The 57,671-nt window shown below is 30.3% G+C and carries 40 protein-coding genes and 7 pseudogenes (1 of these 47 only partly in view); 3 read left to right on the plus strand and 44 right to left on the minus strand.

What is annotated here, in order from left to right; translation table 11 throughout:
- From K8P03_RS09920 to K8P03_RS09990, 15 genes and pseudogenes are all read right to left on the minus strand, one after another.
- Nucleotides 1-608 (minus strand): annotated as a pseudogene (locus K8P03_RS09920) (IS3 family transposase); its annotated part reaches 341 nt to the left of the window's first position; the annotation flags it as partial.
- A 357-nt stretch (nt 609-965) separates the two neighbouring features.
- Nucleotides 966-1,256 (minus strand): hypothetical protein, encoded by a 291-nt coding sequence (locus K8P03_RS09925; RefSeq protein WP_002846220.1) that lies wholly within the window; start codon nt 1,254-1,256, stop codon nt 966-968.
- Nucleotides 1,204-3,002, minus strand: a pseudogene (locus tag K8P03_RS09930) (recombinase family protein). The gene K8P03_RS09925 and the pseudogene K8P03_RS09930 overlap by 53 nt, the downstream one beginning before the upstream one ends.
- A 76-nt stretch (nt 3,003-3,078) precedes the next feature.
- The gene (locus K8P03_RS09935; protein WP_223420523.1) at nt 3,079-3,216 is read right to left on the minus strand and encodes a hypothetical protein; all 138 of its coding nucleotides are present in this window, start codon (nt 3,214-3,216) and stop codon (nt 3,079-3,081) included.
- A 385-nt stretch (nt 3,217-3,601) separates the two neighbouring features.
- Nucleotides 3,602-4,993, minus strand: coding sequence for an ABC transporter ATP-binding protein (locus K8P03_RS09940; RefSeq protein ID WP_223420524.1), 1,392 nt, complete (start codon nt 4,991-4,993; stop codon nt 3,602-3,604).
- On the minus strand, nt 4,990-5,718 hold the full coding sequence (locus tag K8P03_RS09945; protein ID WP_223420525.1) for an energy-coupling factor transporter transmembrane component T: 729 nt from the start codon (nt 5,716-5,718) through the stop codon (nt 4,990-4,992). Before K8P03_RS09945 ends, K8P03_RS09940 begins: the two co-directional genes overlap by 4 nt.
- Entirely contained in the window at nt 5,718-6,308 is a 591-nt protein-coding gene (locus K8P03_RS09950; protein ID WP_223420526.1) for an MptD family putative ECF transporter S component, read from the minus strand. The genes K8P03_RS09945 and K8P03_RS09950 overlap by 1 nt, the downstream gene beginning before the upstream one ends.
- Nucleotides 6,309-6,333: 25 nt before the next feature.
- Entirely contained in the window at nt 6,334-8,058 is a 1,725-nt protein-coding gene (locus K8P03_RS09955; RefSeq protein ID WP_223420527.1) for an ABC transporter ATP-binding protein, read from the minus strand.
- On the minus strand, nt 8,055-9,824 hold the full coding sequence (locus K8P03_RS09960; RefSeq protein ID WP_223420528.1) for an ABC transporter ATP-binding protein: 1,770 nt from the start codon (nt 9,822-9,824) through the stop codon (nt 8,055-8,057). The genes K8P03_RS09955 and K8P03_RS09960 overlap by 4 nt, the downstream gene beginning before the upstream one ends.
- Before the next feature lie 107 nt (nt 9,825-9,931).
- Nucleotides 9,932-10,546, minus strand: a complete 615-nt coding sequence (locus K8P03_RS09965) for a TetR/AcrR family transcriptional regulator (protein ID WP_223420529.1) — start codon at nt 10,544-10,546, stop codon at nt 9,932-9,934.
- Between the two features lie 229 nt (nt 10,547-10,775).
- Nucleotides 10,776-10,940 (minus strand): annotated as a pseudogene (locus tag K8P03_RS09970) (sigma-70 family RNA polymerase sigma factor); the annotation flags it as partial.
- Nucleotides 10,941-10,949: 9 nt separating this feature from the next.
- The gene (locus tag K8P03_RS09975; RefSeq protein ID WP_223420530.1) at nt 10,950-12,686 is read right to left on the minus strand and encodes an ABC transporter ATP-binding protein; all 1,737 of its coding nucleotides are present in this window, start codon (nt 12,684-12,686) and stop codon (nt 10,950-10,952) included.
- Entirely contained in the window at nt 12,679-14,397 is a 1,719-nt protein-coding gene (locus K8P03_RS09980; RefSeq protein ID WP_223420531.1) for an ABC transporter ATP-binding protein, read from the minus strand. Before K8P03_RS09980 ends, K8P03_RS09975 begins: the two co-directional genes overlap by 8 nt.
- 4 nt (nt 14,398-14,401) lie before the next feature.
- Nucleotides 14,402-14,998 (minus strand): TetR/AcrR family transcriptional regulator, encoded by a 597-nt coding sequence (locus K8P03_RS09985; RefSeq protein ID WP_005399330.1) that lies wholly within the window; start codon nt 14,996-14,998, stop codon nt 14,402-14,404.
- Nucleotides 14,999-15,283: 285 nt separating this feature from the next.
- Entirely contained in the window at nt 15,284-16,561 is a 1,278-nt protein-coding gene (locus K8P03_RS09990) for an IS110 family RNA-guided transposase (protein WP_223417969.1), read from the minus strand.
- Nucleotides 16,562-16,973: 412 nt separating this feature from the next.
- On the opposite strand from K8P03_RS09990, the gene K8P03_RS09995 reads away from it, so the two are divergent.
- Nucleotides 16,974-17,315: a plasmid mobilization protein gene (locus K8P03_RS09995; protein WP_223420532.1), complete on the plus strand. Its 342-nt coding sequence runs from the start codon at nt 16,974-16,976 to the stop codon at nt 17,313-17,315.
- Between the two features lie 336 nt (nt 17,316-17,651).
- On the opposite strand, the pseudogene K8P03_RS10000 reads toward K8P03_RS09995, so the two are convergent.
- The 17 genes and pseudogenes from K8P03_RS10000 to K8P03_RS10080 all read right to left on the minus strand — a co-directional run.
- Nucleotides 17,652-17,951, minus strand: a pseudogene (locus K8P03_RS10000) (transposase); the annotation flags it as partial.
- Nucleotides 17,952-18,116: 165 nt separating this feature from the next.
- Nucleotides 18,117-18,803, minus strand: coding sequence for a hypothetical protein (locus tag K8P03_RS10005; protein ID WP_060802419.1), 687 nt, complete (start codon nt 18,801-18,803; stop codon nt 18,117-18,119).
- Entirely contained in the window at nt 18,803-20,662 is a 1,860-nt protein-coding gene (locus tag K8P03_RS10010; protein ID WP_396020900.1) for an Eco57I restriction-modification methylase domain-containing protein, read from the minus strand. Before K8P03_RS10010 ends, K8P03_RS10005 begins: the two co-directional genes overlap by 1 nt.
- Before the next feature lie 166 nt (nt 20,663-20,828).
- Complete coding sequence (locus K8P03_RS10015; protein WP_223420533.1) at nt 20,829-22,337, minus strand: serine/threonine-protein kinase; 1,509 nt, start codon at nt 22,335-22,337, stop codon at nt 20,829-20,831.
- A gap of 100 nt (nt 22,338-22,437) precedes the next feature.
- Nucleotides 22,438-23,931: a recombinase family protein gene (locus K8P03_RS10020; RefSeq protein WP_223420534.1), complete on the minus strand. Its 1,494-nt coding sequence runs from the start codon at nt 23,929-23,931 to the stop codon at nt 22,438-22,440.
- Nucleotides 23,924-25,594 carry a recombinase family protein gene (locus K8P03_RS10025; RefSeq protein WP_223420535.1) on the minus strand — a complete coding sequence of 557 codons (1,671 nt, stop codon included), beginning with the start codon at nt 25,592-25,594 and terminating at the stop codon, nt 23,924-23,926. The genes K8P03_RS10020 and K8P03_RS10025 overlap by 8 nt, the downstream gene beginning before the upstream one ends.
- Nucleotides 25,594-27,264 carry a recombinase family protein gene (locus K8P03_RS10030; protein WP_223420711.1) on the minus strand — a complete coding sequence of 557 codons (1,671 nt, stop codon included), beginning with the start codon at nt 27,262-27,264 and terminating at the stop codon, nt 25,594-25,596. Before K8P03_RS10030 ends, K8P03_RS10025 begins: the two co-directional genes overlap by 1 nt.
- 100 nt (nt 27,265-27,364) lie before the next feature.
- Nucleotides 27,365-27,586 carry a hypothetical protein gene (locus K8P03_RS10035; RefSeq protein WP_449657922.1) on the minus strand — a complete coding sequence of 74 codons (222 nt, stop codon included), beginning with the start codon at nt 27,584-27,586 and terminating at the stop codon, nt 27,365-27,367.
- Nucleotides 27,587-27,935: 349 nt separating this feature from the next.
- Complete coding sequence (locus K8P03_RS10040) at nt 27,936-28,346, minus strand: sigma factor-like helix-turn-helix DNA-binding protein (protein ID WP_010815648.1); 411 nt, start codon at nt 28,344-28,346, stop codon at nt 27,936-27,938.
- 237 nt (nt 28,347-28,583) lie between these two features.
- Entirely contained in the window at nt 28,584-29,948 is a 1,365-nt protein-coding gene (locus K8P03_RS10045; RefSeq protein ID WP_223420537.1) for an MATE family efflux transporter, read from the minus strand.
- 42 nt (nt 29,949-29,990) lie between these two features.
- Nucleotides 29,991-31,454: an ABC transporter ATP-binding protein gene (locus K8P03_RS10050; protein ID WP_223420538.1), complete on the minus strand. Its 1,464-nt coding sequence runs from the start codon at nt 31,452-31,454 to the stop codon at nt 29,991-29,993.
- A 2-nt stretch (nt 31,455-31,456) separates the two neighbouring features.
- Nucleotides 31,457-32,191, minus strand: a complete 735-nt coding sequence (locus K8P03_RS10055; protein ID WP_223420539.1) for an energy-coupling factor transporter transmembrane component T — start codon at nt 32,189-32,191, stop codon at nt 31,457-31,459.
- Nucleotides 32,191-32,772, minus strand: a complete 582-nt coding sequence (locus K8P03_RS10060; RefSeq protein WP_223420540.1) for an MptD family putative ECF transporter S component — start codon at nt 32,770-32,772, stop codon at nt 32,191-32,193. Before K8P03_RS10060 ends, K8P03_RS10055 begins: the two co-directional genes overlap by 1 nt.
- An 80-nt stretch (nt 32,773-32,852) precedes the next feature.
- Entirely contained in the window at nt 32,853-34,586 is a 1,734-nt protein-coding gene (locus K8P03_RS10065) for an ABC transporter ATP-binding protein (protein WP_223420541.1), read from the minus strand.
- A complete protein-coding gene (locus tag K8P03_RS10070; RefSeq protein ID WP_223420542.1) occupies nt 34,583-36,325 on the minus strand; it encodes an ABC transporter ATP-binding protein in 1,743 nt (580 codons plus the stop codon). Before K8P03_RS10070 ends, K8P03_RS10065 begins: the two co-directional genes overlap by 4 nt.
- Before the next feature lie 93 nt (nt 36,326-36,418).
- Nucleotides 36,419-37,042 (minus strand): TetR/AcrR family transcriptional regulator, encoded by a 624-nt coding sequence (locus tag K8P03_RS10075; protein ID WP_010815642.1) that lies wholly within the window; start codon nt 37,040-37,042, stop codon nt 36,419-36,421.
- A 301-nt stretch (nt 37,043-37,343) separates the two neighbouring features.
- Nucleotides 37,344-38,621 carry an IS110 family RNA-guided transposase gene (locus K8P03_RS10080; protein WP_223417969.1) on the minus strand — a complete coding sequence of 426 codons (1,278 nt, stop codon included), beginning with the start codon at nt 38,619-38,621 and terminating at the stop codon, nt 37,344-37,346.
- Nucleotides 38,622-39,033: 412 nt separating this feature from the next.
- On the opposite strand from K8P03_RS10080, the gene K8P03_RS10085 reads away from it, so the two are divergent.
- Both K8P03_RS10085 and K8P03_RS10090 read left to right on the plus strand, forming a co-directional pair.
- Complete coding sequence (locus K8P03_RS10085; protein ID WP_223420543.1) at nt 39,034-39,390, plus strand: plasmid mobilization protein; 357 nt, start codon at nt 39,034-39,036, stop codon at nt 39,388-39,390.
- A 1-nt stretch (nt 39,391) separates the two neighbouring features.
- The gene (locus K8P03_RS10090; protein ID WP_223420544.1) at nt 39,392-40,723 is read left to right on the plus strand and encodes a relaxase/mobilization nuclease domain-containing protein; all 1,332 of its coding nucleotides are present in this window, start codon (nt 39,392-39,394) and stop codon (nt 40,721-40,723) included.
- A 38-nt stretch (nt 40,724-40,761) separates the two neighbouring features.
- Here K8P03_RS10090 and K8P03_RS10095 read toward each other — a convergent pair whose 3' ends face one another.
- The 12 genes and pseudogenes from K8P03_RS10095 to K8P03_RS11310 form a co-directional block, all read right to left on the minus strand.
- On the minus strand, nt 40,762-43,278 hold the full coding sequence (locus K8P03_RS10095; protein WP_223420545.1) for a Spaf_1101 family AAA-like ATPase: 2,517 nt from the start codon (nt 43,276-43,278) through the stop codon (nt 40,762-40,764).
- A gap of 156 nt (nt 43,279-43,434) precedes the next feature.
- Nucleotides 43,435-43,635 carry a helix-turn-helix domain-containing protein gene (locus tag K8P03_RS10100; RefSeq protein ID WP_035112633.1) on the minus strand — a complete coding sequence of 67 codons (201 nt, stop codon included), beginning with the start codon at nt 43,633-43,635 and terminating at the stop codon, nt 43,435-43,437.
- 150 nt (nt 43,636-43,785) lie between these two features.
- Nucleotides 43,786-46,281 (minus strand): ABC transporter permease, encoded by a 2,496-nt coding sequence (locus K8P03_RS10105; protein ID WP_223420546.1) that lies wholly within the window; start codon nt 46,279-46,281, stop codon nt 43,786-43,788.
- A complete protein-coding gene (locus K8P03_RS10110; RefSeq protein ID WP_223420547.1) occupies nt 46,268-46,957 on the minus strand; it encodes an ABC transporter ATP-binding protein in 690 nt (229 codons plus the stop codon). The genes K8P03_RS10105 and K8P03_RS10110 overlap by 14 nt, the downstream gene beginning before the upstream one ends.
- A gap of 99 nt (nt 46,958-47,056) precedes the next feature.
- Nucleotides 47,057-48,034: a sensor histidine kinase gene (locus K8P03_RS10115; protein WP_223420548.1), complete on the minus strand. Its 978-nt coding sequence runs from the start codon at nt 48,032-48,034 to the stop codon at nt 47,057-47,059.
- Nucleotides 48,021-48,686 carry a response regulator transcription factor gene (locus K8P03_RS10120; RefSeq protein WP_223420549.1) on the minus strand — a complete coding sequence of 222 codons (666 nt, stop codon included), beginning with the start codon at nt 48,684-48,686 and terminating at the stop codon, nt 48,021-48,023. Before K8P03_RS10120 ends, K8P03_RS10115 begins: the two co-directional genes overlap by 14 nt.
- Nucleotides 48,667-48,881 (minus strand): annotated as a pseudogene (locus tag K8P03_RS10125) (helix-turn-helix domain-containing protein). The gene K8P03_RS10120 and the pseudogene K8P03_RS10125 overlap by 20 nt, the downstream one beginning before the upstream one ends.
- Before the next feature lie 145 nt (nt 48,882-49,026).
- Nucleotides 49,027-49,683, minus strand: coding sequence for a DNA-binding protein (locus K8P03_RS10130; RefSeq protein WP_223420550.1), 657 nt, complete (start codon nt 49,681-49,683; stop codon nt 49,027-49,029).
- Nucleotides 49,684-49,726: 43 nt separating this feature from the next.
- A pseudogene (locus K8P03_RS10135) lies at nt 49,727-51,100 on the minus strand (DNA helicase); the annotation flags it as partial.
- 88 nt (nt 51,101-51,188) lie between these two features.
- Nucleotides 51,189-52,859 carry a group II intron reverse transcriptase/maturase gene (ltrA, locus tag K8P03_RS10140; RefSeq protein ID WP_223420552.1) on the minus strand — a complete coding sequence of 557 codons (1,671 nt, stop codon included), beginning with the start codon at nt 52,857-52,859 and terminating at the stop codon, nt 51,189-51,191.
- A 132-nt stretch (nt 52,860-52,991) separates the two neighbouring features.
- Nucleotides 52,992-53,120, minus strand: a complete 129-nt coding sequence (locus K8P03_RS11235) for a hypothetical protein (protein WP_263285033.1) — start codon at nt 53,118-53,120, stop codon at nt 52,992-52,994.
- A gap of 315 nt (nt 53,121-53,435) precedes the next feature.
- Nucleotides 53,436-57,440, minus strand: a pseudogene (locus K8P03_RS11310) (helicase-related protein); the annotation flags it as partial.
- Between the last annotated feature and the right edge of the window lie 231 nt (nt 57,441-57,671).

Raw genomic sequence — 57,671 nt, forward strand, 5'->3', positions numbered from 1 at the left:
TTGCATCTTTGTTTTTACCTGATGAGTATCCTATTATTTCACGGCTGTTTAAGTCTATTATTAAACATATATAATTCCATGTTTTTCCTACTCTTACATATGTTAGGTCGCTTACTATTGCTTCTAATAGTCTCTATTGTCAAATTATCTATTTAAAAGGTTAGGGATGTCTTCTTCGTTGCATTTGGATCTTATTACTTTATATTGTGCTACTGTATAGTTTGAGACTAGGCCATTTTTCTTCATTATTCGGCCTATTTTTCTTCTCGATATTTTATATCCAATTTTCCCTAGTTCTTTTTTTATTTTGCGTGTTCCATAGTTGTTTCTACTTCTTCTGAATATTTCTTTTATTTCTTCTATTTGTTTTTCATCTTCATATAATTTCACATCTTTTTCTTTGTTCAAATGATAATAGACTAAACTTCTTGTGACCCCAAGTAGTCTACACATTGCACTAATGCTATATTTATCTCGGTTCGAGATAATGAGGTCTATTTTTTGCCTAACAGTAGTGCAGCTTGCTTTAAAATATCATTCTCCATTTCAACCTGTTTCAATTTTTTACGAAGTCTGATTATCTCTTTTTGTTTCGCATCCACATTATCAAAATGGTTACTCTAAGCAGCACACCAACTATTTATTTTTTGAGTTTTAAACTTTGGTAGAAGTCTTGAACTCTTTATATTTACATAACTATTTGCCTGTATCACTATTATAACACGAAACCCTGCACAATGATCTAAAATTTTCAATTCTAACAAGTCTTTTTCAGTATTTTTAACTTCATAAAAACCTCTTTGGCAATAATGCCTAATTCTTCTTTAGTTGTTAAAATTTTTTATTTTACCATCATCGTTCCCCTGATTTTCAATTAATCTTCTTAGGTTATATAAGAAGTACATATCTTTTTAATCTTAAAGTTTTTAAGTCTTAATTTTAAAATTTTCAATCTTAGATATTATTTAAATCATTCCAAAATGCTCTAAAGCATCTTCGATTGCTTTTTCTTTTTCTTCTGGGCAATTTGGCACTCTTTGATTTTCTTTCTTACTAAAATTATAATTTTCTCTCTCTATTAGACCATGTTTCCTTTTTATTTGTGCAATATATAGGCTTGAAACTTTTAGTCCGTATTTATCTAACACATACTTTTTAATTTCTCCATAAGTTGCGTCTTTTGAAAAGTCAATTTCAGATAATTCATCTTCCCCTATTTCTATATCTAAATGATGTTCTGTATTTAGTTTGGACAACAGAGCTACAGTCTCGACATGCGTTGTCTTTTGCTTGGGAACATAATTTTTTATCCTCGTCATTCTTGTAGGAGCACAATTTATTAATGTCATTGTCTTTGGCATTTTTTCTTTTATCTTTAAAGTTATTAGAATCTTGACTATCTTTAACTCCTGTTTTGAAATAGAATGTTAAGTCATATGGATGAACTGTTCCGTCTTTGTCAATTCTACCCACCACGACTTTATCAACTATGCTTTCAAATACTGTTCTATTAAATCCCTCTATAATTTCTTTGTTTTCTAAGACCTTTTTAAATTGCTTTAGTCTTTCTTTAATAGAATTTTCATCTTTTATTGTTAGCTCTAGGGTTTTCTTTTCATCAAGTAATTCTTCTTTTTGTTTTGTAAGTTTTTTATACTTTTTAGTATAAACTTCTTCATCTATACTGTCTTCCAGATGAAGGTCAAATAACTTTCTTTCTTGACTAATGATTCTGTTTAATTGGTTTTCTATCTTCTTCAAATCTTTGACTAAAGTATTATCATTTATTTCTTCTTCTACAATTTTTAAAAAATCATCTATTACTGTTGAATCTGCATGGCATAATTGCCTATAGCTTTCAACAAATGCTTTTTCTATTGCTGCTTCTTGTATTCCTTTTGAATGAGGGCAATATTTTTTACCTTTTTTTGTTGACTTTACACATTGCCAGTTAATTTTTTTATAAATTGAACTAGTGTGCCATGTTCTTCTTGAAAGTATTTCACCACAAAATCCACATTCCAGCATACTTGAAAAAGCGTATTGTCTTGATAGTTTTTCTCTCTTCCTATCCTTGTTAGCAATGGTGTTTCTATTCTGTGCTCTCCTGAGTCTAATCTCCTGTGCCTTTTCAAAGTCTTCTCTTGATATAATTGGCTCGTGATGATTTTCAATATGATATTTATCAGATTCACCAAAGTTTGCTAGTCTTCTTTTTGTTATGGGATCAACTGTGAAGGTCTTTCCCATTAGTATATCTCCAATATACTTTTCATTTTTAATTATTCCTAACACTGTAGTATCAGACCATTTTGTTTTACCTCTCGGGGTGAGATATCCTTGCTCTTCTAGTTCCCTGCCAATGACCGAGCCACCATTGCCCTCTAAATATCTTTTAAAGATGTATCTGACAATTTTGGCTTCTTCTTCATTTATAGAGATACTTTTTGTTGTAGGGTCATAGTCGTATCCAAGACAACCTTGAAAACCAATAAGTTCCCCTTTTTCCATTTTCATTTTCAGTCCTTTTTTCACATGGGCTGAGGTATTTTCTACTTCTTGTTGAGCTACTGAACTTAATATTGTTAATAATAGCTCTCCATCCATTGTCAAAGTATCTATATTTTCTTCTTCAAATACTACACCAACATTGTTTTCCTTTAGCAGTCTTACATATTTCGAAGTATCTAATGTATTTCTTGCAAATCTTGATATAGATTTAGTAATTATCATGTCTATATCTCCATTTTGGCAATCACTTATTAGCCTCATGAAATCTGCTCTTTTAGTAGCAGTTGTTCCTGTGGTTGCTTCATCTGCATATATACCAGCCAGAGTCCAGTTCTTATTATTTTTTATTAGATTTGTATAATAATCAACTTGCGATTTATATGATTCAAGTTGGTCTTTACTATCAGTGCTAACTCGACAATATGCTGCAACTCGTTTTAAATCTAAATGTAGTGCATTTCTATTCTTGCTCCTGTATTTGAAGCTTTTATTACTTATACTTTAGTATTCATCTTACATCCTTCCCATTTTGTGTCTTTCTACAGTATTATTTTATCACAAGCTTAATTACTTTCTATTCATCTTTTTATAATCATTTTCTAACCTGTTCTTAATTTTTGTATATTCCTTATCATTAATTAATTTAAGATCATAAAGTCTACATAACATAGCAACTCTCATACTATAAATCTTTATTGCTTGCATTTTAACCTCCTATGTAAGTTTTTTTTTACCTTGATAAGTGGATTAAATTTAAAATATACTAATCTCACATAAGCAATTTCAAGAATCTTCACACTTCAAAGTATTTTGATTTTTATAAAAAGATGACAAAATACCCCTCACCTTATATAGTGAAATTTGCCCTCTTTGGTAACCAGAATTTTTATTTTTTTATAGTATTTTTGAGTTTTAATGATTAATTGAATATAAAAAATGAGGACCTATGCTATTAGGCATAAATCCTCAAAAATAAAAAATATTATAAAGTTTATATTATGAAGTATTCTAAAAAATACTATTCATAACTTCTCGTTTTTCTTGCGTTTTTATCATATATCCCTCTTGCAATTTACTAATGTATGCATTTTCACAAATACGTGAAATCAATCACTTTATCACAAACTGACTCTAAAAACTCAACATCATGGGATATTATTAAAATCAACTTATCTTCTTCTTTTACTTTCTTTATGTTTTTAGCTACTATTTTCATATTTCTATAGTCCAATCCACTAGTTGGTTCATCAAAAAATAGAATTTTCTTGTCTGATAGTAAAGCTGATAAGATAATTACTCTCTGTTTTTGTCCTCCTGACAAGGTGTGAGGATTCCTATCACTGATATTTTTCAACTCCATATCTTTTAACCAAGTATCTAAAGCATTATCATCTTTAATATTTGATGTTAATACTATTTCATCTTTAACGCTGTCCGTGAATAACTGACAGTTCACTTCCTGCATAATAAGCAGGCTCTCATTTAGCCTACTTTTTATATTTAAATTCTCATCATCTTTTAAAATTTTACCTTTATTTTCTTTGTATAAGCCACATATAATTTTTGCTAATGTAGACTTCCCAATTCCATTTTCTCCAACAATTCCAATAATATTCCCATAAAAAAATTTAAGATCCTCAATGGACAAAATTATTTTGGTATTTCTTTTGAATATTAGATTTTTTAACTCTAATAAAGTCCCTTTATTTGAAGTTTCAAAATCATCAAATCTTTCAATAGCTTTATAATCAGAATGCCTAAGTCCTGTTCTCATTCGTTCATCTTCACTTAGATTTTCAATTTCGTCCATACTATATTCTCTGATGATTTTTCCATCCTCTAAGTATATTGCTCTATCAACAATGTCTTTTAAATACCACAACCTGTGTTCTGCAATAATAATAGTTTTTCCTAAAGATTTAAGCTTTTTTATTGTAAGCGATAGTTCTTTCATTGACTTTTTGTCTAAGCTTGAAGATGGTTCATCAAGAATAAATATCTCAGGGTTTAATGCGTAAATGCTTGCTATAGCAATCTTCTGCTTTTCTCCTCCAGAAAGATTGAATATATTTTTATTCATCAAGTTTTCAAGATGAAGCTCTTTTTCAACTTCTTCAATCCTTTTGTTAATTACTCCTTTTTCTATTCCATAATTTTCTAAACCAAAAGCGATTTCATCGGTTGTATTGGTTGTATAAAATTGTGTTTTAGGATTTTGAAAAACCGAGCCTACATTATTAGATAATTTATAAATTGGTGTGGTAAATGTATTCATACCATTGACCATAACACTGCCAGAAATTTCCCCATCATAAAACTCAGGTATTATACCGTTCATAAGCTTTAATAGAGTCGACTTTCCGCAACCGCTCCTACCACATAGAAGAATGCATTCCCCTTTTTTGATTTTCAAATTTATATCTTTTAATGAGTAATCAGATCCTCCCTTATACTTAAAACTTAATTCTCTAATTTCAATCATAAGTCCCACCCTGATACTTTCATAAATATTACTATTGATAAAATTAAAATCATAAGAATTAGAACACCAATATCATTTTTTCTAAACTTAATTAGGTGTCTACTTGTTTTGTTAACAGGAGCATCGAGTCCCCTTATAATGGCTGATTGAGAGAGCTCATCCCCAATTTCTATCACACTTACGAACAATGGCACAAAAAAATATTCCATAATTAATGTTGGTCTTCTTGTTAAATTGATTAAGTTAAAATTAATTCCTCGAGTTTTCATCGCCATATTTATATGACTCCATTCGTCTTTAATAGTAGGCAAACATCTAAATATTACAGAAATCATTATGAGCGTGTCTTTTGAAAGTTTTAATTTTTGTAAAGTTGCCACTGCACTGGAAACAGATGTGGAATTTAAAATCCATTTACCCACGATAATACATGGCAGAAATTTTCTTCCAATTGCTAAGATAAATAAAATTAAATTCAAAAGAAAATTCATACTAAAATAGGCTAAAGATTTTTCCAATACTACACTTATTACAAAAAATAAAATATACCTTATAGCGGATTTTTTATAACCATCGCTAATAATGATGACAAGGAAAAATAATGTAATAAGGCTTTGATAGATCCAATCAACCCCTAAAAAAATTAAAATATTTGCACCTATAAGCAAAATAAGTTTTGTTCTGAGGTCATATTTTGACCCCAGAACAAACTTTGAATTTTCCATTATAAAACTCCTGCGGATTCCAACTTTTTATTTAGTATTTTCTTTGTAAAATAAGAACCAATCAAAGAGAATATAAATGTTCCAATAATCATTACTGGTAACATCCATATTGGTGTCCATGCTCTTACTGTGTTACAAAAGCTTTGATCTAATTTACCTTTTATTAAACTTTCAAAAAATGCTTCTCTCATAACCCAAATTGGTAAGAATCCTCCAAATAAGTTTAGAGAAAAAAACATATGACTAATTGTATTTTTCTTAAAGTCTGTATAATTTCCACCTTTTGCTATCAACATAGCAATTATTCCGGCAGGCACTGCCACTAATGGTGCAATTGGAATATGTCCAGTTGCAACTAATAAAATACTTGGTAAAGTAGCTGCGATTACAATAGCAGTAGCTGACTTTGTCTTTGCAAGAAGCATATGATAGGTTGGTGCAGCAAATAGTGCTACAAGCATAGGCATTAGTAAAAATAAAACAGGGACTGGCATAGATATTGCCCCAATGACTGCATATGTTACAAAGTAAAGTGCAATCAAAACACCGGCTGTAACTGCATTTTTTGATGATTTCTTTTGTGTTTTCATAAATTTCCTCCTTTAAAATTGATTGTTACTGTACAATCTTCCATTCTTTAGACTTTTCTTGATAATTCCATAAGTCTTTATATAGTCCTTCATTTTTAATAAGTTCTTCATGCTTCCCAACTTCCTCTACCTTTCCTTTGTTTAAAACAACAATTTTATCAGCTCCCATTACGCTCCTTAATTTATGAGCTACAACCACAACTGTTTTATTTTTAATTAAATTTGATATTGCTTCTTGTATAATAAGTTCATTTTCAGGATCAAGCGAAGATGTTGCTTCATCAAGTAGTATTATTGGGGCGTTTTTTAATATTGCTCTCGCTATTGATATTCTTTGTTTCTCACCTCCAGACAGAGTCGCACCTCCTTGTCCAATCATAGTGTCAAATCCATCATCTTTATTGACTATAAAGTCATAAGCTCCTGCCATTTTTGCAGCATTCATAATTTCATCTTTACTTGCATCTTCATTTCCAAATTTTATATTGTTATAAATTGTGTCTTTAAAAAGATACACATCTTGAAAAACAACAGAAAATTTATCCATTAATTTATCAGGGTCGGCTGTTAGCAAATCTACTCCACCAATTTTAATTGTCCCTTCATTAGGATCATAAAATCTGGAAATTAATTTAATTAGTGTAGATTTTCCAGAGCCAGAGTAACCAACAAAAGCAGTTAATTCGTTTTCATTAATATCTAATGAAACATTATCGATAACCTTAGATTCCTTGTAAGAAAATGAAACATCACAGATTTCAATTTTGTTACTATCGTTTAAATCGCAATTTCCTGACATAGGTTTAGCCTTAAGTAAGTTAATGATTCTCTCTCCTGAAACTGATGCCATTTGTAGACCTGTATAATTTACAAGTGCAAGCTCCAAGGGATCAAAAATCCTTGTGCCTACAAATAAGAACATTAAAAATGTATCAATTTCCAAAGATCCATTTATAAATAAATAGGAACCAACTAAACTCATCAAAGGAAGTCCTATTCTTAAAATCATACTTGCTATAGTAGTTAATGAACCAACCCCTTTCTCACTCTTAATATTTGCATTTCTTGAGTTATCTATATCTTCTTCAAGCTTTGTTAATGTATCATCTAAGCTGTTATAAGCTTTTAGAGTCTTAATAGCATCCAAATATTCATTTATATCTTCTTCCTCTTTTATCCTAATTTTCTTTGTTTTCAAATAAATTTTTTTCTGAAAGTTTTGCATGAGTGTAAGAAGTAGAACAGAAATAGGTAGTCCTATAAGTGTTGCTATTCCCATTTTTACATTAATTATCAAAAATAATATTGAGCAAAGAACCGCTACACATATGCCACTGAAAAATTGAGGTAATTGATGCGTTACTGCCGTTTCAACTTTGAAAAAATCATTCATTAATGTATCTAAGATCTCCGCTGAACTTTTCCCTGAAATATAACCTATTGGCAATTTTCTTATGTGGTCTGCAAGCTCTATTCTTCCATCTGCACTTGTCTTGTATCCAAGTTCATAGGTATATTTTGTGGCTAAATTTTCCAATAAGAATGTTATTAGGAAAAATACTGCCATTATCCCAAAATACTTCCATAAAAGTCTCGTATCTATACTATCTGAACCTCTATTTAAAAATAGTGTTTCTACAATTTTCGCCAAAGCAATAAATGGTATAAGGTTGGAAATAGATGCCAAAACATTTAAAATAATTGATTTTCTTATATTATTCATCTTTCCTAATGTAATATTTCTTATCATTCATTCTCACTCCCTTCTATATCCATTTGCCAAATATTTGTCTTCTTATAAATATCAAAGAGTCGCTTATATATTCCATCTGCAAGGATTAAATCTTCATGCTTACCTCTTTCTGCAATTTTTCCATCAGATATTACTAATATTTGATTTGCATGTTCTATGGTATTTAACCTATGAGCAATCATGATAACCGTCTTATCCTTAACCAATTCAGATAAAGCTTCCTGCATAAGATATTCATTTTCAGAGTCTGCAAAACTTGTTGCCTCGTCTAATACTAATATTGTTGCATCCTTTAAAATCGCTCTTGCTACTGCAATACGTTGTTTCTCTCCGCCGGATAAATAAGTTCCTTTATCCAAAACAGTATTGTATCCATTAGGAAGTTTTTTAATAAAATCATAACATCTTGCTTTTTTACAAGCTTTTATGACATCTTCTTTTGTAGAACCTGTCTTTGCCATAGCAATATTATTGAAGACTGTATCTGTAATAAGATCACTGTCTTGAAAAACAAATGCTATCTTGTCCATTAAGGCGTTTATCGGAATATTTTTTATATTAACTCCACCAATTTTAATAGAGCCTTCTGAAGGATCATAAAATCTGGGTATTAAAGTTCCAACGGTAGATTTGCCTGCTCCCGAATAGCCAACTAATGCTGTAACTTCTCCTTGTTTGGCGCAGAAGCTTATATTCTTTAAAACCTCTTCATCTCCATAAGAAAAGCTTACATTCTCGAATTCAAGATCATGACCTTTTATCTCTTCCTCGCTATTTTCAATTGCCAATTCTTTTTGATCTATAATTTCGTAGATTCTCAAAACAACTTCATTTAGTAAATTCATTCCTTCTGCAAAATCTCTAAGTTTTAATGCAGGTACGCTAATGGCAGGTGCAAGAATCAAATAGAAAATAAAAACTGTAGCAAAATCCAAGTTATTATTTCGTGACATTAAAAGTATTCCTACTGGAACTATGAATGTAGCAACAGATAAAATAAACATTCTAAATGAAACAAATCCCGGTCTTATCATTGATGTCATCGAACTTGTAAAGTCTCTATATTCTCCTACTGACTTTGAAAAAGTTTTAAATGATTTTGCTCCTGTTCCAAATATTTTCACTTCCGGCATACCTTTAACGTATTCAGTAGTTGCTGAATTAATTTGATCCAAAATCGCAAAGTTCTTCTCAAGTCCACCCGACTTTATAATCTTTGCCATGATTGCAATCTGAATTCCTAAACCAACAAATATAATTAACAAAGTCGTAAGACCTAATATTAAATTTATCTTTAACATAACAATTATCATTGCTAAAATTAGTGCTAAAGTTGAAATTAGATTTGGTAATTGATGAGAAAAATAACCCTCAATTTGATTCATGTCCGATCCTAATACTTGCCTTATTTTTGACTTGTTGTCTCCGGTAAAAAATCCTAAAGGAAGATTCCCAATATGAAATAATATCTTCTTTTTTAAGTTAGCTATTAAAACATAAGAAAACTTATGGCATAAAATACTGCCAATGTAAGTTAAGCAATATGACAATACCACTGCTGCAAGTCCATAGATACAGAACTGTATTGTACTTTGTTCTAATTTTCCATATAAAAATAGAGATTTTATGACTTTGTATATCACCAAAATTGGACAAATACTTAATAGCATCCCAAGACTAACAAATAATATTCCTCCTACAAGTTGTCCTTTTTTTATTTCACTGTAGGAAATAATATCTTTGATAGATTTCTTCTTTTTCATCTAAAACATACCTCCTTACCGAACGAGTTCGTTCATTTGCCTTAAAACTAATACAAGGAAAACACCATTGATGTTTCCCTTGTAAAATACTTATATTTTATTTTTCTCTAATGAGGTCTTTGAAATAGTTCGCTTATTATTCCAAAGGCTTCACTTGAATTTGTTTTGTTTTCTCCCTTAATAATATAGTCATTATATATTGTTCCAACAGCTCCGTATAAAATAAAGGCAGCGAAACTTCTCACATTTTCTCTATTTATTCCCATATTATTTTCTATTTTTTTATTTTCAATTCCTTCAATTATAAACTCTGAATAGACATCTATAAATTTTCCAATGTAATGAATTAATTCCCATAGCCTGTAAGAGTTATCTGTAATTGAATTCTCTTTCGAAAAATTATATCTTGTTGTAAATTGACCGATATCTTTTACTATGAGTTCTCTTACAATTTTTATTCTTTCTTCGTAATCCATTTCCTTATTTTGAAGTATATCCAACTTATTTTTTAGTTTTTCTTCAAAATATGTTTCCATACACGCCAAGAAAATATCTTCTTTTGATTTGAAATAATAATAAAACATTCCCGGCGCTCCGTTAACTTCCGCGAGAATATCTCGCACAGAAACTTTCTCATATCCATCCTTTTCAAAAAGTCTTGATGCTATATTTATAAGCTCCTGTTTTCTTTCTTCTGGATCCTTTACATTTCTCTTTGCCAAAACCTCACCACCTATTGACCGACACTCGTTCTATTAATATAGATTATCATTTTCTTATACTTTTGTCAATAGTGCCCTGAAATTATATTCTGAGTATGGTATAATTTTATTTACTATAAATAAGCACGCTTAACGCTTATAGTCTTAATTACACAATAACAGGGTCTGTAAATAATTTTGTGTATCAACCTAAATCCTGTTTAAAGGGTAATGGTTGATACATTTTTTATGCTTCAATCATCATTGGTGTAGCTACAACTTTTTGTACATCAACATTTTTATCTTCTAGATTATCTTCAAAATTCCCATATTGATTTAGGAACGAAAAAAAGAGCAAGTGGTTTTTCTTGTCCACCTGCTCTAAATATTTTTCATGTTCAGGGACTTTAAATATTTCTTCCTATCAATTATTTAATTTCCATGATTCCGCCTTAGCTTTTGCATTTATAAGGTCAGAATAAAGTCTATTATTTTTAATCAGTTCTTCATGATTACCACGTTCTACTATTTCTCCAACTTTTAAGACTAAAATCTGGTCAGCATTTCTAATTGTCTTTAGTCTATGAGCAATCATTATTACTGTCTTATTTTTTGTTAATGATTCTATTGCTTCTTTAAGCTTATCTTCATTTTCCGGGTCTATATTTGCTGTTGCTTCATCAAAGATTATGATATCCGCATCTTTTAGCATGGCTCTGGCTATGGAGATTCTTTGTTTTTCTCCACCAGATAGGCTTGCTCCACCTTCCCCAATAATAGTGTCATATCCATCTGGTAAAGCTTCTATAAATTCATGACATCTTGCTTTTTTAGCAGCTTGAACTACTTCTTCATGGCTTGAGTTTTGTTTTCCAAATTTTATATTATTTTCAATTGTATCTTCAAATAGATATACATCTTGAAATACCATGGAAATTGAATTCATAAGGTTTTCTATCTTATAGTCCTTAATATTCTTTCCACCTATTAAAATTTCTCCAGAATTTACATCCCAAAATCTTGCTATTAGATTACAAAATGTTGTTTTACCAGATCCAGATGGGCCGACAATGGCAGTCATAGTATTTTCTTTTATCTCTGCTGATACATTTTTTAAAATTGGTCTATCATCATAAGAAAAGCTGACATTTTTAAATACAATATCATGATTTTTTATTGGCTCTGTAATACTTCCTTCTTTCATATCTTCCATATCATTTACATAAGAATAATAATCTATTGCATTCTCAACCATTCTTAGCATAGCCATAGCAGAGCCAGATGTTATAAGCCCATCAAATATTACAAAACTTGCTATAAGTATCATAATAGTATTGACTATTTGACTGTTTTCAACAAAATATAAGTTTATTGATATAAATAACATCAAACAAATTGTTATAGCTATTATTATTTTAGCTAATAAACTATATGGCATTATAGTTTTTTCTAAATCAAAAGAATATTTACTTGCACCATCAAAGCTTTTATCAAGTTTTTTATTATTACTTCCTCGTAGATTATATGATTTTATAATTTGCATTCCTTGCAATGTTGATAAGACTTCTTTGGTAAGTGATACCTGAATCTCATGAATCTTATCTGCATTTTTACTTGACCTTTTTTGCATACGAGCAATAATCATTAAAAATACAATAGAACCAACTATTGCTACAATACCTACCTTATAAGAGAACAAAAATAAGGATAAGATAAAAACAATAGCATTAAGCATGCCACCGAAAACCATAATACACAAAGTTGGAACCCAAGTCTCTACATTATCTAAGTTAGTAGTCGCAATAGTTGTTAAATTTCCTAAACTTAAACTTGAGAAGAATCCCATGGGAACTTTTTTTATTTTTTCACCTAATTCAATTCTCTTGTGTCCAGCCATAAAATATCCGGCATGTGTTTGTTTGAGCATAGAGGAATTTTTTGAAATAATTACTCCGGCTATACTAATTAATAAAAATAAACTTGATATTCCTATTGTTTTAAAGCTTATATCCTTGTTTACTATCCCAAAAATCGCATAATAAATGGCTGCAAATTGTAGAGCATTAAAAATAGAACCGAAAAAATTAGCAAAGATTGATTTTTTTAGATACACTTGTTCTTCAATAGAAAAATTCCATATTTTTTTAAAAACACTAAGCATTTTCTTCTCCTTTCAAGGCAGTTTCCCAAAGATTGTGATAATCTTTTGATTCCTTCAAAAGCTCTTCATGACTTCCTTTACATGCAAGTTCTCCATTTTTAATTACAAATATATTATCTACATCTGTTATTGTCTTTAAACGATGGGCAATTATAATTAGAGTTTTCCCTTTGACAAGCTCTGATATTGCATCTTGAATCAAGGCTTCATTTTCAGGATCTATATAGGAAGATGCTTCATCTAAAATAACTATTGGAGCATTCTTTATCATAGCTCTTGCAATTGATATTCTTTGCCTTTCTCCTCCAGACAAATGTTTACCAGCTTCTCCTACTCTTGTATCATATCCATCTGACAACTTCATTATAAAATCATGGCAGGCTGCTTTCTTACATACTTCAATTATTTCCTCATCACTAGCATTTTTATTTCCTATTCTGATGTTATCTTTAATTGACATATCAAAAAGAAAATTATCTTGTGCTACATAGGAAATAATAGTAGATAGCTTTTCAAGGGACATATCTTTAATATTTACATTTCCTATACTTATAGAACCACTATCTACGTCCCAAAATCCTGAAATTAGTTTTGCAATAGTCGACTTTCCCGAACCCGATTCGCCTACTAAAGCATTCACACTTCCTTCTTCTATATTTATATTTATATTATTTAGTACTTGCTTATCTTTTTCATAAGAAAAATCTACGTTTTTAATCTCTATATTATAATTTTTTATATCCAGATTTGCATTTTTATGAGATAATTCTCTCGCAGAAAGTATATTTTTAATCTCTTCGAAAATAGTTGACATTCTTCCAATATCATCTTCAAAAGTCATTACTCTCATAATATTTTGGATAGTCCCAAAAGAAAGGATTATCAATGTTAAAAATACACCACCATCTAGTGAACCATTCATACAGAAATATAAACCAAATGGTATAATTGTCAAAATACCAACTGGAGCAATAGACATACTTATCGCATAGTCTCTTGTATTTTCTCCCATCCAATCATAATAGTAATTTGCCTTTTTATACACATTGTCCCTGTATTTTCTATAAGATTTTTCGCCTTGATTAAATGTTTTAATAACCTCTATTCCATTTATATATTCAACCACGGAATTATTCATATCTTGGCCAATTTTAACTGCTTGTGGAAACTTTACCTTCATTCTTTTCATCGGCCCTGTCATAAAAAATCCACCAATAACTAATGGAATTAAAGATATTAAACTTAGTCTATAATCTAAAATTAACATGTAAACAAATAATATTATAGGTCCTACTAAATTAGCTGTCATCTCAGGTATCATATGAGCCAATGTTGTTTCAGTATTATCAACTTGATTTACAATTATGTCTTTCAACTTACCAGTGGACTCATTCAATATATCTCCTAATGGCATATTAAATAATTTTTCCATAAGGCTTTTTCTTATATCTCGTATTATTTGATAGGCTGTTTTATGAGAAATCATTGTTGACAAAAACATAAACACTTCTTTGATTATAAGACATGAAAGTATCAAGAAAATTTTATTTATATAGTAATAAAAATCTTGGCTACCATCAATTAATGATATAATCATCTTACTTAGAATAATATATACAAAAAGATTTGAAATTACTCCAAGTATTGCAAACAAGACAGAAATAAAATATGGTGCTTTATTTCTCTTAATGTATTTTTTTAATAGATCCATAAATTTAACTCCTTTCGTCATCTTTTTTCATAACATTTGTAAAATAAGTCTCTATCATTTCAGTTAGATATTTCTTATTTTTTACAAAATTCTCACGTGCATTCAAAATTTCGCAAGCCATCAATCCAGAATTCATAATATTAATCATAAATTCAAATGTTTCATCAGAAGGTAACTCATTAAACAAAGTAGAAAACAATTCTTTAAATACTTGTATGGACTCTTTTTTTATTTTCACATATAGTTTTTTCAAATCATCATTTTCTTTTAACTCACATAAAAACATAACATAAAGCTTTACATAATCATTATCTGCAAGTATCTTGTCTATAATCATTCTTGAAAACAACTGTGGACTTAATATTAATCCTTCATCATAACTTGATTTTTGAACAATATCTTTTCTATTTAAATTACCTTCCATCATAATGTCGTATAAGATTTCATGCGTAGAACCATAATGATGATACAAGCCACCTCTAGAAAGCCCAGTAGCTTCCATAATGTCATTCATAACTGTATTTCTAAATCCCTTATCCAAAAAGACTTTAATAGCTGCTTGTCTAATCTGCTTTTTTCTTTCATCAGCTTCCATTTTCATTTCATAAATAACCTCCAAACCGACACTCTTGTCGGTATTATTGTATCAGAACTGATAATCATTGTCAATAGCTTCGCTTATACTTCTTTATTAATTTTTTTAAATGCGGTATAATTAATAAAACCTAATAAACGCTTAACGCTTATAACTTTAATAGACCAACTAAGGAAGTCAATAGTTATTTTAAAAATTTTTTTGAAAAATTTTTAAGTCACAAAACTTAAAAATGTGCATAGCAAATAAGCCTCATACACTTTCATTTTTTGAGGCAACACTTTTAAAAGTTTATGCGACTAACTTACTCTTTTCTCGAATTAGTTTTTGATGTTCTTCGGGTGTTCTTAATTCAAATGATTTTTGGTTTCTGAGAACAGCAAAAATAATTTGAACCATCTTTCGCATAATTGCACACATTACAACTTTGTATGGTTTTTCAGCTATCTTCTTTTCAAAATAAGCACGCATAACAGGATTTAAATACTCTCGGTTGCGATTTGGATACACATTAGATTTAGCCAGCATATGGAGAATTGAGCGAACATGAGGTGATCCTCTTTTAGAGATTTTATTGTTTTTCCTATTGTATGTTCCACTTTGAGTTACTCCTGGATCCAATCCAAAGAAGGCAACTAATTCTTTCGGTTTCGAGAAATTGGATATATCTCCAAGCTCTGATAAAACAACATATGCTGTATACTCTCCAACTCCTGGAATACTTTGTAAAAGCACTATTTCTTTATGAAACTTTTCATCTAAAAGAGATAGTCTTTTGATTTCATCATCGATTGCTTTCAAAGCTTCCTGTAAACTGAAAATAACCCTTACAGTTGTTTGAATAAGTACTGCTGAACTAAGGCTTACTATACAAACTTCAATAGATTTTTCAGCAGCTTTCAATAGTTTTTCATATTTTACTTCGGCATAGGAGCTGCTTTTATGTGAATTTTCTTTTATCAGTTGAATAATATCTTGCTTATTTTCAGGAGATAATACTTCCTGTATAGTAGGATATTTTTCAAGCAAAGACAAAGGTGTTTTCCCTTGCAAATCCGTAAATACTTTCTTGAAATCTGGAAAGGAAATATCTAAAAAAGCGATTAATCGGTTGATGTGTTCCACAATTTCATCCGTCAATCCTTTATGCTGTCTGCAAAGCTTTTTGATACTGTTAACGGTATCTGAGTGTGTAATTGTTTCGTTGTAATTCTTAATACGATATAGCAACGCTATATTATATGCATCTGTTTTATCTGATTTAATTTTTCGGATATTGATATTTTTCAATGCTCCACTTTGAATCGGATTAATTACAATGACTTCGTAATTATGCTTACGGAAAAAATTAGCTAAAATTTGATGATAGTGTGCAGTAGCTTCCATGATAATTACTGCTGTGTCTTTGTACTCATCTTCTACCTTTTCAAGTACATAGATGAGCGACTTCATACCAGTAATATCATTAGAAATTTTAAGTCTTTTGATGATGTCATTATTAGGTGATAGAATACAGATATCACTGAAAGCTTTACTCACATCAATTCCTACAACAATTTTTTCTGACATAATATACCTCCTATAATTTGGGATGCCCTGTTAATCCAAAACCACAACAGGCTCACGAGTTATACAGGTAATCAATAAATGAACCTAACCAACCGAAAAGATGAAAGGCAATGGAATGAGGGTGGAGTCTACCAAATGAGTAATTCCTAAATTGGAAACCCAGCAAGCACATAAAACAATCCCATTTCATCCCTAATATCTATAATTTTATCATAGATGATTAGGTTCATTTTTAAGAACTATGCTTAAAGCTGTTCTTATACTATTAGTATATGAGCAAGCACAGTAAGTGAATACTCACTTACGAAAAATTGATGAAGCAGAACCTTTATGGACTGCTTCTTTTTTTATCAATTTTACCTTGTTAGGGAGAACCCTAAGACCCCAATAATTTATGATAAGGAGATATACTATGGATAATAGAAAAAGAAATAATCAACTAAAAATATATTTAACAGATGAAGAAAAAGAAGTTTTTGAAAAGAAAATGAAACTTGCGAATTGTAAAACTATGTCTCACTTTCTTAGAAAGTGCGTATTAGAAAAAGATATTTATGTAGTAGATTTAGAACCATTTAGAAACCTACAATGGCTGCTTTCAAATACAACAAATAATATAAACCAGATTGCAAAAGCTACTAATACAACTGGTGTTATTTACAAGAATGAAATTGAATCAATGAATAATCAGATAGAAAAATTATCAAGAGAAATATGGCAAATCCATTCTCTACTTCTTAATAAAGCAAAATAAATCTTGCGATATAAAATCAAGATTTAAGTGTTATGGATCTTCAAATCATACAAAATCTAATTCCTATACAAGTCTTTAAATATAAGATAAGTAACACTACATTTTTAATAAAATCTAGGTGCATCAAATAGGGTAGTGTGAAAAATTTTGTGTATCAGCCCTCCTGATAGTATGTGATTGATATTTTTTATTGAAAAATATCTTAAAATCTACCTTTTCAGCCTAATTGCTTTTTTAAAATTTGAGGATTTTTGTCAAGGGTTGGTCGTAAGACCAAGGCCTAGCATTTACCCTTGACGGGAATTCTCAAATTTTTTATTATTTTGTGGCAGAAGTTTAGATTCTGCCTTCAAAGTATATAGTTAGATGAGATAATATTTGATCCCATCCACGGATTCTTGATGTCCACTTGCTTGAGGCATCTACCATTGCTAAACACAAGCTTTTTTGTAGTGCATAGTCATTTGGGAATATGGTTTTGTTTTTAGTTAATTTTCTTAGTTGCCTATTGAAGTTTTCTATGGCATTGTTTGTATATATTAGCTTTCATATTCCTTCTGGATATTTAAAATATTTAGATAGTTCTTCTCAGTTGTTTTTCCAAGAGCTTATGCACATAGGATATTTTTTATCCCATCCTTGTGTCCAAGTATTGTATAAATTTTTTTGACCCTACCATAACAAAGAGCAGACAAACCGATCCACTCTTACCATATTGTATATATTTATATAAAACATAAAACATATTCACTCAATTTATTTATTTATTATTTTAATTCACAAATTAATCTTTAATCAAGACTACTTCACTATAGATGAAAAATCAAAAAAGATATGAAGCAATTGTAATGACTTATTTGATAAAGTATAATTGCTTATATATTCATGCAAACCTTCATCTATATCTTTTTTTACTAAACACAAATTTCCTTTACTGATTGCTCCAAACTTATCTTTATTTATTTTAGAAAGTTTTATCGAATTATTAGGAATATCAATATTTTTCACAACAAATCCGAACATAATATTTTTATTGTGATGAGATGGATATTTAGGAGGTTCATCTACAAAACGACTAACTCCTTCATCAATATATTTCTTATTTAGACTCGAACTTCCATCAATTCGTTTACACTCAATTATATAGTAATCTTTTTTGTTTTTATTTATCCAAAAATTATTCGATATCACTTTGATATCACACCTTCCTATAAAGGAATCTGTATTTTCATCATATGTTTCTGGCGTTTCTATTTGGAATGATATAGGAAACATTTCACATCCTAATTTAGTTAACATAGAATTATCGTCTAAATAATAATGAAATAGATGGTTCTGTATGTTTACCTCATGATTCTTAACTTTACGTCCTACAGAAATACAATTTTGCTTCATTAGGCTACAGCATTTTTCAATGGTCTCAATAATATAATAATAAAAACCATTTTGAAAATCTTCATTTATTGATTTTTGCTTAAAACCTCCCACTATTCATCTCCTCCCGATTCAATTATTTGCTCCATAACATCGGATAGATCAAGTTCTGCAATTGCAGGATGCCAGTACTTATAAAAATTAGGCTTTATGATAAAAAATGAGTTATCAGAAAATTGGATGGCATCTCTAATTTGATGAAACTTATCATTGTGAGAAAACACACAAAATCTTGATAAAAGTACTTTATCATCATCAATATTGTCGACCAAATCAATAGTTGTATCAGATTTTCCGTCTAAAACGGCCAGCTCAAATATAGAAAATCTGTTTAATACATTATGATACAATTTAATTTCAATATGTTTTTCTACACGTTTATAGATAGCAGTAAATTGTTTTTTGAAACATTCACTATAATCAACTAATTCCTCGGCAGATACCTTTCTGTAAATATTCTCAATGTCTTTATTCGTAAGTTCCGGTATCTGGATTTTTATTGCATAGTCAATAAATTTATTATCTTTCAATCCAAACTCCTGTAATACTAAATTATCCAGGTTTTCGATTTCAGAATCTAAATCTGATAAGCACAGAAATTCATCTTTCTTTTTTTCACTCTGAATGCGCTCTGTTTTATGTGCAATATCTTCAGAAAAAATATAAGGAAATTCTAATATTTCTCCCATAAATCGCTGCTCTCGTTCTATTCCTATTGAAGTTCCAAGCATTAGATTCAGATAAGAATAAAATGAGGAGTTTAACAAACCTACCAAATTCATAAAGAATGGTCTTTGCTCCTCGCTTCCTTTAATAATATACATGGTCTTTTTACAAACAAATGTTTCATCACTAAAAGCTGCTCGTAATTTATAATTATTGCAGTTCACTCCAGTTGGAGTTAATACATAAGGAGGAGAAAACAACGCTTTTTCTCTAGGACGATGTACTTTATCTTTCGAAAACAATGTAGTTTTATTTGAATACACAAAAAAGTGATCTACTCCTTTTTTCGAATCAAGAAGCCTTTTGTTTAGTAAATGAGAAGCATCTTTCTTATCACCATCTTGATATTCTACTCCTGACCCCATAATAATAGGAGGTTCTTGTTTTTCGATTGCATTTGAAATTGTACAAAAACGATTCTTAAGTTTCATAATCAGAGTCAAATCAGTTGAAAACCCATATACAATAGTTTTCCAAGCCCAATCAAACCTCATAAGCATATTCTGTGTTACATACTTTATATCATATCTTTCAATAACAATAACATTAAATAGCCTAAAGAAAATATTTGGCTTTATAGATGTATAATTTATAATATTGTCTAAGTTGTTTTCTTCTGAGTAACTAAAAGAAATTATTGCTGCGGGCGCATCGGCATTTTCAAAAACTAATTTTCTTACCGAAGACATTTCAATTATGCTATGAATTTTAGTTTTATTTAACAAAAATTTCCTGAATCTTTTTGAAGGTTTCTTTTGGTTATACAATAATTTAGAATGTAAAATAAAACAACAAACAGTATGCTCTTTACAAAAGTCTTTAGCTCTGAAAACAAAGCTTCTACAAATCTCATTATTTTGTTGTTTGTCAAAGTATCCATTTTTTTTACAATATTCTAAATGAAGACCTGTTTTTACATTACCCCAAGGTGGATTACCAATAACAAAATCAAAGTTAATGTGGCTTAACCATCTAAGTTCCTCTTCATCAAAAAAATCACTGACAAATAAATTTTTCCCTTTTAAATTCGGTAAAGTAAAAGTTGATAATGATTTTGGATCTTTGTAGTCTAAAACAGTTAAATAAAGAGAGAATATTGTAACATCAATTGCTTCCTCATTAATATCTATACCATAAATATTGTCAGTTAAAAGAGATTTAAGTAAATTATCATCATCACAATACATTTTTCCATTTAAGTTTTCTTCTACTATACGTCGGTAACTGTCAACTAAAAATACCCCTGAACCCTCTCATGTCAAGCTTATGACAAAATTCTGATGCTATGTAAATAAAAAAGAGTAGTCTTGACTACTCTCATAATGTTTTTAGATTTAGATAATCTTATTTGTTTTAATGTTCTATTAAAATTTCTTCTAACATAGGCTCTATGCCTCTTTTTATTAAAGATTCTACTAACCTCTGTGCATAAAATCTATTAATATTAAATGCAATATGATTCAATAACTCAGCTGCTTTTTCTCTTACTTCAAATGTAGATAAATTGTTTTCAAGAATGTAATTAGCAATATCTGCAAAATTATCTGCATCTTCAAATTTATTGCATTGAGAATCCATATCTAATTCAATAAACTTAATTACCTCTAAAATAGACTCTGGATACTCATTAAAATAATAATATAATGAATATTTAAAGTTACATGTGTTAATTATATTGTTGCACAAATCCTTTGATGATAGAGAAGATATATACATTAATATTCTGTCATCATATTTCTTAGATTCTATTAAACTTAGAATTTCTTCTTTGTTCTTATTATCATCTATGAATTTTTTTATTTTGATAAAATTTTCATACATATTAATTGCATCTTTATAGCGAGAATTAATATCTAGACTTGTAGCTTTTTCAACTAATAATTTATACTTATGATTTTTATCATTAGGGCTTTTTGTTAGAATAAAATTAATTAATCTTCCCAAGGAATATACATCACTATATTTTCCTGTGCTTCCAAGCATCATTAATTGCTCTGGTGGGCAGTATTGTACCTGTCCCAATTGTGCTGTGCTTTTTGTTTGATGTGAAAAAACTAAATCAAAATTTTTTCCTAAACCAAAATCTGCTATTTTAATATCATTTCCTTTCAAAAATATATTATTAGAAGATATATCTCTATGGATAATATTTTTGTTATGCACTTTTGCCATTATATAAAGAATTTTTATTATAATAGATTCTTTAACTTCAACAGATAAAGGATTAGAAATCAAAAAATCATATAAAGTTGAATCACACTTTTCCATAACATAAAAATATTCAGATTCATTAAAATCATATACTTTAATAATCCCTTCTATGTCAGATAAACTCTTAGTAATCTCAAATTCTCTTTTGAATCTATGCTTGCTATTTTCTTCAAGAAGATTTTCTCTTTTTAATTTTTTTATAACTAGACCAGTAGATTTTTGAAGGTATACATTAGCAAATCCACCTTCACCAATTAATTCAAGATCTTCGTCAAGTTTTGTTAACTCAAATGAATCTCCTATTTGTATTAATTGATATTTAAAAGGTCTTAATCGCCTATTCCAATTTTCCTTTAATTTTTCGATAAATGGGACTATTTCAACAGGCGTTTTTTGTTTTTCCTGAATATTAAACTCTATAGACATAATATAAGAAAAGAATTTGTTTATTTTCCCATTATTGTATAAATCTTTTATTCTTTCACTAGCGTAAATCCATCTAGTTGGAAATCCACTATAGTATTGATCATTGTATCCAAAATTAGAATTAAAAAACCTTACCAATGTAGAACCAGTTTTATATTCATATAGACTGTCTTCAAAATCTCCACAAAACTCTTTTGAAATTATCTCAAAAAATGAACCATTCATTACAGCACCTCTGCTGTAATTATACATCATCTCTTAGTTATAATAAAATTGCTATAATAATTATATTAATTTAAAAGAGAGTGATTGCTCACTCCCTTTTCTACTTCCATATTATGTTCAACACTTCATTTCCTTCGCAGATTACTGAGTCTATATATTTTTCTATCAATTCTCTGGTAAGTTTAGTGTTGTCTATTACTTCTTTTTCTTCTTTTGCTTTTTGTATTTTTTCATTTATTGCTTGTATTTCTTCATCTATCGAATTTTTAGAGTCAATGAATTTTTGTCTATTCATCTTGCCTAATTTATACTTTTCAAAATTTTGCATTTTTTTAACTTCTAGATCTTCGATGGATTTTTCCATAGGTTTAACTTTTACTTTTTCATCCTTGATTGGATCTTCTAGACCATATTTTTCTTTTATTGCTTCAAATACTTGCTCTTCAAGGCTTCCTGCTCTTGAGTTCTTATGTTTTACATTATTACACTTACATATCCTACAAGTAAAATATGTGTGGACTCTAAGACTTCCATCAGATCTTTTGTGTTTAGATTGAATACAGCCTAGAATGTGATTACAAGTTGGACATTTTGCAAAACCTTGTAGTGGAGATTTTTTCCTCCATTCATAATCGGTATTTTTACCTTTCATAAATAGGTTCTTCTCTTTAATCTTCTGAACTTTTTCAAAGTCTTCTTTAGATATAATAGCTTCATGGTTGTTCTCAACTCTTCCCCATTCTTCTTTTGGTTTGAATTTAAAAGAAGATGGATTTAACACTGACTTATCTTGCATATTGAAAGTGTAAGTTCCAGTATAATTTTCATTTGCTAATACATCTATTACATTACCGTTAGTCCAAGTTGGTCTAGGCTTTTTAGCTGTTCTAATTATTGAATATTCGAAATCAAGATTGGTTAATTCGCTCTTTCTTTTTGATGGTGTTGGAATTTTTTCTTCATTTAATATCTTAGCTATATTTCTTGAAGATGTACCATCAAGTGCAAGTTTAAAAATCTTCTTTACTATCCAAGCTGTTTCTTCATCAACTATGATTTTATGTCTATCATTAGGATCTTTCATGTATCCTAAAGGTGGACTCCAAGCTAAAAATTTTCCTTGTTTTTTGAGTGTAGTCATAGATGACTTTACCTTTTCAGAAATATCTTTTGTGTAGAAATCATATAATAGTCCCTTGAATTGAATATCTAAATCTGTTCCATTTCCCTTTTCTTTGTTACTATCATAGCCATCATTTATGGCAATGAATCTTACTCCAAGGAATGGAAATATATTTTCAAGATAATCTCCAAGTGTTATATAATCTCTCATAAATCTGGACAAGTCTTTTACAATTATTGTCTGGATATTATTTTTCCTTACATCTTCGAGCATTCTTTGAAAGGCTGGTCTATTTTCATTTGTTCCAGAATATCCGTCATCAACATATTCTTCTCTTGTGAAGTTCTTAAATTCTTCATTCTTGTCGAGATAATCGTTTAGATATACTCTTTGATTTATGATACTTTCACTCTCATCAGTCTTTATCATATCTTCAACGGATAATCTAATGTATAGAGCAATCTTACTCATCGTCTGTTCCTCCTGCTAAATTATCTATATTGAATTTAAAGACTATTTCAAATTCGTGTTTATCATAAACTATTATTTTTTCAATCAAGTTATGGATTAAATCTCCAGGTAGCTTTTCCAAATTCTTTGAAGCATATAAATCATTTATCCATTTTGTTGATTTTGATCTTTCTTTTTTAAGCTTTGATATATTAACTTCGATTGCTGAAATCTCGTTATCAAATGTAGACATATGACCTTGAGCAATCTCTCTTCTTAATAAATACTCATCTCTATCAATCTTACCTAGACTGTATTCTTCATAGGCTCTTTGAATGATATTTTCTTCATTTAGATTTTTTCTTTTAAGATTTTCAATATCTTTCTTAAAAGTATCTATTGCTTTATTAAATCTAGCTTTAATTCTATTAACAAATTTTGTCTTGCTAGTTGTCTTCATAATAAACTCAGAAATCTTATCACTAATAGCCTGATCTAAATCTCTTTCCATAATGAATACTGATTTTTCGGGTTTTATACTTCCACTAAATCTCTCATTCTGAAATGAATAGTAGAGTCTGTCTAAATTTTTACCATAGATACGAGTTCTTCTATTAAGTTCTTTGCCAGTATTATTGTTGATTACAAGACCTTTAAATCTGTTCTCATAGTCCCTATTTTCAAAATTGTGCATTGGCGAACTGAAAACATGATTTTTCTTTCTTTCTTGTCTTTCTCGTAAGATTCTTTCGTGAACTTCCTTAGAAATGATTGCTTCATGTGCATTCTCACTAATTATATACTGACTTTCGTCTACAAAATGTTGTTTAATTCCTTTTGCAAGATTTTGTTGCTTAACTCCTTGTACTAAAGTCCCCGTATAAGCTGGGTTTGTAAGCATTTTTGAAATTGTCCCTTTATTCCATTCAGGATCATCATCTTGTCTATAAACTCTCCCAGTTTTATAGTAAATCATTCCAGGAGCATAGCCTTTTTCATTAAAATGCTTTGCGACTTCATATTGGCTTTTGCCTTGAAGAGTCAAATCAAACATCTCTTCAACTATAAATCTAACATTTTCATCAATTACAAGTTTTTGACCTTCTTTAGATTTTTTAATCTTGTAGCCATAAGGTGGAACAGATCCAATAAAGTATCCATTTCTTGCTCTATTGTGTTTTGAGGTCTTTATCTTAACTGAAATATCCTTAGCATACATATCGTTGATAATATTTTTAAGAGTAACCTCAAAAGATTTCTTTGAATCTGTTTCTTTGACTGTGTCTAATTTATCATTAACTGAAATAAATCTAACACCTAAAAATGGAAAAACTTTATCAATCAATCTTCCCATTTCGAGATATTCTCTTCCAAGTCTTGATAAATCTCTGATAATAATGCAATTGATTCTTCTATCCCTAATATCTTGCATCATATTCTGAAATGATGGTCTTTCAAAGTTTGTTCCACTATATTCATAGTCAGTGTAAACTTCTAAAACATCTATATTTTCTTTTAATGCATATTCTTTACAAGACAGTATTTGAGTTTCTATTGAGTATGATTTTTCTCTCCACTCTTCTGTTCTTTCGTTGGATAGCCTTGTATAAATTCCGGCCTTAAAGACTTTTCTTTCTGTCTTTTCGCTTTTCTTTTCAATATATCTTTTGGAAGTTCTTGCCATTATAAAACACCTCCAGCTAATTGCATTGGAGTCTTATTTTCAAGAGCATTTCCAAATACCTTATTTATTGAAATCAAATTCTTCTTTACTTCGGACTTGCTTTCACTTTTTTCTTTTATAAGGGTCTTCAGCAAGTTAACTGTTTCCAAATTATTAAAGACAAAATTAATCTCATTGTTTTCTCCGATTTCAATTCTATCTATAAAAGATACAATTGTTAGTCTATTTAGACTGCTTAAATCAGTGGGAACAATTTCTGAAACCAAACTGTCCTTTTTTTTCATCTTTTCTTGCAAGTTGGCAAGTATATTTTTCTTTGTAGCAATTTGTTTCTCTATTTCCCTGATCTTAATAAGATAATTTTTTCTGAACCTTTCAAACTCTTCAGAAGTTATAAGTTCATCTTCTAAGTCCATATATAAAGATTGTCTAAGTCTTTCGTACTTTCTCTTTTCTGAGTTTAAGCTTTCAAAGTCAATATTAAATGTAACTTTTGATACATCTAACTTATTAACTTGACTTAGTAATTCATTGTATTTTTTTAAATAATCTTTAAGTGCAAAAAGAGTCATATCCAGTAGATAGTCTTCTTTTATACTATGTCTTGTGCAATCTCCTTTGTTATTATAGTGAGAACAAATATAAAAAATATTATATCCATTCTTGGACTTAACCTTTCTTCTAACCATTGAAGATCCACAATCTTTGCAATAAAGCATTCCTGATAAAATATGTGGTATATCTGCTGATTGTTTTACATCCCTCATCATCATCTTATTAGCCAAAGCATAAATGCTTTTTGAAATAATAGGCTTATGAGAATCGTTTATTACAATCCAATCTTCTTCATTTACTTCTACTTCTCTCTTAGACTTGTAATTTAGTTTTCTAGTTTTCCCTTGTTCAAGCACTCCTATATAGACCTTGTTTGTAATAATCCTATTGACCATTTTTGCGTCCCATTTAGAGTCTTTAACAATAAAACCAGTAGTATGATTATCACCAGAATTTTCTTTATGCTTAGATGGTGTTACACAACCTATGCTATTTAAAAAATCTGCAATAGCCTTAGACGAATAACCGTCTATCTTCATATTGAAGATTCTTTCAATTATATGTGAAACTTCTGTATCAACGACTAACTTATGTTTGTTTTTGCTATCCTTCTTATAACCAAAAGGAGCAAATGCACCAATAAATTCGCCATTCTTTCTTTTAATTTCTTTTGAAGATTTAACCTTCATAGAAATATCCCTACAATAAGAATCATTAATAAAGTTTCTTATAGGAAGAATGAGGTGTGTATCACTTACATCTGCATTTTCACTATCATAGTTATCGTTTACAGATATAAACCTTATACCTTTTTCTGGGAATATCTTTTGCAGATATTTTCCTGATTCGATATAATCTCTCCCAAAACGGGATAAGTCCTTCACAATAATTGTTTTGAACTTCTTTTCTTCAAGATCTTGAATCATCTTCTTAAATTTTGGTCTGTCAAAATTAGATCCTGAAAAGCCATCATCTACATACTCAGCAACAACTTTAAAATCATTGTCCCTTGCATATGATTTGATAATCTGTCTTTGATTTGAAATAGAATTACTTTCTGTGCTATCTCCATCCTCTCTCGATAAACGAAGATACATACAAGCAAATTTTTCCATCACAAAACCTCCTTAATTTGTATTTGGGCAAATAGTCATTAAGGAGTTCTTCTACCACTTATATTTTACCGCACCCAAGTTTTTAAGTCAGCACCCCAGCTTATAGTCTTATACAAGCTCTACATAAATAAAGTTCTACAATATCTAGTAAGTCGAGGGACTCTTTATCACTTTTAGTGTAAGTAATTTTTTTAGAATAATCTTCTTTTGATATTTGCTCTTTAGGTTTATATTTCTTCTTTTCTTTTGTATTCATAGGTTTTACCTCACAATATAAAATTAAAGTTTTTTGACATTGACAAGTGCCTTGGATTAGCAACATAGGAATCTCACCTCCGCCTCTGTTCAGGATGAGCCGGCTTCAACCTTAGAAGTATCATTATCCTCATTTTCTTCATAGCGAATAGGGTATCCCTCCCTATATTCAAACTCTTACTTATCGCTCCCTTTCTTCTTCCCTTGCTTTTTGCATAGCAGTACTTGTTTTGCCGAATTTTTCAGCAGAAAGATCTTGGCGGATAGGTTATTACGCTCCAAAAATGATTAATGTCTTGTCTTGGTCTATTCAATTGTTAAGGTTCAAATATTGTTTAAATTTCTTTTAAAATAGAAAGAGGACAAAACTCCCCTCACTTTATAAAGGAAAATTTGCCCTCTTTGGTAACCAGAAATTATATTTCTTCTATAAGTTTCTTTAGTTTTTCTAAAATCTTATCTCGCCTTTTTATTAAAGCAGGATGTGATATATTTTGAGTCTTCGCTACTGCACGAAGTGTTTCATCATTGAAATATAATCTTTCAATAATTTCCCGTTCCTCCTCATTTAACTTTGACATAGCATTTCTTAGTGCTTCAATCATCATTTGTGTTGCGACAACTTTTTCTACATCAACATTTTTATCTTCTAGATTATTTTCAAAATTCCCATCGTGATTTAGAGACGAAAAAAATAGCAAGTGGTTTTTCTTGTCCACCTGCTCTAAATATTTTTCGTGTTCTCTTTCTTGCCAGTAGGCTTTGTATATCTGCTCACTTACTTTGATTTTTTGTCCACCGACATAAAGGTAATATTCTTTTGTCATTTATGTTTCCTCCATTCTTTTTTGTCTTTATGTTTTCAGACAAAAAAAGGAGGACTCCTGCTCTTGGGCATGGTTAGTCCTCTAGAATGAAAGAAACTCTTTCTAATAGTAATTGTATTTAATTTTTTAACTGAGTTATCTAACTTGTAAACAGCGTAAACCAAAGAAAAAAGGTAAATTTACTTTAATTATATTTATTTGCATATTTCCCTCCATTCTTTTAAATAAACCCACTTATTATTCATTACTTGAATTTTTCAAACTAATTTTATCCATCCTATTTAATTCCCCAAACATCATTACTACACCAGCTATTATCATAATTAGATCTACAAGGGGTTCAGCAAACCATACTGCTTTAACTCCAAATATCATTGGTAAAATAATCATGGCAGGTACGAATAAAAATAACTGTCTTAGCATTACTATTATGCCGGCTTTTTTAGCGTTTCCTATTGATTGGAAGAATGTTATAGTCATTACCATTACTCCATATAAGATAAATATAGAATAAAATAGTCTAAAGTTTCCTACTCCCTGAGTTATAATACTTTCTTCTACTCCAAATAGGGAAAGGATGTTTTTTGAAAATAATAAGACTGGTAGCCAAAATATGGCTGCAAGAACAAGTCCTCCAATGGAGAATACCTTCATTGCCTCCTTTACCCTGTCATATCTTTTTGCTCCAAAGTTTGTACCAACAACAGGTTGCAAGCCTTGACTCATTCCCCAAAGTGGAATAAAGGAAAAGGCATATATTCTTAAAGTTGCTGCCATTAAGATAGCATTTGTATCTCCTCCATATTTAAACGACATTTTGTAAAGCATGGTCTGCTGAATCATAAATAAAACTTGCATCATCATGGCAGATGTTCCGACAGCAAACATTTCTTTTTTTACTTCTGGCTCAGACTTTATTTTATTTATTTTTACAACTTTACTCTTGTTTTTGAAATAATGTAACGTAATGGCTGCTTGGACAAATTGTGCTGTAATAGTTGCAAGTGCAGCTCCTTCAATTGCGTATTTTCCCATTAATTTCATTAGAATTGGATCAAGAATTATGTTTAAAAAAGCCCCTAGCCCCATAATTAGCATTGCTTTTTTCATTAATCCTTCTCCACGCATAACCATGTTTGCTGATTGAGTAAAGTTTACAAATAAAGAACCAATAAAAATTACTCGTAAATATCTGATACCATATTCTTTAATTTCTCCACTTGCTCCAACCATATCTAAAAAATGTGGTGCAAGTAAAATTCCGCCTATTGTAATAATTGATGAGAATAGAATAACCCAAAAGATTAAATTCCCCATAATTTTATCAACTGTTTTTTTGTCGCCCTTTCCTATAGCTCTTGATAAAACCGATGCTGAACCTACACCAATAAGTGTAGATACACCACTATTGAAAAATGTAAGTGGCATAGCTACACCACAAGCTGTCATTGCTGTTTGTCCTATAATATTTCCTGCAAAAATTCCATCCATTAGTGGATAAAGACCTATTACTATCATTCCTATTACAGCAGGGATAGATAATTGAAAAAGTAAATCTATAGGTCTTTTTGTTAATAATTGTTCTTTCATATCTTGTTTCATAAAATTACCTCCTTTTTTTCATCCAGATTTTTTTAGCAAATTTTAAGTTTGATCGAAGAATTCCCTAATTTTTCCAATATTCTTTTCATCTTTAATACCATGCCATTTGGCTTTTCCATTCTCCATAAACATAAAATAATCACAACAACATTCTACTAATTCCGGATCATGTGTAATAATAAAAATAGTTTTTCCGTCCTCTTTAAGCCTTATCATTTCATTAGAAACTTCTTTCATATTCTTAAAATCCAAACCACTTGTAGGTTCGTCCAAAATCAGTATTGTCCTATCAGAAGCGATAGCACTTGCAATTGCAACCCTTTGTTTTTGCCCTCCGGATAATGACATTGGATGGCAATCTATAAAATCCATTAAATTTAACTTTTTACATATCTCATCGATCTTTTCTTCTTTATTTTCATCGTTCTCTATACTCAAAAGAATTTCTTCTTTAACTGATTCGGTAAATAATTGGTGATTAACATCCTGCATCACCATAAAACATTTTTTTAGCCTTTCTCTTGTATCATAACTTTCTGTTTGTATATTTAAAGTTCCTTTTGCTTTTTCTTCAACTCCACATAAGCATTTTGAAAAAGTTGATTTTCCAGAACCATTATTTCCTAAAACAGCCACAATAGATTTTTGAGGTAATACAGCATCATTAATTTCAAAAAACGGCTCTTTTCCATAACTAAACATAAAATTCTTAATCTCTATTAGTTCCTTAGATTCTATATTTTTTATACGGCTATTGGTATCAATAGGGTGTATGCTCCTTAACCCCATATTATTTAAAATGCTGTTAGGTAATTTCTTGAACTCAACACAAGAAAATTCTTTGTTAATTTTTCCATCTTTCATATATATAAATCTATCTGCAATATCTATTAAATATTGTAGTCTATGCTCTGCAATAACCACAGTGGACTTTTTTTCTTTCCATTTTTTTATGATATCTTTTAACATTTTTATAGTTTGTATATCTAAATTAGAAGATGGCTCATCTAATACATAGATTTCAGGCTCCATAACAGCAGCAGAAGCACAAGCAATTTTTTGCTTTTCTCCTCCTGACATAGAAAACAAGCTCTTATCAAGCAAATCTTTTATATTTAATTCTTTTGTTACCTTGCCAATTCTTCTACAAATTTCTTCTCTTGAAATCCCAAAATTTTCACAGGCGAATGCAATTTCGCTTGTTGAATCTACATTGAAAAATTGAGTTCTTGGATTTTGAAATACTGATCCTACATATTGACTCAATTCATTAATAGAGTTTTTAGAAATTTCATGTTCATTTACAATAACGCTACCAGTCAAATTTCCGGAATAATACCCGGGAATTAACCCATTTATCAACCTACTTATTGTAGTTTTTCCGCAACCGGACTCACCACAAAATACAACTACTTCACCAGCATTGATATTTAAATTAATATTATAAATTCCAGCATTCTTATTCCCGCTATCATAAGTAAATGACACGTCTTTAAATTCAATCAATGCTATCCCCTCCTATATAAAAATAGTCCTGTAAAGGCAACTGAAAAGAGTAAAATTAATAAATCATATATAGTAAACTTTACTTTTACCACAGTACTTCTCTTTTTCAAAGCTCCCAATCCTCTACTTATTGCTGCCGCCGACAATTCATCACCTATTTTTACAATAGAAACGATTAAAGGTATTGTTACATATTCCAAGTATAAGCTTGGATTTTTCCACGCCTTTTTATTTTTAAAGCTAATTCCTCTCATTTTCATAGCAGTCTTAATAGAATTGTGTTCTTCTTTCAAAGTTGGAATAAACCTGAATGCAACTGCTGTTGGAATAATAAATGCATTGGGAATTTTCCACTTTACCATGGCTGCTATAAACTCGCTCGTTTTTGTAGACATTACAACATAATAGCCCAACATAAAAATTGGAAATAGTCTTAAAATCAAGGCATTCAACAATACTGAAATTGTATTTATGAGTGTAGGCAATGTGTACATATCTTTCGTATAGTGTGCCATAATAGCCAAGGTAAATAGCCCTCCATAAATGAAAGCTATCTTAACTTGTTTATTAGATAATAATAATGCTATTGCCACAATGGCGGATATAAGGCTAACTAAAATATCCTTATATCCGACAGACATTATGGTTGTTATAAATATCATAAATAAAATTTTAGTACGAGGATCTAACAAAAAGCCCTTTGGTTTATTCGGTTTGTATACCTCATACTCTTCCATTAAATGATACCCGCTCTCTCAAAGTGTTTCTTAAGCATTTTCCTCCCTAAATTTGCACCAATAACTGAGCCGATAAAAATAATTCCAAATGCAGCAATCCCCATCCAAGAAGGCATATATTTTGCGAGTGCAAGTGCATATTGTTCTCCCATTTGTTGCTTAACACCTTCCATATAGGTATCTGCCATTACCCACATTGGCATTTGACAACCTATCATTCCGCAAGAAAATAGCCAAAATCCAATAACATTCTTTTTAAAACTCTTAAAACCACCTGATTTCATAACCAGATCACTGATAATTCCAAATGGAATATATCCCACTAACGCTAACCATGTATAGCCCATAAAATACCAAAACACACCGATAATAATTGACATAATCGTAACCATGCCAAATTTTTCTACTTTAGTTAAAAACAACATAAAGGGAATTCCTGTGACTATAGGAATTAGAAGATAGATAGCTGGGTATAAGATAGGAATTGCATTCATCATCCCTACTACAAAAAACAGAACTAAATAAATAGCTGTATAAATTCCTACATTGATTAGATCTTTAGCTGACAATCCTTTTTTCATTTTTTTAATCCTCCTTAAATTAAAATAATATAAATCTACATGAGCTATATTTGAATAATTCTCATATAAATCATTTTCACTTATGACAGTTTCCAATTAACTGCCTTTTGTCGTGCCTCAACAAAATTTTTATAGATACCTTCTGCTTGAATTAGCTCTTCATGTGTGCCTTTTTGATTTATTTTTCCATTTGCTAAAACAAGTATTTGGTTTGCATTTTTTATTGTCTTTAGTCTGTGTGCTATCATTATTACTGTTTTATTTCTTGTGAGTTCCTCCATAGCAACCTGCAATTTATCCTCATTTTCAGGGTCTACATTTGCAGTAGCTTCGTCAAAAATAATAATCGGGGCATTTTTTATCATAGCCCTTGCTATTGATATTCTTTGTCTTTCTCCACCAGATAAATTTGCACCTCCCTCTCCTATAACTGTTTCATATTGTTCAGGAAGCTTCATAATAAATTCATGACAACACGCTTTCTTTGCAGCTTCTATAACTTCATCATGTGTAGCATCTGGCTTGGCAAACTTTATATTGTTCTCAATAGTGTCTTGAAATAAATAAACATTTTGAAAAACCATACTAATTTGTCTCATTAATGACTCCAATGAATATTCTTTAATATTATGTTTACCTATGCTGATTTCTCCTTTCTCTACATCCCAAAATCTCGCTATCAAATTGCAAAATGTAGTTTTTCCAGCTCCTGAAGGTCCAACTATAGCTGTCATTTGGTTTTGTGGTATCTTGACCGAAATATCATCAAGGATTTTTTTGCCTGAATATGAAAACTCTACATTATCAAAAGAAATATCGAAAGTAGTAGGCTCTATGTCTTTTCCATCAATATCCATCTGTGGAAATTCCTCTAACTTCTTTGTTTGCTCAATAGATCCACTAACAACTCTGAGAGAGGTTGTTGCACTTCCTGCCAATTTTATTTGAGAAAAAGCAAGAAAAGAAATTATAATCGTCATAACTGTATTTAAGAATGAGAGTTCTCCATTAAGATAAAAGAAAATACCTGCACCTATTATCAAAATGCCAAACAAATCCAAAAGAATATTTTGCAAAATTGTATAAGGTGTAAACAGTTTTTCACAATCAAGATTTATTTTTCTGCTATTTTCAATAGCACCTCTGACTTTTTCATCTCCTTTCCCTGTTAAATTGAAGGATTTTATAACAGCCATTCCACCTATTTGTTCTAAAATAGTGTCAACTAATTTTGCCGATGCCACTTGTCTTTTAGGAAGAACATTTCTTGACTTGTTTTCCATTTTTGAAAGAATTAATAAGTACAACAAGCATCCAATTGTAACAATAAGACCGATCCTCCATTCAAAAGCCAAAATCATTATTGTAAAAATTATTGTGTTAATAAAACCAGATAAGGTATTTACCATAACCATTGCCGCAGTATTTTCTACATCTTCCAAAACAGTTGTAGAAATTCCAACGATTTCACCAATATTATTTTCATTAAAGAATCCCATAGGTATTTTTTTGAGCATTTCACCTATTGCAACTCTTTTATTTGCCACCATAAAATAACTTGCATGGCATTGCTGTAACTGTGAATAATAATTTGCAACACTTCTGCCAACTATGCTTATAACAAGAAGTATCAAAGCAATCCATGCAGGTGTCATACTCATATCTTTTTCAACAATAGCTTTAACAATAATGTATATTGCACTGATTTGGAGCATGTGAAAAATTGCAAACAAGAAACTTACCCATATAGAATGGTATACATTTTTCTTCTCATCACCTGAGAAGTCTAAAATTTTCTTTAAGGCACTTATCATTTTATTTCACCATCCTTTACTCCAATATGGGCATTCCACATCTTTTGGTATAACTCAGAATCTTCCATAAGTTCTTCATGCTTACCATGTGAAACAAGCTCTCCATTCTCAATTAAGAATATTTGTTCTGCATCTGTTATAGTTGATAACCTATGAGCAATAATAATCACCGTTTTATCTTTTATAAGCTTTGATAAAGCTTGCTTTATAATCACTTCATTTTCAGGATCTATATATGAAGTAGCTTCATCAAGTATTACAATAGGTGCATTTTTGAGCATTGCTCTTGCAATTGATATTCTTTGTCTTTCTCCACCAGAAACATGGCTCCCACTACTTCCGACAACCGTATCGTAACCATGTTCCATTTTCATAATAAAATCATGACAACCCGATTTCTTAGCAATGTCTTCTACTTCTTTATCACTGGCACTTGGATTGCCCATTCTTATATTCTCCCTAATACTTTCGTTGAACAAAAAATTATCCTGAGAAACAAAGGCGGTCAAACTATATAATTGCTTTAATGGAATTTCCTTAAGATTGTGTCCACCAATATTTATATTTCCTTCCATGCTATCCCAATATCCAGCTATTAATTTTGCTAAAGTTGACTTGCCACTTCCACTTGGTCCAACAAAAGCCACTGTTGTACCTTCTTTTATGTTTAGGGATATTCCATGAAGAATTTCTTTTTCTTCTTCATATCCAAACTTTACATTTTGTAAATCAATATTATATTGCTGGATAGTCACTTCTCTATCAGAATGCTTTTGTTCTTTTCCTTCTAAAATTAAGTTAATAGAATTTGCAATAGTCCCTATCTTAGCAAGACCATCAACAAAATTGATTGTTTCAAGTAAAGGTCCTGCAATACCTAAAGATAGAATAATTACAGATATAAATACTTCTGCACTTAAACTGCCGCTAATGTAGAAATACCAACCAAATGGAAGCACTGTGATCATTGTAGTAGGAGATATGTTTTTAGATAAAGATACAGGTAACTGACAGCTCTTCATCCATTCATAAAAGTATCTTGCATTTGCAATGACTTTATCTTTGTACTTTGCGTACGATCTCTTGTCTTGATTAAATGTTTTTATCACTTCTATTCCATTAACATACTCAATAATTGCAGAATTCATTTCTCGATTTACCTTTACAGATCCTTCATATTGAACAGCATAATTTTTCATTACGAGTCCCATAAAAAGCATCCCCACAGGAATGGATACTAATGATAAAAGAGCCATTCTCCAATCAAGAAATAATAAGTAAATAAATATACTCAAAGAACCTAAGAGATTCGATGTCATTTCAGGCAACAGGTGAGCGAGTGGTTTCTCCATACTTTCAACCTGATCCACTATAATCTGCTTAAAGTTTCCGCTTGGAACAGAGATTATTTCTCCTAATGGCATCTTTGGAAGTTTTTCAAGCATTCTTAAACGAACATCTTTCAGTACACTAAAAGTTGCTTTATGGGATACAGATAAAGCCATAGAGTATAAAACAGATTTTAAAATATAAGATAACAGACCTATTCCCATCCATAAAAAATAGACCTTGAAATCTGCAATTCCATTTAATAAATAGACTAAAATACGGCTTGCAGCAATGTATGGAACAATTCCGGCAATAACACCGATACTTGCTATAAATACAGATGTTTTTAACTTTGAATGTTCCTTATATGCAAGCTCCCACAATATAGTAGCAGGACTTTTTTGTTTCATAATCAACACCTCCAAATGAAATAACTTAATTAGCTAACTTAGTTATCTTTATTTTAAAAAATATAAGGGCGTTTAATACCCTTTCCCTTATATTTAAAAACATCGCAATTTCTCCCATCCATCATAAAAAAACTTCGAAACTATTCTTGTGTTTAACTTTACTTCTTCTTCTGTTTGAGAATGTATTATAATTTCACACAATGCATTAATATAAGCATGGTTTAACAAATGCATTGCATCTTTAGGGACTTCTGATTTTATATTCTTTTTCTTTGAAATAATCTGAAACGCTTTATGTCTGTTTATATCTTCCTTTTCCACAAGAAGCTCTATAAAATTATCATATTTCGTACCATATGATTTATATATTAAAAGATTAAATAAATCTTTTTTGCTAAACATATATAATGCAGATTCAATTGACCCTTCAATGTTAATTTTTGATAAATCTTCTCCACAATTTTTTTCTATGTTTTGAAAAGATTCCTCTTCAAACTTGCTATAAAAACCCAAAAGTTCGTTTGCCAATGGATCAACTAAACTGATAAATAAATCTTCTTTATCATTAAAATGCCTGTAAAAAGCACCCGTTGTAACCCCAGCATCTTTGCAAATTTTTCTTAAATTAGCTCGTTCATAGCCATCATTTAAAAAATTAACTTTACCACTATCCATAATCTTTTTATGTGTTAAATCATAACCAGTAATTTCTGTCATATCCCACTTCCTTTACTAACGGCTAAATTTATAAGTTTGCGGCATATAGATAACTTAGTTATCATTATATACTCTTATCTTATTTTTGTCAATAGGAACAGTAGAAAATCATACTTAATTATGATATAATTACTAATAATTAAATACAGGCTTAACGCTTATAACTTTAATAGACCAACTAAGGAAGTCAATAGTTATTTTAAAAATTTTTTTGAAAAATTTTTAAGTCACAAAACTTAAAAATGTGCATAGCAAATAAGCCTCATACACTTTCATTTTTTGAGGCAACACTTTTAAAAGTTTATGCGACTAACTTACTCTTTTCTCGAATTAGTTTTTGATGTTCTTCGGGTGTTCTTAATTCAAATGATTTTTGGTTTCTGAGAACAGCAAAAATAATTTGAACCATCTTTCGCATAATTGCACACATTACAACTTTGTATGGTTTTTCAGCTATCTTCTTTTCAAAATAAGCACGCATAACAGGATTTAAATACTCTCGGTTGCGATTTGGATACACATTAGATTTAGCCAGCATATGGAGAATTGAGCGAACATGAGGTGATCCTCTTTTAGAGATTTTATTGTTTTTCCTATTGTATGTTCCACTTTGAGTTACTCCTGGATCCAATCCAAAGAAGGCAACTAATTCTTTCGGTTTCGAGAAATTGGATATATCTCCAAGCTCTGATAAAACAACATATGCTGTATACTCTCCAACTCCTGGAATACTTTGTAAAAGCACTATTTCTTTATGAAACTTTTCATCTAAAAGAGATAGTCTTTTGATTTCATCATCGATTGCTTTCAAAGCTTCCTGTAAACTGAAAATAACCCTTACAGTTGTTTGAATAAGTACTGCTGAACTAAGGCTTACTATACAAACTTCAATAGATTTTTCAGCAGCTTTCAATAGTTTTTCATATTTTACTTCGGCATAGGAGCTGCTTTTATGTGAATTTTCTTTTATCAGTTGAATAATATCTTGCTTATTTTCAGGAGATAATACTTCCTGTATAGTAGGATATTTTTCAAGCAAAGACAAAGGTGTTTTCCCTTGCAAATCCGTAAATACTTTCTTGAAATCTGGAAAGGAAATATCTAAAAAAGCGATTAATCGGTTGATGTGTTCCACAATTTCATCCGTCAATCCTTTATGCTGTCTGCAAAGCTTTTTGATACTGTTAACGGTATCTGAGTGTGTAATTGTTTCGTTGTAATTCTTAATACGATATAGCAACGCTATATTATATGCATCTGTTTTATCTGATTTAATTTTTCGGATATTGATATTTTTCAATGCTCCACTTTGAATCGGATTAATTACAATGACTTCGTAATTATGCTTACGGAAAAAATTAGCTAAAATTTGATGATAGTGTGCAGTAGCTTCCATGATAATTACTGCTGTGTCTTTGTACTCATCTTCTACCTTTTCAAGTACATAGATGAGCGACTTCATACCAGTAATATCATTAGAAATTTTAAGTCTTTTGATGATGTCATTATTAGGTGATAGAATACAGATATCACTGAAAGCTTTACTCACATCAATTCCTACAACAATTTTTTCTGACATAATATACCTCCTATAATTTGGGATGCCCTGTTAATCCAAAACCACAACAGGCTCACGAGTTATACAGGTAATCAATAAATGAACCTAACCAACCGAAAAGATGAAAGGCAATGGAATGAGGGTGGAGTCTACCAAATGAGTAATTCCTAAATTGGAAACCCAGCAAGCACATAAAACAATCCCATTTCATCCCTAATATCTATAATTTTATCATAGATGATTAGGTTCATTTTTAAGAACTATGCTTAAAGCTGTTCTTATACTATTAGTATATGAGCAAGCACAGTAAGTGAGTACCCACTTACGAAAAATTGATGAAGCAGAACCTTTATGGACTGCTTCTTTTTTTATCAATTTTACCTTGTTAGGGAGAACCCTAAGACCCCAATAATTTATGATAAGGAGATATACTATGGATAATAGAAAAAGAAATAATCAACTAAAAATATATTTAACAGATGAAGAAAAAGAAGTTTTTGAAAAGAAAATGAAACTTGCTAATTGCAAAACTATGTCCCATTTTCTTAGAAAATGTGTATTGGAAAAAGAGATTTATGTTGTTGATTTAGAACCATTTAGAAACCTACAATGGCTACTTTCGAATGCAACAAATAATATAAATCAGATTGCAAAAGCTACTAATACAACTGGTGTGATTTACAAAAATGAAATTGAATCTATGAATAATCAGATAGAAAAATTATCAAAAGAAATATGGCAGATCTATTCCCTACTTCTTAATAAATCAAAAGAAAGTTCTGGTGATTAGTATGGCAATTACAAAAATACATCCTATAAAATCAACTTTAAATTTGGCAATAGATTATATAACTAAGAGTGAAAAAACTGATGAAAAAATCTTGGTATCTTCCTTCAAATGCCATCCATCTACTGCTCATATTCAATTTATGAAAACACGAGAAGACAATGATACTAAGGGTACAGTTTTGGCTAGACATTTGATTCAATCTTTTCTACCAGGCGAGGTTGATCCTATAAAAGCTCACGAAATAGGAATGGAATTATGTAAGAAAATTTTAAAAGAAGATTATGAATTTGTTCTTGCAACTCATATAGATAGAGGGCATATCCATAACCATATTATTTTTAATAATGTTAATTACAAGACTGGTAAATGCTACCAATCTAACAAAAAATCTTACCACAAAATCAGGTATCAAAGTGACGAATTATGTAAAGAAAATAAGCTTTCAGTCATTGATAAATACTATGAAGCTTACAAGAGAAAATATAAAACTGCTGGTAAATCTTGGTACGAATATGACCAAAACAAGAAAGGCAATTCCTGGAAATCTAAACTGCAATTTGATATAGATAGAATAATTAATAAGTCTAACTCTTGGAAAGAATTTTTATATAATATGAAGTCCTTAGACTATGAAATAAAGTTTGGTAAACACATTGCTTTTCGTCATAAAGATAGGCAAAGATTTACAAGATCAAAGACTATCGGAGAAGATTATACTGAGAAAAGAATCAAAGAAAGAATAGATTTAGCTATTAAAAACAAAGCTAATCCTACTAAAAAGCGTGTAGGAAATGTTATTGACATATCTACTAATGAAAAAACTCAATCATCTAAAGGTTACGAAGTCTGGGCAAGAAAACACAATATCAAAACAATGGCTGATTCAATAATTAAACTTCGAGAACAAGGAATTAATTCCATTACCCAGCTCGATGATCTAATCAAAAAATCTGCTGATGATAGACAAGACTTGTTAGATAAAATAAAGAAAATTGAAACTGAGATGAAGAGTTTATCCCAAGATATGGAAAATATAAATACTATAAATAAGTATCGTGAAGTCTATAAATACCATAAGAAAAATCCTGAAGATAAGCAATTTGCAGATGAATATTATAGTGAACTTTCCGTCTATAAAATAGCCGCAAAGGAAATCTTGAAGAACTATAAAAAACTACCCAATACAAAAGAAATATTAACGAGACTCGATAAACTACAAGAAAAAAAGAACACCCTTATGCAAGAGTATTCTTTGAATAAAGAACAATTTTCTGACCTTGTTCAGTATAGGAAAAACTATGAAAATTATTATGGGAAGGAAGTGGAGAGGTAGGGTTATTTAGCTTCCTCTTCAAGTAAATATCAAAATAATTAATTTATCAAGGCTTCTCTATAAATTAAAATTTTATGTCTAAAAGAATCAATTCCACCTTCCATGTGATTTATTATTTCTTTTTTTATAGCTACTTCACCAGGATAGCCTTGATTTTTCACCCAACCATGTACTCCATCAGAATCCATTACTAGCACACAGTCTGACATTGCATTAGTTACAATTGTTGCACTATGAGTTGCAATTATAACTTGTCTATCATTTTTAGTTTTCCTTAGCTGCTGAACAAGATTTTTATAAATATATCTACTATCCAAATTATCCTCTGGTTGGTCAATAACAATCGGTCTGAAATCATTGTTATATTTCCCATATCCTAATATAAAGTCTAACATTGCTACGACTTTTTGACCTAGCGATAAGTTTTTTATATCTTTATAAATCTCTTGAAGATTTTTATTGTCTTCCCTACTATTAATATTAAATAGGATGGTGTATTCTTCAAGTTTTCTAAAGTAGTTTTTAAAATATCCAATCCATGTATCTATATTTTTATCGTCAGTTGCATATATTAATAAATCCGATATTAACGTCTTAGCAATATCAGCATTAATAATGGTTTTATTAGAATCTATTACTTTAAAACTACTTTCTTCTGTAAATTCTAAAAACTCTTTGGGATTTATCCAAGAAGAATCTTTATTTATTGATGATTTCAAAAAATTAATCAATCCTTTTTTATCTATTATATAAAATATAAATCCCTCTAAATTTTCTCTCTTAATATTATATCTATTAATAATACTTGAAAATTTGCTTTTATAAATTTCTTCTATGGGGTACTCAAGCACTAAATCATTTTGAATATAATCGATTTTTAATGTTCCTTTTTGAGTTTCATTAAAAGGATCTAGTACCTTTTTTACATCTTCTCTTCTATTTTTTAAAATACTTTCTATATCTCTTAGAAATTTAGATAAACCTGATTTAGCTTTAATTTTTATTTTATTTTCAAATGGTTCTAACTCTTTATTTTTAAACATCAAATCATAAATAAACCTGTTAATTTCATCTCCGCTTGCATATCTAACAAGATCATTAACAGAATACCTATTATCATAAAGTTCTGATAGGACTTTTGTTTTATTACGTACTTTTTCGATATTGCTAATATCCATCTCTTCAACATTACTACAAGTTATCTTATATACGTTCAAATACTTTTTAAGCATATATTTTTTAATTCTGTCTCTATTAAAATAATATCTTCTTCCATATTGATAAGGTCGTTCCTCTTCAAATCGGCTTAAAATATTATCATCATCTTCTTTATAAGGACTTATAAACTCAACAATATACTCATCTCTATCACATTGAAATAATAAATATACGTTCCCATGCTTACAAATAAAATCTAAAAGATTCTCATCATGAACACTTTGTGTCATTACAAAATCAATTGTTTCAAGGACAGTACTCTTGCCAGTTCCTCTTCCCCCTATCAAGCAATTTAAAGAATCCGAAAATTTTACAGTAAAATCCCCATCTTTCTTTTTATTAGATAGAAAACCAGATTCTTCAAACATTACATATAAGCCTTCTATATAGACTTTATTTTTATTCATGTTCTCATAACTTACAGAAATATCAAAATCAATTAAAGCTTCTTTTAACATTTGAAAGTTAATATCACTTCCCTTAATCCAAAAAAAATTATTGTCTAATGTATCAATTGAATGTGAGTCATTGTCAATTAAAAAATTTACATCCTCTCTATAATTTTTCATGAAGTTTTTTGCACCTTTGATTTGATTCTTCTTTTTTAAACCAACAATTCTTGTGTTTTCACTGGAAAATAATTTCTTTTTATACGCTCCACTTAAAAACTTATCTTTATTTATATTTGATGAGTATATATGAGCTATGTAAGTTATCGCTCCTAAACTCGAAAAAAAATCCATAACTTCTAAACTAGTAACATATACACCGTCTTTTTCAGAAATCAATTTTTCATCTAGCCACTTAATTACTTTCTCTTCATTATTTTTATCATCATCTAATATTGCTACTACATGAAGCTTGTCAGCACATGATATTTCTATTCCTCGAAATAGTATTGTTTCAACATTATATTTAGCTTTTAACTTTTTTAGATGATGTATACATAATTTTAATTTATCTATCCCCTCAAATGTATTATGATCTGTAACAACAGCTATCTCATATTGATTTATTAATAATTCATGAGCCAGCAATAAAAAAGCATATATTTCTTTTTTGTTTTCAAAAATATTAAAATCTCTACCGAACTTTACATCTCTTTTTCCATTTATGAGAGGTATAATACTTCTTTCATAAATTATATCTTCTAATTTCTTTTCACTTATTTTTTTATATCCATCCGTGCCTAAATTCTCCATTAATTTATAATCATGAGAAGCTGGAGTATGAATATGAAAAATTGACTTTCTAGGAAATCCAAAATTATCCCTAGTACTCTTAATGTGTTTATATGCTTCTATTACTTCACCATAAGTTCTTGTATCTTCAGCCATACTTCTCCTTAATAATCCCTAATGCTTAACAATATTTCTTATATAGAATAATCACTCTGATCTTCTGCAACCATTTTTAAATCAATTGAATTTCCAAGTACCGTTGATGAAAATAACAAATATAAGTAAGAATCTTATTTACCATTTACCTCAACTCTATTTTTTATATTCAATAATATCTCCAATATCACATTGAAAATACTCACAGATCTTTCCTAATGTTTCTAAACTTACATTTTCGTCTCTTCCCATTTTTGCTATTGTCTTGGGTGTTGTTGCTATTGCACATTGTAAGTCTGTCTTTTTCATATTTTTATCTATTAATAACTTCCATAATTTATTATATGAAAATCCCATATCATTCTCCAATTCTATATTTTACCTTTCTAAATGTATAGATTAACTACCTAATTATAGCATATAACACAGATTCCTTTCAATTATATGATTTACCGCGTTAAAATGAGCAAAAAAAGGCTGTGAGTTTGAATGCTCACAGCCTTTTTCTTATATACTCTTGAAAGTATTATCTGAGTTTTCATTTATTGTTTTAAGACCACTTTTTATTGCAAGTAAGACACCTGCAATTATAAAGACAAATACTATTAATATAGGAGTATAATTCATATTTATTAGCAGTTCTTTTATTCCAAAGCCTAATTCATAGTTACTCCTATAGGCTCTTAACACAATACCTATAGCAAACATGAAGATATATGCTAAGAAAATATTTTTAAATAATATTTTTACTTCAGCAAATACCATCTTTTCAACTTGTTTTTCTGTCATACCAGTAGTTGATAGAAGTTTAAAGTCATTGGATCTCGCTCGTAGATTTCCCTTAAAGCTATTATAAGCATTGGACAGAGCGATGGTTATAAGAATGATTTGTATAGCTAGGTTTAAAAGTCTTTCATTCCTTGTTTGCTCTTTGCTTGCTGCTTCTCTTAAAATTTCTGTAGCTGTTCCATGGTCAGACTTTGGTACATAATTTGAAATTACTTTTTCGGCATCTTCAAATACTTTTTCCTTGTTTTTTTCAGCCTTTATTTTTACAAAATAATAATAAACAGGATCTGATTTATCTATTCCATACTCATCAATAAATTTCTTCATATTACTTGTGCTTGTGTAGATGGGTATTTCATTATTATTATAAGCTTCTAAGTCATAAGGCATTTCATCAATACTTGCATCAATCTTTATATTCATTGATTTCCCCTGTGCATTATATTTTAAAGAAATATCTCCAGATTCCTTATCAGAAATTTTTATATACTCGCTAAAAGCATAAGGCGTTCTACTGTCTTTTCTTATCTTATTAAGCAGTAAGTAAGATGCATTAGAGATGTTATTTTCTTTTAAAATTTTTTCAAAATCTTCATCTTTTAAAGAATATAAACTTGCATATAGTCTATCTTTTGCTATTTTTCCACTATCAATAGAATTTTTTAAGTCTTTAGAAATAAAGTCTTTATTCTCGTCAAGGTAAAACTTAGTGTCATTTCTTTGATATAGGTGAAGCTCTTTTATTCCGTCAACTTTTTCTAAATCAGCTAATAAGTTTTCATCTAAATTCTTATCAGTGTAAATACTTGAATTAAAATTGTAAGGACTCTTATAAGAATTATATTTTTCATTCAAAGCTCTATAGGACTGACTAACTAAGACTGTGGTCAGTACAAAGGCAGACAGAGCCATTGAAATTACAATAATTCGATAGGTTGAACGATAGGATCTGTAATAATCTTTTGCTAAAGTTTTTTCTATAGCTCCATTTATTTTTGATTTTCCTAATTTAATATTTTTTTCTGTAATACCATTTAATCCCTCGATAACCTTTATCTTTGAGCTTTTCTTTGCAGGAATCAATGCTGAAAAATAAACCATTAACAAGGATAACAAAATAATTATTAAAATAGACCCAATACTTGGTATTACTAATTTAAAGCCTGGAGATTTTAAACTTTCTCCTAAAATATTTGATATTTTTTTATAAGAGATAGCATTGTTAAACCACAACAAATATAAGAGCAGATTTGCAAAAGCCCAAGATAAGACTGTCCCTAAAGCTATTGGCAAGATTGAAAGTTTAATTGCCTTCTTACGAATCATTTGCCTGACTTGCTTTTTAGTCATTCCAGTACTTTTTAAAAGAGCAATTTCCTTTAAATCTCTATTATTCCATACATTAAAAGCACCATAAATTATAAAGGCAAAAAGTACACAGAGAAAGAAAGCCATCCCATATTTTTCTATAGCTAAATTGATTACGCTTTTAGGTGGAATAATTCCTTTGGGATAAACCATACTATGCTCTAAAATATCTTTGTTGTAAAACACTCTTCCAGTATCCAATGCTTGTTTCTCATCAATATTCATTTCAGACAAAATTTTTCGAGTCTTTGTATAGGTATCCCTTATGCTTTTATACCAAATCCATGCTTCTATTCCATCATTGTTTTCAAATAGATAATCCTTTTTATTGCTATCTGCTAAACCTATAAGCATAGTATCTTCAAAAGAATATCCATAATCATCGTAAACGCCAACTATGGTATATGTCTTTTTATTTTCAATAATCTCAGAACCTAAATCATACTCCTTATTTTTTATTAAAAATCTCTCTGGTACTAAAAGTTCATTTGAATTTTCCGGTTTTCTACCATTTTTGATTTCATAGCCGAGAAGACTTTCAGAATCTCCATTTTCATATATAACTGCATTTAAGTCCGTATTAATGATTTTATTAAAAGATACTTTTTCTATGTCTGTATCGTTTTTTAATTTATCATAAAAACTTTTGTCAATTTCAGCTATATCTACATGATAATCTCCAATAGTTTTCTTTACATATTCATACTGTTCAGTGTTCATAAAGTCGAAAATAAAAATAACAGTTCCTAGTAAAATTACTGCCAAAAGTATGGAAATTTTAATGGCTAGGGTGTCTTTTTTATTATTTTTAACAGCTCCACTGGCAAGATCATTAATAATTTTCATAAGACTCATCTCCCAAGAAACTTAACCTACCATCCACCATCTTATAAACTTTATCACATGCATTTGCCACCTTTTCATCGTGGGTGATAATCATAATCGTAGAGTTCAATCTCTTATTTACTAGTCTAAAAAGTCCTGTGATTTCTTCAGAATTTTTTCTATCGAGATTTCCTGTTGGCTCATCCGCCAAGATTATTGCAGGTCTTGTAATCAAACTTCTGGCAATGGCAACTCTTTGTTGCTCGCCACCTGATAATTGTTTTGGATACCTATCAAGCTTTCCTTCTATTCCTAGTATCGATAAAATTTCCTTTAAATATTCTTCATCTGCCTTTTTATTGTCTAATAAAAGAGGAAGCAAAATATTTTTTCGAACGTTGATGTTTGGAATCAAATTAAAAAATTGATATACAACGCCTATATTCCTTCTGCGAAAGATTGTCATATCGTCGTTGTTAAACTTGGTAATATTTTTATCTTGAATAAAAATATTACCACTTGTTGGTTTATCAACTCCTGCTAATAGATGAAGCAAGGTAGACTTTCCTGACCCGCTATCTCCAATAATGGCGACAAGATCTCCTTTCTCCATTTCAAAATTCACATTTGATAGAGCGTGTACTTCTACTCCGCTGTTGTAAGTTTTTGTTAAATCTACTGTTTTTACAATATTCATATTTAGTCCTCCTTATCTTTCTTATATGATATTAGACTTAAGTGACTGGAAAGTGACTAGAAAAAAAGACTGTGCTTTATTTACACAGCCATAATTAAATCAGTTATAAAATCTTAGCTCGAAGGCATTTGATTTTTTCCCCTTATGATATAAAAGCTCTCCATTTTGCCTTTCCATGACAGATTTTGCCATAGGAAGTCCAATTCCATAACCTTTTGAATTTGGATCCATCTTGTAAAAACGTTTAAAAACTTTTTCTAACATTTCACGGTCCAAACCTTTAGAAAAATCTTCCACAAAAATACTTTTATATAGATTTGTTTCTTTAAGTTGAATTTCTATCTGTCTACCTTCTGTAGCTTCTAGACCATTCTTCATAACATTGAAAAGTGCCTCATAAGTCCATTTCTTATCGCATATAAGATCAAAATCATCTCCATAAAGGGGAATTTCAATAGGATCATTGATAAAATAGTCCTTCAAGTTTCGTATGCTATCCTCAATTAAATCTCGAGCCGAAACTCTGTCTCTTGTCATTTCAATTGTGCCAGAATCGATGGCAGCAAGTTTTAATAAAATATCAGATAGATTGTAAAGTCTAAGAAGATTGTCCCTAAGTCTAGATATATATTCTTTTACCGATTCATCTTCTTCGTCTTCTAATAAATCAAGTAATAATAGAGATCCAGTTAGAGGAGTTTTTATTTGATGGGCAATATCTTCCGTATATTCCTTTAAAATTTCTTTATTTTTCTCAGCATTTTCAGCAATCCTCTTGTTTTCTAAAATAATTTTAATAATCTCATCTCTTAATTTTCCAAATTCATCATCTATAATTTCATAATTATCCGAGTTTAAATCCAATGAATGGAGAAGGTTAAATATATTATTAATCTTATCTTCTAGCTCTATTTCTTTTTTCTTTTCAAATTTTCTAATAATTAGAAACAGAATTATATTTATTAGTAGAAAGTCGATAAGTGTTAGAATATCAAATCTTGGGTTTAGATAGACTACAAATAAAGACATCAATAAATTTAGGACTATGATAAGTAAAATTCTTTTATTCTTTCTCATTGTCCCACCTATAACCTATTCCTCTAATTGTTTTTATATGCTCTCCATACTCGCCAAGTTTATTTCGAAGTCTTTTTACAGTTACAGTTAGAGTGTTATCGTTTACTTCATAAAAATCATAACCCCATACATAATCTAAAATTTTCTCCCTTAATAGATTTATATTTTGGTTTTCTAAAAGCATTTCCAATATAGCAAACTCTTTTAAGTTAAGGTCTAGATCTATTCCATCTATTGAAGCTTGTTTTGAAATGAGATCTAAAGATAAATTTTCAAAAGTCAGTTCGTCAACCTTTTTTATTTTTCTGCTAAATACATTGTCTATTCTCGCCTTTAAAACAGGGAGAGAAAAAGGTTTTGTAATGTAATCATCTGCTCCTTGAGAAAGACCTTTGATAACATACTTATCTTCGTCTTTTACAGTAAGCATTATTACAGGAAGGTCAGAAAATTCTCTCAGCCACTTTAAAAAATTAAAGCCTGATCCATCTGGGAGATTAGCATCAAGAAGAATTAAATCAAAATCATTAAAATTAAGATTCTCTGTCTGAGAAAGATTGTTATAAATAATAGTTTCAATATTATGCTTGTTTAAGTAAGTTTTAACAGCAAAAGAAATTGTGCTGTCGTCTTCAATCATTAGTATTTTCAATTCTATACTCCAGTACTTCTGATATATCACATTTAAAATAACTACAAATTCTACCAAGTACTTCCATGCTCACATTCTCATCTTGTCCCATTTTAGCTATGGTATGAGGAGTTGTTTGTATGGCTTTTTTAGGTCTAATTTATTCATCTTTTCATCTATTAATTCTTTCCATAATTTATCATAGGAAAACCCCATAACCTTCTCCAATTCTATATTTTACCTTTCTAAATGTATAGATTAACTACCTAATTATAGCATATAACACAGATTTCTTTCAATCACATGATTTACTGCGTTAAAATTAACAAAAAAATAAAGGCAGTCCGAAGACTGCCTTTATTTACCTCTCTTCACCTTTGCTATGATCTTTCTTTTTAGATTTAGTTTTATCGTCCGTCTTAAAGCTTTTTATTTGCCCTAATATGGACTTTTTATCTTTATCTTGACTCTTTACTTGTTCTTTTGCTTTTAAGAGCTTAGAAGATAAAATACGAACATTTTTATGTTCCTTTCCGTTGTTATCAATACTTGTTTTTACTTGTCCGAATATTTTAACAAAATCTCCTTGTTTTAGGTTCTTTAAATCTTTTGTCTTATCTCCATAGGCTGAACAATTGGTATAAATTTTATTTCCATCATCATCTTTTGAAACAATTGAAAAGTTACTTACTTTGAACTTCTCTCCATTAGCATTTTCTCTTTCAAGATTTTCTACTTTACCAGCTATATTGCCCACGAGATTTATAAGATCATCTTTTTCTTCAAGTTCATTGGTATTTTCAACAATCTTACCTTGTTCTTTCATATCATCTATCATATAGTCAAAGTCATCACTTAGTAGACCTGTTGTGTCATTGTTCATATATAAAACATAGACTTCTTCAAGTGCCTTTTCATCAGTAACGCCTTTTTCTATGCTCACAAGTGCTTTTATAAAATCCTTGTAGTTATCATTCATCATTTCTTCTAAGTTTTCTCTAATATCTTTGTATTCCATAATTTCCTCCTTGTACTAAATAAGGAGAGCCTTTAGCCCTCCTCTATCTTTCTTGTCCTTTTTCAGTTTTTTCTTGATTTTTATCTTTTTCTTCTTCTAATTTGAATTTTGATATTTGTCCCAATATTGATGGTTTCTCTTCCCTTGCGTGAAGATTATCCTCTACATCATATGTTGATTCAAAGTAATCACTATCTTTAAAATCATTGTCATACCTATCTGGTATTCCATCATTATCAAGATCTTTTGCTAGTGGATCATAGAAGTTTCCATCATCATCTATTTCTAAGCCTAGGGCTTGTTTTAAGTCTTCTTCATCTACTGATACCAGATCATCAAAACTTGACATCTTTATGGCTTCAGTCATATCTTTAAGAGCTTGTGAATTAGATATATCTTCCTCTACAAAAGATTCTGTTCTAATAGCTACATTATCTACATACTGAGTCCATGTTTTTTCTTCCAAATTTACCTCATATTGAATCGAGTGCTTACCATCAGGTGTTTCTGTATAGGCAAGTCCTATATGACTTAAATCAGGATATAGTTTGTCAAAGTCATCATAGCTATTAGATTCTGAAAACTCGTAATTAGAATAATCAACTATCGCCCTCTTTAAATCTTCTAATAGTGGTGATTGGTTTTCTAATTCTTCTACTTCTCCCATATCTAAAAGTTTATTAATTTCAGCTAGTCTTAGTGTCTTATCCCTTAACTCATCTGCTTTTTCAAATGGTTTTGTCAATTCTACTTTGGCATTTTCTAAAGATTCTTTATAGTTTTCAAAGTTTTGATTTAATCTTTCAAGTCTTGAAGGCATTTTTTCAATTGCATTATCAAGCCTTGTTATATTACCATCAGTAGAGTTTGAAAACTCTCCGAAGTATTCTGCTTTTCCTAGGAGTTTAAAGGTGTGAGCATTAGTCATAAAGTTATATGAAACTTGTAAGTCTAAATTTCTATATTTACCAATGACCTTGCTATCATTTATCTTTACCTTTTTTATTTCTTCTAATAGTTTCTCTCCAGCTTCTTTCTTATCTAAAATTTTATTTCCTCCAAGACTGATTGAAGTGAATTTGCTATCACCTTCTCCTAATTTTTCAACACTTGCAATATCTTCATTAACTGCTTGTATTTCCATTTCAGTTTTTAAAATACTTTGAGGATAAATTTTATTTACCTTATCTTCAAGCTTGTATTTATTAGACTTGTAGTTTGATTCCAACATTTTTAGTTTTGTAACTTCGTTATCTAAATCCATTTTTTCTTTGATTAGAGGATTACCAGTAGCTAAAGCCTTAATTTCTGAATAGGATAGGCTTGCTTCATCAACATCTTCTGCAACTCTTACTGGAGTTTTTGAAGTCATAATTTGAGAAATGAATTTCTGCTTATTTTCTATTGTCTGGTCGAGTAGGTCGGGGATATTACTATCCCTTTCCCCTCTAAGAACCGTGCATGAGAGTTTCCCCTCACACGGCTCAAGTTTTTATAAGCCCTAATTAAAGAGCCAGCGTATTTTCTTTATCATTTATATGCAATTTTCTATGACACCAAGGGTGTACTAATGTTTTAAAGGTAATATTGTTTTGAGTTGTTTGATGTACTCTAAAGTCTGTATCCAGAGTTATTTTCTCTCCACAAACAGGGCATATTCCGTTTTGAGTTTTATACAGTCTATTTATAACTGTACGCCCTTTAAGTTCGTTTCGTATTTTTAACTCTTCTCTTTCTTCAAAGTATATTTGCCAATTTTCATCAAATGGATTTGCTTCAGCTTGTGTCTTGGTAAATCTCTTAATATCAGTATCTGTAGCATATTTAAGACGAAGATAGTATTTCTCGCCATTTTCCATTCTGTCTCCAGTTGCTACACTAAAAGTCCAAGTTCTATTTCCAATCGTATGGAAATACTTTTTAGCTATCCATTTTCTACTTTTCTTAGGATGTCTACGAACACACCAGTTCCACAGGCATTTATATATTTCATAATCAAGTTTTTCAAACGCTTTTGATGAAACATTATATTTCTGATAGTTTATCCAACCTATAATAATTGGATTTAATTTTCTAATCAGAATTTCTTGTTTCATTGACGGATTATCCTTTATGATTTGTCTTATTTTATCAACAATAGCCTTGAAGTTCTTTTCAGATGGTTTTGTTAGTAACTTATCTTTATACATCCTAATATTAACTCCAAGAAAGTCGAAGCCGTCATTTATGTGCGTTATGAGTGTCTTTTCCTCAGACAGTTCTAAACCTCTTTCTTCTAAAAATTTTACAATGATTGGCTTAACACCATTTTCGAGCAATTCAGCACTTTCTCCTGTAACGATAAAATCATCTGCATATCTGACAAAATTAACTTTTGGGAAATATGCTTTCTTATTTACTGTTCTTTTATGATATTTTTCTTTGATTGCTTTTTCTAACCCATCCAATACCATATTAGATATTACAGGTGATATTGGTGAACCTTGTGGGCTTCCAGTTTCTGTAGGAAATAATCTTTGCTTTTCTATATATCCGCATTCAAGCCAAAGTTTCAATAACGACTTGTTCATTGGAATATTATTCATTATCCATTCGTGGCTAATATTATCAAAGCAACCTTTTATATCTCCTTCAAGCACCCATTTTGCAGATTTCTTTTTATTTAGAGATGTAAAGCATTGCTCAATAGCATCCTGCGTACACCTTTTAGCTCTAAATCCATAAGAATTAGGGTCAGCAGTAGTTTCTGCTATGGGTTCAAGTGCAAATTTATATAGGGTTTGCATTGCTCTATCTGTCATTGTAGGAATGCTGAGAGGTCTTTTCTTCCCATTTTTCTTTGGTATATACACTCTTTTAAGAGGCTTAGGTTTATATCCTCTTAAGTTTAACTTTCCTATTGCATTATACTTTGCCTGTGGTGTTAGCCATAGTTCGCCATCAACACCACTTGTTTTCTTGCCTTGGTTTTCAGTTACCCTCTTAATAGCCAAGGCTTTTGCATAAAATGAAGTTGTGAGTAAATGCTGTAAAGATTTTACCTTTCCGTATTTACTCATTTTCCACGCTTTCACAATACGCATTTGTAGTTTTTTAACATAGCTTTCTGCTACTGAAAAATCTATACTTTCCCAGTCTTTAGCTCTGTTAGTAGTAGCACACATTTTACTGTTCATTTGCTTTCTCCTTTCAAAAATTCTACAAGTTCTCTTGTGATTAAAAACCAAATGGAAGTCTGCACTCTTTCAAGTTAGGGCAAATTTTGAACCCCTATCCATCTCATTACAAGATGGCGTTCGCTTTTTCCATTATCCTTTACCTGCACCATTATCAGCATTTCTTACGATTTGCCTTGCCTTTTGGCAACGGTACAGGCTTACCATGTTCCACTTAATTAACATTGATAACTTAGGCTCTACCTCTCTGCCGGTAGTCATTTTGTCCGTGTAATCCCACTGTGGAAAGGATTATCCGACTACGCACCATTTTGGTTCAGGCTTGTCAGCAACTTTAGCCTGTTCGCCTTAACGGCATTTATCAGTAGTTCACATATGTTAGCCATATTATCAAGCCTCGCTCCCTAACCGCCTTGTTGCTGGCAGTTTCGGTATTCCCTCACGGTTCAACCTCAAGTAGGGCTACTTTAATATCGGCTTACCACACCTAAGTGCAGTCGATACTTGGCTCAACTAACGGAATAGTTGGTTTGGTCATTATGCCAAACAGTTAAATTAAGCGACTTCATGTCGCACCCACAAATAAGAATCAAAGGTATTTTCTGTTACATATCTAAAGATATTGACTTTATCATTTTCATTACCTTGACGAACAATTCTACCACTTCTTTGCTCTAGGTCAGACGGTCTCCAAGGGACGTCTAAATCGTGTAAGGCTATTAGTTTATTTTGTACATTTGTACCTGCTCCCATTTTTTGAGTAGAACCTAATAAGACTCTTACTTCTCCTCTTCTTACCTTAGAGAACAATTCATCTTTTTGTTTGTCTGTATCTGCTTCGTGGATAAAGGCTATTTCTTCTTTAGGTATTCCCATATTCACTAGCTTATTTCTAATATCATCATAGATATTAAATTCTCCATCTCCTTTTGGTGTAGACATATCTGAAAATACTAATTGGGTCGATGAATTTTCTTTTGTCTTATCCCAGATTGAAAAGATATTTTTTACACATACATTTACCTTCGAATTAGGATCATCTGGAAGTAGTGGGTTTATTAATCTTTGGTCAAGGGCAAGTTTTTTACCATCATTTGTAATCTTTAGCATGTTATCTTCTGTAGGCTCGACTTGGTTATTTCTAACCGCATCAGCTCTTTCTGAAATAGCTTCTAATATTTCTTTTTGTTCCTCAGTAGGTTTTGTTTTAATAACTTCGAAGTTTGCTTCTGGTACTGGCAAATTTAACATATCTGAAGTCTTTATATCTGCTACTTCTTTAAACATGCTCATCAGTTCTGGCAAGTTATAAAACTTTGAAAATCTTGTCTTTTGCCTATATCCAGTGCCTTCTGGAGATAATTCAAATGTGTTTTCTGTTTCTCCAAAAGTAGAAGCCCAGGCATCAAAATGTTCTAATCCTCTTGTTTTTAAATCGTCATATTGAAGGTATCTTTGCATTGTATAAAGCTCTGTCATTGAATTTGATATTGGTGTACCAGTAGCAAATACAACTCCCTTACCATCTGTCATTTCATCCATATACCTACATTTCATATACATATCCGAAGACTTAAAGGCTTCACTCTGACCGATACCCGCAACATTTCTCATCTTGGTATGCAAGAATAAGTTTTTGTAATTATGAGCTTCGTCTATAAATAACTTATCTACTCCTAGTTCTTCAAAGGTTATTACATCATCTTTTTTAAAGTCATCATTTAGTTTTTCAAGTCTTACCAAGAGTTTCTTCTTTGTCTTTTCTAGTTGTTTAACGGTAAAATTTTCCCCTCTATTTCTTTTATTCTCGTCAATAAAGGAAACTATATCATCTATTTGGTCTTGTATATGCCTTACCTGGTATTCCTTGGACATTGGTATTTTTTCAAATTGAGAGTGTCCTATGATGACCGCATCATATTCTCCCGTTGCAATCCTACCAATAAATCTTTTCCTATTTTTAGGTTGGAAGTCTTTTTTATCGGCCATCATAATATTTGCTGACGGATATAATTGCATAAACTCCCTACCAATTTGAGTGGTTAGATGGTTAGGAACTACAAATAATGACTTACTTGCAAGTCCCAACTTTTTAGATTCCATAGCAGAAGCTACCATTTCAAAAGTTTTTCCTGCTCCTACTACATGGGCAAGTAGTGTATTTCCACCATAAAGAGTCCTTGCTATGGCATTTTTTTGATGTTCTCGTAGTCTGATTTCAGTATTCATTCCATCAAAAGTTAAGTTAGAACCATCAAATTCTCTATTTCTAATTGAATTGAATTTTTCATTATAAATCTTTTCTAGCCTATATCTTCTATCAGGATCTTCAAATATCCAATTCTTAAATTCTTCTTTAATCAGTTCCTGCTTTTGACTTGCAAGCATAGTTTCTTTTTTATTTAATACAGAAGTCTTAGACCCATCATCATTTATTACTTGGTCAAATACCTTCGTATCTTTTAGATTAAGAGCATTTTCAATTAGCTTATAGGCATTTACTCTACTTGTACCATAAGTCATGTTAGCAAGGTCATTAGTCGAGTCAACACTTTTACCTTCAATGTTCCATTCACTTGTATGTGGTGAGAACCTAACATTTATATTCCATCTATCATAACCTGGTGTTTTTAAAAGATTAAAAGTAAAGTCTTCTATATCTTTTTGAGGTATCCAAGTTGCTCCTAACCTTACATTTATATCAGAAGCAGTAAGTTCTTCAGGCATAACTTCTTGTAACTTTTCTCTTTGATATTTGAGTTTGCCTAACTCGTTTAATAATGTGTCTTTCTTTTCAGAAGGTGCTAAATCTATTACATTTTCAATTTCTCCGATATATGAATTGAGGTAGCCAATCTTTTCTCTGATATTACCACTTAAATATTCATCAGCCGATACATATGAAAAATGAAATGGATCGTCATTGTCAAAGTTCTCAAAGGGCATTCTGTTATTTATTAGGTCTGTATCCTTAATATCTAAAAATATCTCGCCCTCAAGCTCACCAATTAAGGTGTTCCTATCTTTACTTGTGATAGATTCCATATATTCAAAATCTACATATCCTTTTTGTGAAACTGATAAGACTAAAGCTTCAAGGGAAGTGTCTACATGGTCTACTACTTTTGCCTTTGTGATTGTTCTTTTTGAGAATATATCACTCTTAGCTTTGAAATTATCCTCATCATCAAGTATTTCTATTGATGATACCAAAGGAAAGTTTGAGTCTTCCTTTAAGGCTCTAGTGTTTGATAAGGAGTTAATAAAGCCATGTTTCTTTGAAAAGTTATCATAGACTTCATTTAACTTTGCTTGTGACTCTTCTATTTCTTCGTCTGAAAAATCGTCCTTTTGCTTTTCTATTACATCTTTTAAAGCATTCATTACATCAAGATAATCTTTTATCTTTTCTTTATTTTTATCTGATATATTCTGCTTAATTAATACTGAGTTTTCTCTTAGGTAGACTTCTTCATCAATGATGGTATAGGAAAAATTCTTAACATCATCTGTTGCTGGAAGACTTAATTCTTCATCTTCCAATAGCTCGACTTCTTCATATTTTGAATTTGAAGATATTTCCTTACTTGCAAGATCCATTAAATCCTTTAGATTTTCGTCTTCTTTTTCATCACAAGTAATTGTATTTCCAAATCTTCCAGATACTTCTTTCATATCCCCTAATACCATTTGAGGATTATCTACAAAGTATTTATTATAGGTCAAACCCTTTTTATCAGTTGATAGGTGTATCCAATCATCATCTCTTTCTATAACTGAATCTCTCTTCTTTAAGAAAATAATATCTGAAGTAACTTCTGTACCAGCAAGTCCTTTAAATGTTGTATTAGGTAGCCTCATAGCTCCTAAAAATTCACATCTTGCATTAATATATTTTCTAACAGATTCATCTTTTTTATCCATAGTTCCAGATGAAGTTATGAAGGCGATAATTCCTCCATTTCTTACCTTATCTATTGACTTTGCAAAAAAATAATCGTGAATCAGAAAGTTATTTCTGTTATATTCACGATCGTTAACTTTAAAATCTCCAAAGGGAACATTTCCTATTACCAAGTCAAAGAAATTATTTGAGAAGTTTGTTTCTTCAAAGCCTTTAATTTGAATGTTAGCTTCAGGATAAAGTTCTCTTGCTATTCTTCCGCTTAGACTATCTTTTTCTACTCCATAGACTTTAGAGCCTTGTATTTCACTTGGCATATTACCAATGAAATTACCTACTCCTGCAGATGGTTCAAGGATGTTCCCAGTCTTAAAACCCATATCTGTTAGGGTCTTATATATTCCATCCATTACCTCTCTAGGTGTATAAAATGATGTAAGAGTGGACTCTTTAGCATTCAAATACTCTTCATTTGTTAGATTTTCTTTTAAAATATTTCTTGCTTCAAGCCATTGTCCTCCCTTTTCTTCATCAAAGACATCGGCAAGACCACCCCAGCCTAGATAATCAGCAAGATAGGCTTGTTCATATTCTCTTGGACTCCTATTTTCATTTTCAAGTCTTTTTAGCATTTTAATAGCTTTTATATTTTTATCTAGCTTTTCTGATGGTGTAAGGTATTCTGAGTAGATATGATTTTTCAAGTCATAATTTCTAGCAAAACTTAGCTTTTCCTTATTAGGTTCATAGCCTAGATTTTTTAAATCCTCTTTACCCCTCAATAAGTTTTCGGCTGCTTCTCTTGGAACATTGTATCTATCCATCATTTGGTCAATTTCAGGATTGTGGTTATCTATAAAGCTTTCTTGCTCTACTTGTCTTTCAATTTGTTTTTCATGCTCAGATAA

It is taken from the genome of Anaerococcus murdochii, from assembly GCF_019957155.1.
GTDB lineage: Bacteria > Bacillota > Clostridia > Tissierellales > Peptoniphilaceae > Anaerococcus > Anaerococcus murdochii.

Bases quoted from the DNA above. Each gene is read 5' to 3' on its own strand.
- K8P03_RS09935 (WP_223420523.1), bottom strand. From the start codon at position 3,216: ATGCAAGCAATAAAGATTTATAGTATGAGAGTTGCTATGTTATGTAGA.
- K8P03_RS09940 (WP_223420524.1), bottom strand. From the start codon at position 4,993: ATGATTGAAATTAGAGAATTAAGTTTTAAGTATAAGGGAGGATCTGAT.
- K8P03_RS09945 (WP_223420525.1), bottom strand. From the start codon at position 5,718: ATGGAAAATTCAAAGTTTGTTCTGGGGTCAAAATATGACCTCAGAACA.
- K8P03_RS09950 (WP_223420526.1), bottom strand. From the start codon at position 6,308: ATGAAAACACAAAAGAAATCATCAAAAAATGCAGTTACAGCCGGTGTT.
- K8P03_RS09955 (WP_223420527.1), bottom strand. From the start codon at position 8,058: ATGATAAGAAATATTACATTAGGAAAGATGAATAATATAAGAAAATCA.
- K8P03_RS09960 (WP_223420528.1), bottom strand. From the start codon at position 9,824: ATGAAAAAGAAGAAATCTATCAAAGATATTATTTCCTACAGTGAAATA.
- K8P03_RS09975 (WP_223420530.1), bottom strand. From the start codon at position 12,686: ATGCTTAGTGTTTTTAAAAAAATATGGAATTTTTCTATTGAAGAACAA.
- K8P03_RS09980 (WP_223420531.1), bottom strand. From the start codon at position 14,397: ATGGATCTATTAAAAAAATACATTAAGAGAAATAAAGCACCATATTTT.
- K8P03_RS09985 (WP_005399330.1), bottom strand. From the start codon at position 14,998: ATGAAAATGGAAGCTGATGAAAGAAAAAAGCAGATTAGACAAGCAGCT.
- K8P03_RS09990 (WP_223417969.1), bottom strand. From the start codon at position 16,561: ATGTCAGAAAAAATTGTTGTAGGAATTGATGTGAGTAAAGCTTTCAGT.
- K8P03_RS09995 (WP_223420532.1), top strand. From the start codon at position 16,974: ATGGATAATAGAAAAAGAAATAATCAACTAAAAATATATTTAACAGAT.
- K8P03_RS10010 (WP_396020900.1), bottom strand. From the start codon at position 20,662: ATGTATTGTGATGATGATAATTTACTTAAATCTCTTTTAACTGACAAT.
- K8P03_RS10015 (WP_223420533.1), bottom strand. From the start codon at position 22,337: ATGAATGGTTCATTTTTTGAGATAATTTCAAAAGAGTTTTGTGGAGAT.
- K8P03_RS10020 (WP_223420534.1), bottom strand. From the start codon at position 23,931: ATGAGTAAGATTGCTCTATACATTAGATTATCCGTTGAAGATATGATA.
- K8P03_RS10025 (WP_223420535.1), bottom strand. From the start codon at position 25,594: ATGGCAAGAACTTCCAAAAGATATATTGAAAAGAAAAGCGAAAAGACA.
- K8P03_RS10030 (WP_223420711.1), bottom strand. From the start codon at position 27,264: ATGGAAAAATTTGCTTGTATGTATCTTCGTTTATCGAGAGAGGATGGA.
- K8P03_RS10035 (WP_449657922.1), bottom strand. From the start codon at position 27,586: ATGTTGCTAATCCAAGGCACTTGTCAATGTCAAAAAACTTTAATTTTA.
- K8P03_RS10040 (WP_010815648.1), bottom strand. From the start codon at position 28,346: ATGACAAAAGAATATTACCTTTATGTCGGTGGACAAAAAATCAAAGTA.
- K8P03_RS10045 (WP_223420537.1), bottom strand. From the start codon at position 29,948: ATGAAACAAGATATGAAAGAACAATTATTAACAAAAAGACCTATAGAT.
- K8P03_RS10055 (WP_223420539.1), bottom strand. From the start codon at position 32,191: ATGGAAGAGTATGAGGTATACAAACCGAATAAACCAAAGGGCTTTTTG.
- K8P03_RS10060 (WP_223420540.1), bottom strand. From the start codon at position 32,772: ATGAAAAAAGGATTGTCAGCTAAAGATCTAATCAATGTAGGAATTTAT.
- K8P03_RS10065 (WP_223420541.1), bottom strand. From the start codon at position 34,586: ATGATAAGTGCCTTAAAGAAAATTTTAGACTTCTCAGGTGATGAGAAG.
- K8P03_RS10070 (WP_223420542.1), bottom strand. From the start codon at position 36,325: ATGAAACAAAAAAGTCCTGCTACTATATTGTGGGAGCTTGCATATAAG.
- K8P03_RS10075 (WP_010815642.1), bottom strand. From the start codon at position 37,042: ATGACAGAAATTACTGGTTATGATTTAACACATAAAAAGATTATGGAT.
- K8P03_RS10080 (WP_223417969.1), bottom strand. From the start codon at position 38,621: ATGTCAGAAAAAATTGTTGTAGGAATTGATGTGAGTAAAGCTTTCAGT.
- K8P03_RS10085 (WP_223420543.1), top strand. From the start codon at position 39,034: ATGGATAATAGAAAAAGAAATAATCAACTAAAAATATATTTAACAGAT.
- K8P03_RS10090 (WP_223420544.1), top strand. From the start codon at position 39,392: ATGGCAATTACAAAAATACATCCTATAAAATCAACTTTAAATTTGGCA.
- K8P03_RS10095 (WP_223420545.1), bottom strand. From the start codon at position 43,278: ATGGCTGAAGATACAAGAACTTATGGTGAAGTAATAGAAGCATATAAA.
- K8P03_RS10100 (WP_035112633.1), bottom strand. From the start codon at position 43,635: ATGGGATTTTCATATAATAAATTATGGAAGTTATTAATAGATAAAAAT.
- K8P03_RS10105 (WP_223420546.1), bottom strand. From the start codon at position 46,281: ATGAAAATTATTAATGATCTTGCCAGTGGAGCTGTTAAAAATAATAAA.
- K8P03_RS10110 (WP_223420547.1), bottom strand. From the start codon at position 46,957: ATGAATATTGTAAAAACAGTAGATTTAACAAAAACTTACAACAGCGGA.
- K8P03_RS10115 (WP_223420548.1), bottom strand. From the start codon at position 48,034: ATGAGAAAGAATAAAAGAATTTTACTTATCATAGTCCTAAATTTATTG.
- K8P03_RS10130 (WP_223420550.1), bottom strand. From the start codon at position 49,683: ATGGAATACAAAGATATTAGAGAAAACTTAGAAGAAATGATGAATGAT.
- ltrA (WP_223420552.1), bottom strand. From the start codon at position 52,859: ATGAACAGTAAAATGTGTGCTACTACTAACAGAGCTAAAGACTGGGAA.
- K8P03_RS11235 (WP_263285033.1), bottom strand. From the start codon at position 53,120: ATGACTACCGGCAGAGAGGTAGAGCCTAAGTTATCAATGTTAATTAAG.